This window comes from Stenotrophomonas lacuserhaii (assembly GCF_014836545.1).
Classification (GTDB): domain Bacteria; phylum Pseudomonadota; class Gammaproteobacteria; order Xanthomonadales; family Xanthomonadaceae; genus Stenotrophomonas; species Stenotrophomonas lacuserhaii.
The window spans coordinates 167850-225119 of sequence record NZ_JACSQS010000001.1; the positions used below are offsets into that span (position 1 = coordinate 167850).

55 protein-coding genes (1 of these 55 cut by a window edge) are annotated in these 57270 nt (G+C 64.5%); 34 read left to right on the forward strand and 21 right to left on the reverse strand.

Going from position 1 to position 57270, the window contains the following annotated elements; genetic code table 11:
- Positions 1-305 precede the first annotated feature (305 nt).
- A complete protein-coding gene (locus tag H9654_RS00860; protein ID WP_191768279.1) occupies positions 306-734 on the forward strand; it encodes a hypothetical protein in 429 nt (142 codons plus the stop codon).
- Positions 735-857: 123 nt separating this feature from the next.
- Positions 858-1418, forward strand: coding sequence for a DUF488 domain-containing protein (locus tag H9654_RS00865; RefSeq protein ID WP_191768281.1), 561 nt, complete (start codon positions 858-860; stop codon positions 1416-1418).
- A 31-nt stretch (positions 1419-1449) separates the two neighbouring features.
- Here the strand turns inward: H9654_RS00865 and H9654_RS00870 are convergent, their stop codons facing one another.
- Positions 1450-2379, reverse strand: a complete 930-nt coding sequence (locus tag H9654_RS00870; RefSeq protein WP_191768283.1) for a LysR family transcriptional regulator — start codon at positions 2377-2379, stop codon at positions 1450-1452.
- A gap of 162 nt (positions 2380-2541) precedes the next feature.
- Here H9654_RS00870 and H9654_RS00875 point away from each other — a divergent pair, with 162 nt between their 5' ends.
- Entirely contained in the window at positions 2542-3735 is a 1194-nt protein-coding gene (locus tag H9654_RS00875) for an MFS transporter (RefSeq protein WP_225211777.1), read from the forward strand.
- Between the two features lie 59 nt (positions 3736-3794).
- Here the strand turns inward: H9654_RS00875 and H9654_RS17850 are convergent, their stop codons facing one another.
- The 6 genes from H9654_RS17850 to H9654_RS00900 form a co-directional block, all read right to left on the reverse strand.
- Positions 3795-3920, reverse strand: a complete 126-nt coding sequence (locus H9654_RS17850) for a hypothetical protein (protein ID WP_263614943.1) — start codon at positions 3918-3920, stop codon at positions 3795-3797.
- Complete coding sequence (locus H9654_RS00880; RefSeq protein WP_191768285.1) at positions 3917-5047, reverse strand: PepSY-associated TM helix domain-containing protein; 1131 nt, start codon at positions 5045-5047, stop codon at positions 3917-3919. The genes H9654_RS17850 and H9654_RS00880 overlap by 4 nt, the downstream gene beginning before the upstream one ends.
- Before the next feature lie 8 nt (positions 5048-5055).
- Positions 5056-7188, reverse strand: coding sequence for a TonB-dependent receptor (locus H9654_RS00885; RefSeq protein WP_191768287.1), 2133 nt, complete (start codon positions 7186-7188; stop codon positions 5056-5058).
- A 125-nt stretch (positions 7189-7313) separates the two neighbouring features.
- Positions 7314-9449: a BCCT family transporter gene (locus H9654_RS00890; RefSeq protein ID WP_225211779.1), complete on the reverse strand. Its 2136-nt coding sequence runs from the start codon at positions 9447-9449 to the stop codon at positions 7314-7316.
- Positions 9335-10435: a hypothetical protein gene (locus H9654_RS00895; RefSeq protein WP_318241097.1), complete on the reverse strand. Its 1101-nt coding sequence runs from the start codon at positions 10433-10435 to the stop codon at positions 9335-9337. The genes H9654_RS00890 and H9654_RS00895 overlap by 115 nt, the downstream gene beginning before the upstream one ends.
- Before the next feature lie 44 nt (positions 10436-10479).
- A complete protein-coding gene (locus H9654_RS00900) occupies positions 10480-11784 on the reverse strand; it encodes a DUF2254 domain-containing protein (RefSeq protein ID WP_225211780.1) in 1305 nt (434 codons plus the stop codon).
- Between the two features lie 200 nt (positions 11785-11984).
- Here H9654_RS00900 and trkA point away from each other — a divergent pair, with 200 nt between their 5' ends.
- From trkA to H9654_RS00915, 3 genes are all read left to right on the forward strand, one after another.
- A complete protein-coding gene (trkA, locus tag H9654_RS00905) occupies positions 11985-13373 on the forward strand; it encodes a Trk system potassium transporter TrkA (RefSeq protein ID WP_191768290.1) in 1389 nt (462 codons plus the stop codon).
- Between the two features lie 80 nt (positions 13374-13453).
- Positions 13454-14893 (forward strand): TrkH family potassium uptake protein, encoded by a 1440-nt coding sequence (locus H9654_RS00910; RefSeq protein ID WP_318241098.1) that lies wholly within the window; start codon positions 13454-13456, stop codon positions 14891-14893.
- A gap of 126 nt (positions 14894-15019) precedes the next feature.
- Positions 15020-16060, forward strand: coding sequence for a hypothetical protein (locus H9654_RS00915; protein WP_191768292.1), 1041 nt, complete (start codon positions 15020-15022; stop codon positions 16058-16060).
- 159 nt (positions 16061-16219) lie between these two features.
- On the opposite strand, the gene H9654_RS00920 is transcribed toward H9654_RS00915, so the two are convergent.
- The gene (locus tag H9654_RS00920; RefSeq protein ID WP_191768294.1) at positions 16220-16696 is read right to left on the reverse strand and encodes a hypothetical protein; all 477 of its coding nucleotides are present in this window, start codon (positions 16694-16696) and stop codon (positions 16220-16222) included.
- Between the two features lie 171 nt (positions 16697-16867).
- Positions 16868-17254: a DUF2628 domain-containing protein gene (locus tag H9654_RS00925; RefSeq protein ID WP_191768295.1), complete on the reverse strand. Its 387-nt coding sequence runs from the start codon at positions 17252-17254 to the stop codon at positions 16868-16870.
- Positions 17255-17596: 342 nt separating this feature from the next.
- On the opposite strand from H9654_RS00925, the gene H9654_RS00930 reads away from it, so the two are divergent.
- Positions 17597-19048 (forward strand): DUF4832 domain-containing protein, encoded by a 1452-nt coding sequence (locus H9654_RS00930; RefSeq protein WP_101099151.1) that lies wholly within the window; start codon positions 17597-17599, stop codon positions 19046-19048.
- Positions 19049-19323: 275 nt separating this feature from the next.
- On the forward strand, positions 19324-21429 hold the full coding sequence (locus H9654_RS00935; protein ID WP_225211819.1) for a TonB-dependent siderophore receptor: 2106 nt from the start codon (positions 19324-19326) through the stop codon (positions 21427-21429).
- A 56-nt stretch (positions 21430-21485) separates the two neighbouring features.
- On the opposite strand, the gene H9654_RS00940 is transcribed toward H9654_RS00935, so the two are convergent.
- Positions 21486-22550, reverse strand: coding sequence for an SDR family oxidoreductase (locus tag H9654_RS00940; protein WP_191768297.1), 1065 nt, complete (start codon positions 22548-22550; stop codon positions 21486-21488).
- 87 nt (positions 22551-22637) lie between these two features.
- Here H9654_RS00940 and H9654_RS00945 point away from each other — a divergent pair, with 87 nt between their 5' ends.
- Positions 22638-23021, forward strand: a complete 384-nt coding sequence (locus H9654_RS00945; protein WP_191768299.1) for a winged helix-turn-helix transcriptional regulator — start codon at positions 22638-22640, stop codon at positions 23019-23021.
- A gap of 46 nt (positions 23022-23067) precedes the next feature.
- Here H9654_RS00945 and H9654_RS00950 read toward each other — a convergent pair whose 3' ends face one another.
- Complete coding sequence (locus H9654_RS00950) at positions 23068-23322, reverse strand: DUF3253 domain-containing protein (protein ID WP_191768301.1); 255 nt, start codon at positions 23320-23322, stop codon at positions 23068-23070.
- Between the two features lie 303 nt (positions 23323-23625).
- Here H9654_RS00950 and H9654_RS00955 point away from each other — a divergent pair, with 303 nt between their 5' ends.
- The 3 genes from H9654_RS00955 (at position 23626) to H9654_RS00965 (ending at position 26016) form a co-directional block, all read left to right on the forward strand.
- Positions 23626-24195: a nuclear transport factor 2 family protein gene (locus H9654_RS00955; protein WP_191768303.1), complete on the forward strand. Its 570-nt coding sequence runs from the start codon at positions 23626-23628 to the stop codon at positions 24193-24195.
- Between the two features lie 190 nt (positions 24196-24385).
- Positions 24386-25588: an OmpA family protein gene (locus tag H9654_RS00960; protein ID WP_191768305.1), complete on the forward strand. Its 1203-nt coding sequence runs from the start codon at positions 24386-24388 to the stop codon at positions 25586-25588.
- 38 nt (positions 25589-25626) lie between these two features.
- Complete coding sequence (locus tag H9654_RS00965; protein ID WP_191768306.1) at positions 25627-26016, forward strand: DUF6180 family protein; 390 nt, start codon at positions 25627-25629, stop codon at positions 26014-26016.
- A gap of 8 nt (positions 26017-26024) precedes the next feature.
- On the opposite strand, the gene H9654_RS00970 is transcribed toward H9654_RS00965, so the two are convergent.
- From H9654_RS00970 to H9654_RS00980, 3 genes are all read right to left on the reverse strand, one after another.
- Positions 26025-26690 (reverse strand): NAD(P)H-binding protein, encoded by a 666-nt coding sequence (locus tag H9654_RS00970; protein WP_191768308.1) that lies wholly within the window; start codon positions 26688-26690, stop codon positions 26025-26027.
- A gap of 62 nt (positions 26691-26752) precedes the next feature.
- A complete protein-coding gene (locus H9654_RS00975; protein ID WP_191768309.1) occupies positions 26753-27802 on the reverse strand; it encodes a DUF4189 domain-containing protein in 1050 nt (349 codons plus the stop codon).
- Positions 27786-28262 carry a DUF4189 domain-containing protein gene (locus tag H9654_RS00980; protein ID WP_191768311.1) on the reverse strand — a complete coding sequence of 159 codons (477 nt, stop codon included), beginning with the start codon at positions 28260-28262 and terminating at the stop codon, positions 27786-27788. The genes H9654_RS00975 and H9654_RS00980 overlap by 17 nt, the downstream gene beginning before the upstream one ends.
- Before the next feature lie 236 nt (positions 28263-28498).
- Between H9654_RS00980 and H9654_RS00985 the strand changes: the two genes are divergently transcribed.
- The 16 genes from H9654_RS00985 to H9654_RS17965 all read left to right on the forward strand — a co-directional run bounded on the left by H9654_RS00985 (position 28499) and on the right by H9654_RS17965 (position 44024).
- A complete protein-coding gene (locus H9654_RS00985) occupies positions 28499-30160 on the forward strand; it encodes a type IV secretory system conjugative DNA transfer family protein (RefSeq protein ID WP_406833446.1) in 1662 nt (553 codons plus the stop codon).
- A gap of 407 nt (positions 30161-30567) precedes the next feature.
- Positions 30568-31047 (forward strand): toxin co-regulated pilus biosynthesis Q family protein, encoded by a 480-nt coding sequence (locus H9654_RS00990; protein ID WP_225211820.1) that lies wholly within the window; start codon positions 30568-30570, stop codon positions 31045-31047.
- An 85-nt stretch (positions 31048-31132) separates the two neighbouring features.
- Complete coding sequence (locus H9654_RS00995) at positions 31133-32254, forward strand: VirB8 family type IV secretion system protein (RefSeq protein ID WP_191768315.1); 1122 nt, start codon at positions 31133-31135, stop codon at positions 32252-32254.
- Positions 32251-33024 carry a TrbG/VirB9 family P-type conjugative transfer protein gene (locus H9654_RS01000; RefSeq protein ID WP_042612593.1) on the forward strand — a complete coding sequence of 258 codons (774 nt, stop codon included), beginning with the start codon at positions 32251-32253 and terminating at the stop codon, positions 33022-33024. The genes H9654_RS00995 and H9654_RS01000 overlap by 4 nt, the downstream gene beginning before the upstream one ends.
- Positions 33021-34244, forward strand: coding sequence for a TrbI/VirB10 family protein (locus H9654_RS01005; RefSeq protein ID WP_042612594.1), 1224 nt, complete (start codon positions 33021-33023; stop codon positions 34242-34244). Before H9654_RS01000 ends, H9654_RS01005 begins: the two co-directional genes overlap by 4 nt.
- 27 nt (positions 34245-34271) lie before the next feature.
- Positions 34272-35315 (forward strand): P-type DNA transfer ATPase VirB11, encoded by a 1044-nt coding sequence (gene virB11, locus H9654_RS01010; protein ID WP_042612595.1) that lies wholly within the window; start codon positions 34272-34274, stop codon positions 35313-35315.
- Between the two features lie 49 nt (positions 35316-35364).
- Positions 35365-36342, forward strand: coding sequence for a lytic transglycosylase domain-containing protein (locus H9654_RS01015; protein ID WP_191768316.1), 978 nt, complete (start codon positions 35365-35367; stop codon positions 36340-36342).
- Between the two features lie 66 nt (positions 36343-36408).
- The gene (locus H9654_RS01020) at positions 36409-36795 is read left to right on the forward strand and encodes a TrbC/VirB2 family protein (protein WP_042612597.1); all 387 of its coding nucleotides are present in this window, start codon (positions 36409-36411) and stop codon (positions 36793-36795) included.
- A complete protein-coding gene (locus tag H9654_RS01025; RefSeq protein WP_080335038.1) occupies positions 36788-37117 on the forward strand; it encodes a VirB3 family type IV secretion system protein in 330 nt (109 codons plus the stop codon). The genes H9654_RS01020 and H9654_RS01025 overlap by 8 nt, the downstream gene beginning before the upstream one ends.
- A gap of 50 nt (positions 37118-37167) precedes the next feature.
- Positions 37168-39615, forward strand: a complete 2448-nt coding sequence (locus H9654_RS01030; RefSeq protein ID WP_191768318.1) for a VirB4 family type IV secretion/conjugal transfer ATPase — start codon at positions 37168-37170, stop codon at positions 39613-39615.
- A 33-nt stretch (positions 39616-39648) separates the two neighbouring features.
- Positions 39649-40440, forward strand: coding sequence for a hypothetical protein (locus H9654_RS01035; RefSeq protein WP_191768321.1), 792 nt, complete (start codon positions 39649-39651; stop codon positions 40438-40440).
- Positions 40441-40504: 64 nt separating this feature from the next.
- The gene (locus tag H9654_RS01040) at positions 40505-41635 is read left to right on the forward strand and encodes a TrbL/VirB6 family protein (RefSeq protein WP_406833440.1); all 1131 of its coding nucleotides are present in this window, start codon (positions 40505-40507) and stop codon (positions 41633-41635) included.
- Between the two features lie 254 nt (positions 41636-41889).
- Complete coding sequence (locus H9654_RS17955) at positions 41890-42204, forward strand: DUF4189 domain-containing protein (protein WP_225211821.1); 315 nt, start codon at positions 41890-41892, stop codon at positions 42202-42204.
- A 137-nt stretch (positions 42205-42341) separates the two neighbouring features.
- Positions 42342-42845 carry a DUF4189 domain-containing protein gene (locus tag H9654_RS17960; protein ID WP_225211822.1) on the forward strand — a complete coding sequence of 168 codons (504 nt, stop codon included), beginning with the start codon at positions 42342-42344 and terminating at the stop codon, positions 42843-42845.
- A gap of 57 nt (positions 42846-42902) precedes the next feature.
- Complete coding sequence (locus tag H9654_RS01055; RefSeq protein WP_191768324.1) at positions 42903-43463, forward strand: DUF4189 domain-containing protein; 561 nt, start codon at positions 42903-42905, stop codon at positions 43461-43463.
- 81 nt (positions 43464-43544) lie between these two features.
- The gene (locus H9654_RS17965) at positions 43545-44024 is read left to right on the forward strand and encodes a DUF4189 domain-containing protein (RefSeq protein WP_406833447.1); all 480 of its coding nucleotides are present in this window, start codon (positions 43545-43547) and stop codon (positions 44022-44024) included.
- A 155-nt stretch (positions 44025-44179) separates the two neighbouring features.
- On the opposite strand, the gene H9654_RS01065 is transcribed toward H9654_RS17965, so the two are convergent.
- Genes H9654_RS01065 through H9654_RS01085 form a run of 5 tightly spaced genes read right to left on the reverse strand, consistent with a single transcriptional unit; the run spans position 44180 to position 48820 of the window.
- Positions 44180-45514: an XVIPCD domain-containing protein gene (locus H9654_RS01065; RefSeq protein WP_191768326.1), complete on the reverse strand. Its 1335-nt coding sequence runs from the start codon at positions 45512-45514 to the stop codon at positions 44180-44182.
- A complete protein-coding gene (locus H9654_RS01070) occupies positions 45511-46164 on the reverse strand; it encodes a hypothetical protein (RefSeq protein WP_191768327.1) in 654 nt (217 codons plus the stop codon). Before H9654_RS01070 ends, H9654_RS01065 begins: the two co-directional genes overlap by 4 nt.
- Positions 46165-46186: 22 nt before the next feature.
- Entirely contained in the window at positions 46187-46855 is a 669-nt protein-coding gene (locus H9654_RS01075; protein WP_191768328.1) for a hypothetical protein, read from the reverse strand.
- Positions 46848-48170: an XVIPCD domain-containing protein gene (locus H9654_RS01080; RefSeq protein WP_191768329.1), complete on the reverse strand. Its 1323-nt coding sequence runs from the start codon at positions 48168-48170 to the stop codon at positions 46848-46850. Before H9654_RS01080 ends, H9654_RS01075 begins: the two co-directional genes overlap by 8 nt.
- Complete coding sequence (locus tag H9654_RS01085) at positions 48170-48820, reverse strand: hypothetical protein (RefSeq protein WP_191768330.1); 651 nt, start codon at positions 48818-48820, stop codon at positions 48170-48172. Before H9654_RS01085 ends, H9654_RS01080 begins: the two co-directional genes overlap by 1 nt.
- Before the next feature lie 396 nt (positions 48821-49216).
- On the opposite strand from H9654_RS01085, the gene H9654_RS01090 reads away from it, so the two are divergent.
- From H9654_RS01090 to H9654_RS01115, 6 genes are all read left to right on the forward strand, one after another.
- A complete protein-coding gene (locus H9654_RS01090; RefSeq protein WP_225211782.1) occupies positions 49217-50344 on the forward strand; it encodes a DNA adenine methylase in 1128 nt (375 codons plus the stop codon).
- A gap of 72 nt (positions 50345-50416) precedes the next feature.
- Positions 50417-50872 carry a manganese-binding transcriptional regulator MntR gene (mntR, locus tag H9654_RS01095; RefSeq protein ID WP_101099183.1) on the forward strand — a complete coding sequence of 152 codons (456 nt, stop codon included), beginning with the start codon at positions 50417-50419 and terminating at the stop codon, positions 50870-50872.
- A complete protein-coding gene (gene tadA / locus H9654_RS01100) occupies positions 50865-51386 on the forward strand; it encodes a tRNA adenosine(34) deaminase TadA (RefSeq protein WP_191768331.1) in 522 nt (173 codons plus the stop codon). The genes mntR and tadA overlap by 8 nt, the downstream gene beginning before the upstream one ends.
- 66 nt (positions 51387-51452) lie before the next feature.
- Positions 51453-52025: an oligoribonuclease gene (orn, locus tag H9654_RS01105; protein WP_191768332.1), complete on the forward strand. Its 573-nt coding sequence runs from the start codon at positions 51453-51455 to the stop codon at positions 52023-52025.
- A gap of 178 nt (positions 52026-52203) precedes the next feature.
- Positions 52204-53052: an EcsC family protein gene (locus H9654_RS01110; RefSeq protein ID WP_191768333.1), complete on the forward strand. Its 849-nt coding sequence runs from the start codon at positions 52204-52206 to the stop codon at positions 53050-53052.
- Between the two features lie 132 nt (positions 53053-53184).
- Complete coding sequence (locus H9654_RS01115) at positions 53185-54297, forward strand: alkene reductase (protein WP_191768334.1); 1113 nt, start codon at positions 53185-53187, stop codon at positions 54295-54297.
- Positions 54298-54414: 117 nt separating this feature from the next.
- Here H9654_RS01115 and H9654_RS01120 read toward each other — a convergent pair whose 3' ends face one another.
- On the reverse strand, positions 54415-55323 hold the full coding sequence (locus tag H9654_RS01120; protein ID WP_191768335.1) for a mechanosensitive ion channel family protein: 909 nt from the start codon (positions 55321-55323) through the stop codon (positions 54415-54417).
- Between the two features lie 142 nt (positions 55324-55465).
- A protein-coding gene (gene ppsA, locus H9654_RS01125; RefSeq protein WP_191768336.1) for a phosphoenolpyruvate synthase crosses the window boundary here: on the reverse strand, positions 55466-57270 show its 3' portion. The gene runs 574 nt beyond the window's last position; the window shows 1805 of its 2379 coding nt (coding positions 575-2379); its start codon lies beyond the right edge, outside the window — the gene reads right to left on this strand; the stop codon is at positions 55466-55468.

Below are 57270 nucleotides of genomic sequence, written 5' to 3' on the forward strand. Positions count from 1 at the left end.
GCCGCGAGAATCTTCCATTCCATATAGGTGCCCGCATCCCTGTAGGTGACCTGGGGGCATCTTCAACGCCATGAAGCAGGTAGGCTAGCAGTTAAGCTAATCATCAGAATGGTCAATCCGGACTATCCAGGAGCATTCAACCCATGCAAGCATGCTGCTCGGCGCGCCTTCTGCTGATTTTCTGCACCGCACTGTCAGTGGGCTGTTCGCAGGATCGGCCATATCCTGGGGCCGCTGGAGACCGGGCGGATGGACGGCTGCACGATGATCCTGCATGCGCAGGGTCCTCTATCGAGCGGGACCTTGTGACCGCTGTGATTCCACTTCGCCTCGCGGCCCAAGAACGATATGCAGGCAGGCGGATTGTCTGCGAACCGTTGAAGGTAGTGGTGCTGTTGAAGGGGGACGCGCCCCTTCAGGGCCGAGTGATCCAGACAGCGCGAGGTCCTGCCGAAGTCACCTATGACGCTGGATACCGTTATTCCGTTCGCGATATGCAGAAGTTGGCGGATGGAGAGTTCATGGCCAAATGGTTCCCTGACGCCAGAGGGATTTACACCGACACAACCTATGGCCGTGTGGTTGTTCTCGTGAACGCGCCTTCGACCATGAAGGCCTATCAGGATCGGGCCGCTGAGGCCGAAGCAGAACTGGACTTGCCGATTATCGTCATGGCCATTGGCGAGGCCAGACAAGCGACGCCTGCCGTGGTCGAGCTGGAGGACCTGGAATGACGAAACCCAATCTACCTACCGCCGCCGCACTGGGTGTCCTCGTAATCGCATCGTTCCAGGTTCGCGCAGCAGCCCCATGCCCTGACCACGCGCCTTTTATGCGCACCCCTGTCTAATGGTTCCATGCCGTCCAATCTGCCTGCCCCGCACCCGCTGACGCTGTGGACCATCGGCCACTCCACCCGGCCTTGGGACACGTTCCTGCAGCTGCTGACCGCGCACGGAATATCGGCCATCGCGGACGTGCGCCGCTTCCCGGGTTCGCGTCGCCACCCTTGGTTTGCTTCGGAGCAGATGGCAGACACGCTGCCAAACCTCGGCGTGACCTATCAGTGGATTCCCGAACTGGGCGGGCGTCGCAGGGTGCAGCCGGAATCGCCCAACGGCGCGTGGGATAACGCGGCCTTTCAGGGCTATGCCGACCATATGACGTCTGCCGAATTTGCCAGCGGGCTGGAGAAAGTCCTCGCACTGGCGGGTACGCACCGGACGGCGCTGATGTGCGCGGAGGCGCCCTGGTGGCGTTGCCATCGGCGCCTGATCTCCGACCTGCTGACGCACCGCGGTAATCAGGTGCTACACATCGTGTCCGGTGCGGAACCGGAGCCGCATCCGCTGAATCCGATGGCGCAGGCGATGGGGCAGGACCTGATTTATCCGCCCGCGCAGGCCACTTTGTTCTGAGTCCGCCCGCGTCCCGGGGCCATGACCGACCTTATCGCCGTCGCCGCCGTTCGGATCCGGGCGCCTTCCCCTCCGTTGTGGGAAACACCCGCGCGGACAGGAAATCGACCAGCGCCCGGATCTTGGGCGAGGGATGCTTGCTTGCTGGCCACAGCACGTGGAAAACCCCGCTGCGCTGCACGTAGTCGGCGAGGACCGGCAGCAGCCGGCCATCATCCAGCGGCTCGCGGATGGCGAAGTCGGGAAGGTAGGCGATTCCCAGGCCCTGGAGCGCAAAACAGACGCGTGTCTCGATGTTGTTGCAGATCATCGAGGTTGGCAGTTGCAGCTCGGGTTCGCCGGGCTTCTGGCGCAGCGCCCAGGCCTCCAGCTTGCCGCTGTTCGGAAAGCGGAAGTGCAGGCAGGCGTGTTGCTGCAGGTCGACCGGCAGCGCGGGCGTCCCGCGTCGCGCCAGATACGCAGGCGAGGCGACCAGTCGCATCTGGAAGGCGCCCAAGCGACGGGCGGACAGCCGTGAATCGGCAGGTTCGCCCGTGCGGACCACGGCGTCGAAACCTTCTTCGATCACATCCACCATGCGGTCGGTGAAATCCAGGTCCAGTTCGATCTCCGGATACGCCTGCATGAACTCGCCGAGCACCGGCAGCACCAGTGAACTGACCAGCGGCAGGCTGACCCGCAGGCGTCCCCGCGGTGCGGCGGTCGCCTGCGATAGTTCCATTTCAGCGGCTTCGATTTCTGCCAGGATGCGCCGGCTGCGCTCCAGGAACAGGGCGCCCTCGGACGTCAACGTGACGCTGCGCGTGCTGCGGTGGAACAAGCGCACGCCCAGCTTTTCTTCCAGCCGCGCCACGCTCTTGCCGACGGCGGAGGCCGATACGCCGAGCAGCCGCCCGGCGGCGACGAAACTCCGGGTTTCGGCTACCTGCACGAACACGACGAAGCCACCCAGGCTGTCCATGATCCAGTCCCCTCATTGCGGACAGGATGTTCCGCGCATCGAGGAACTGTAGCCCACTTTTTCTTTAATCGTCGGGTTCCTATCGTTGTGGCCTGCCCATCACAGCGAGTTGAACAGCATGACGCGTCTCCCAGTTTTCCCGCACATCGGCGGGGTTCACCGATGAGTGCGCCCACGGCAAGGATGGCGGCCGCCGCGGAGCGTCGGCTGCCGCTGGCGTCGCTGCTTGCGCTGGCAATGGCGGCTTTCATCACCATCCTGACCGAGGCGCTGCCGGCCGGTCTGCTGCCGCAGATGGCGCAGAGCCTGGCAGTGTCCGAGGCATGGGTTGGGCAGACCGTCACGATCTATGCCATCGGGTCACTGATGGCGGCAATCCCGTTGACCGCCGCCACGCAGGGCCTGCGTCGCCGCCCGCTGCTGTTGGCGGCTCTTGCGGGCTTCGTGCTGGCCAACACGGTGACCACACTCTCCACCAGTTACGTCCTGACCATGACGGCGCGCTTCCTGGCGGGGGTGTCGGCTGGCGTGTTGTGGGCGCTGCTGGCCGGCTATGCGGCGCGCATGGTGCCCGAACACCAGAAGGGCCGTGCCATTGCCGTCGCGATGGTTGGCACACCGCTGGCGCTGTCGCTGGGGGTGCCTGCCGGCACGTTCTTTGGCAACCTGGTGGGTTGGCGGGTGTGCTTTGGCATCATGAGCGGACTGGCGTTGGTACTGATGCTGTGGGCGCGCATCAAGCTGCCGGATTTCGCGGGGCAGGCCGCGGGCAGGGCGCTGTCGCTGCGGCAGGTATTCACCTTGCCCGGCGTGCGCCCGGTGCTGGTCGCGGTGCTCGCCTTCGTGTTGGCCCACAACGTGCTCTACACCTATATCGCGCCGTTCCTGTCAGCGGCTGGCATGGCGCAGCGCACCGACGCGGTGCTGCTGGTGTTCGGCGTTGCATCGTTGTTGGGCATCTGGATTGTCGGCGTACTGATTGATCGTCGCCTGCGCGCAATGACACTGGGCAGCATCGCAGTGTTCGCGATGGCCGCCTTGGCACTCGGTGTGGCTCGTGATGTACCCGGCGTGGTGTATGTGGCCGTGGCCGCGTGGGGCGTGGCGTTCGGGGGTTCGGCGACGCTGTTCCAGACCGCGCTGGCCAACGTGGCAGGCAGTGCCGCCGATGTCGCGCAGTCGATGTTGGTCACGGCCTGGAACCTGGCGATTGCCGGGGGAGCCATCGTCGGGGGCGTGCTGCTTGAACGCTTGGGTGCAGGTGCTTTCGCCCCCGCCTTGATCGCACTTCTGGCGCTTGCGCTCGGGGTGGTGTGGGCGGCCAGGCGGCATGGTTTCCCGGCACCGGCACGCTAGGCCGTTTCACCGGCCTGCGCACCCATGGCGTGGAAGCGCGGGCAGCGCCTGCGTCGCTGCTATTTCATGGCTTCCAATGGCACCAGCGACGCCCATACCAGCAGCAGCACCAGCCACAGCCAGCGCCAACGGCCCATTCCGTGCCATGCCGCGCGCCAAGGCCCGGGCAGATTTTCGTGACTCACGCTGGCCTCCTCTTTGCCGCCGATCGCAGCGAATCCACGGTGCGCAGTCCATACAGATACACGCCGGTAAAGCACAATCCGGTCAGCAGGGTGCCGGCCAGCAACCAGAGCAGCCGGATGGGCCACCCACCGAAGTTGCCGAAGTGCAGGGGGTCGGCCATTTCGGCGATGCGCTGATGGACGCTCAGCGCACGGCCGTCATGCCGGCCCATCACTTGCCCGCTACGCAGGTCGACGGCGATGTTGTTGGCCCGCTCGCGTACCAGCCACGCGTCGGCTTCGCCCATGAAGAGGATGCTGCCGCCATCGCGTGCGGGGATGGCCGCGAGGATATCCAGGGCGGGCCATTGCTGGCGGACGCTCTGCACTGCCGTGTCGACGGCAGCCGGGTCTACGGGGGCAACCCGGTCGCCGCCCTCGGCCAGTTGCAGGGTGGGCGCGGCCGGTGCATCGCCGCCGAGCGATTCCACCAGATACCACGCCCCGGTCAAGCCGATCAGCAGCAGGAACCAGAGCGACCACACACCGGCCAGGCGATGCACATCGCCCCACAGGCGGCGCGGTCGCGACGCGTTGGGCCATTTCAGGAATCCGCGCCACCACTTCTTGTAGATGTAGAGACTGCTGAGCAGCGAGAGCAGCAGGGGAATGGACAACGCCGCCACCAGCGGCACGCCCCAGGCCACCGGCAGCATCAGGTGGCGGTGGGTGTTGCGCAGCAGCCGTTGCGTATTGAACCAGCCGGTGTCGCCGGTCACCCGCGCGGTATACGGGTTGACCCAGACGAAGCGGCGCTTTCCGTCAGGCAGCCGCATCTGCGCACGTGCGGCGAACAGACGGGTGTGGCCGGCGGTGATGCCTTCCAGCTCCCAGTCCGGATGTGCCGCCTGCGCGGCATGGATGACCGCGCCCCAGCTGGCCTGCTCACCCCCGTCGGCCACGCGCATGGGGGCGTGCAGCAACCAGTCGATCTCCTGGGAGAACACCGCCAGCGTGCCGGTGAGGCAGACAAAGCCCATGAACAGGCAGAGCTTCAGGCCCAGCCAACTGTGCAGGTCGAACCACAGCCGCCGGCCACTGCCGGCGCGTGCCGGGCGGGTGGGGGGCGCTGGCGAAGGCTGGCGCATGGGCGGGCTCAGAACGCGTAAGCGGCTTGCACGTACACCCGGCGCGGCTCACCCGGGAAGTGGCCGGTGCGTGCGGTGAAACCACTGGCAGCGTAGACCTTGTCGAACAGGTTCTTGACGTTGGCCTGGAACTGCCACTGCTGCCACTGCGTCTTCCAGCTCATGTCGAACACGGTGTACGGCTTTACCCGTTGGCCATCCAGGCTGACGCGCTCATCCACATAATCGGCGCCGAAGCCGATGGCGGAGTTGATCGCCGGCAGCTCGTAGCGGGTCCACAGGCCGAGTTTGTTCTGCGGGGCATTGGCGAAGCGGTCGCCGGAGGCATTGGTGATGCCGTCGCTGCCGGCATCCTTCACCCGGGCATCGTTGTAGGCGTAGGTCAGGTTGAGCACCCAGCGTTCGGTCACATCCGCCAGCAGGTCCAGCTCCATGCCGGTGCTGCGCACCAGGCCCAAGGCAGCCAGCTGGTTCACGCCATCGACGATCTCGCCGGTGGCCTGCACGATATTGCTGCGGTCGATCCGATAAGCGGCCAGGTTCAAGGTCACGCGCTCGGCCAGCAGGGATTTCAGGCCTACTTCCCACTGCCTGCTGCGCTCGGCGTCGAACGGGCCGCCCGCTTCGGCGCTCTGGTTGGCGACGTTTTGGGGCATGAACCCGCTGGCGATGTTGGCGTAGACATTGATGCCTTCGCGCACGGTGTAGGTACTGCCCAGCCGCCAGCTGATGTCGTTGCCATCCACGGTAGTGCCGGCGATGCGGTCGTTGTCCTTGAAACCGTCCCAGCGCAGCCCGGCCAGCACGTGCCAGCGCGGGGTCAGCGCCAGTTCGTCCTGCAGGTAGCCGCCATAGCGCTTGCTGCGCGTGCTGGTGCTGCGCCAGGGCAGGGCGGCCAGGTTGTAGTCGCGCCACGAGCTGGCGCCATACACCGGGTTGAACAGGTCGATGCCGGGCACCGGGCCGGCACCCCGCGCCAGGTCGGCGCTGTTGGCCGTCTGTGCGGTGAAGTCGGCATCCTGCTGGTAGACATCAGCGCCGAACAGCAGCTTGTGCCCGATGCTGCCGGTATTGAAGCGCCACACCGCGTTGCCGTTGGCGGTAAACGCGTCGTTATCGCGGATCTGGTTGCGCAGCTGGCGGGTCATCCATTCGGGCACGCCGTCGCGGTTGCGGTCGATCAGGCCCATCGGCTCGTGGTAGATCTGATGCTCGTTGTTCTCGAACCAGCGTGCGCCAAAGTCGACGTCCAGGTTGCTGCCGGGCGAGAAGCGGTACTGCGCCAGCGCCACCTTGGCACGCATATCCAGGAAGTCGCTGGCTTCGTTATGGTTCCATCGCCGGTCGGTCAGGAAACTGCCGTTGTCGTCCACCGGCACGCCGCGCAGGCGGTTGCCGCCCAGGTTCTGGGTGATGTCGGTGAACTGCAGGGTCAACTCGCCGGTGTCGCCCACGTCGAAGGCCAGCGACGCGTCGCCGATCACGCTCTCGCTGTCCGCGTTCCAGCGCACGCCCTGTTCGGTGTCGCCATACAGCCCGGCGCGGTAGCGCACGCTGCCCGCGGCGTTCACGGGCCCGGTGGCCTCGAACGATGCGGCCCTGAAATCGTTGTTGCCGGCCTGCAATTCGATGCGGCGCTCGGCCGTGGCTTTGGGCTTGCGCGTTACGTAGTTGATGACACCGCCGGCGTCGCCGCCGCCATACAGCGCGCCGGCCGGGCCCTTCAGCACTTCCACGCGGTCGATGTTGAACAGTTGCGGTACCGAAAACCCGGCATAGGGGTCGCCGCGCATGCCGTCGTACAGCACGTTTTCCTGGCGGAAGCCGCGCAGGGTGACGCCGGCGTAGCTGAAGAAACTGATGCCGCTGATGCTGCGGTAGAGATCGGTGATCTGGCGCGCAGCCTGGTCTTCAATCAGCTCGCGCGGCACCACCTGGATGGACTGCGGCACCAGCGCCAGCGGGGTATCGGTGCGCGTGCCCACCGTCGCATCGTCCACCCGGTACAGGGTCTGCGCCCGGCCATGCACCTGCACGGCATCCAGCTGTTGCATATCAACGGAGGAGGGCGGCGCTGCGTGGGCCGAGGCACAGGCGAGGGTCAGGCCCAGGAGGGAGAGAGAAGGCGTCGGGCAGGTCATCGCGGGCCGAAATGCGGGTGAGAATGAGAAAGATTAGCATGTGGCGCGGATGGATGATCGTGCCGTAGAGCAGGTGCGGCGGTCAAAGAGGCCGGCCAGCCCGGGCAGGCTGGCCGGCATTGCCATCAGCGGACGTGATCCAGGAACTGGCGGTGACGCTCGTACTGGTCCAGCACGTCGTGGATCACCTGGACTTTGGGCCATCCCATGACGTCGTAGTCCTGGCCGCCTTCGCGCAGGTACACCTCCGCCCGGTAGTGGCGGGTGCCCTCACTGGCGGGACGGCGGGGATCCTGCAGGGCAAACGTAGGCGCTTCGTAAGGCTGGGGGCGCACGGAATAGAAGAAGTCCATTTCCTCACCATGGCCTACGCGCAGCCATGCCCGGCCATCGTCGCCTGCGGTCACCTCGACCGGCAGATCCTGCTTGCGCAGCTCCACGGCGACCTCCTGCAGCGCGGGCAGCACATGGTCCCTGATGAACCCGACCACCTCGATCTTGACGGGGTTGTGCGCAAGCAGCTTCAGCCTGGCCCGCCAATCGCCACTGGTGCCCGGCAGCATGCGCGCCTCACGCAGGATCGAGCGCTTGGTCGCGTCCAGGTGCATGGCCTTGAGCAGGCCCCAGCACATCAGAATCATGACCACGGTGAAGGGAAGGGCGCTGGCGATGGTGGCGGCCTGGAGTGATTCGAGACCGCCGGCGATCAACAGGGCAACCGCGATGGCGCCGACCAGCAGTGCCCAGAAAATCCGCTGCCAGACCGGAGATTCTTCTTCACCCTTGGATGTCAGCATGTCGATCACCAGCGCGCCGGAGTCGGCCGAGGTGACGAAGAACAGCGCCACCAGCACCACGGCAAGCGAGGAGGTGATCATCGTCAACGGCAGGTGGCGCAGGAACTCGAACAGCGCCATCGAGCTGTCGTTGGATACGGCTGAGACGAGCGCTTGGACCCCATCGGACCGGACCATGAACAAGGCCGAGTTTCCGTAGATGGTCATCCACAGGAACGTGAAACCAAGCGGCACCAGCAACACGCCGACGACGAATTCGCGCACCGTCCGGCCGCGGGAAATGCGCGCGATGAACATGCCGACGAACGGCGACCAGGCGATCCACCAGCCCCAGTAGAACAGCGTCCAGCCGCCCAGCCAGCCACTCGGCTCATACGCGTACAGGTTGAACGTCATGGAGAAGAGCTGGGATGCATACATGCCCGTGTTCTGGACGAATGCCTGCATCAGATGCACCGTGGGGCCGCAGACCAGCACGAACGCCAGTAGTGCCACGGCCATGATCATGTTGATCTCGGACAGGCGGCGCACGCCGCTGTCCAGGCCTGCAACCACCGATCCGGTCGCCACCAGGATGATCACGCCGATCAGCGACACCTGCACCAGGGTGCTGATTTCCAGGCCGAAAAGATAATTCAGACCCGAATTGATCTGCATGACCCCGAGGCCGAGCGAGGTGGCAAGGCCGAAGATGGTGCCAAGGGCTGCAAAGGTGTCCACTGCGTGGCCGATGGGACCATGGATACGGTCACCGATCAGTGGATAGAGTGCCGAGCGCACCCGCAGCGGGAGATTGTGCCGATACGCGAAGTAGGCGAGCGCCAACGCAACGACCGCGTAGATGGCCCAGGCGTGCACCCCCCAGTGGAAGAAGGTGATGCGCATGGCCTGGCGGGCTGCCTCGGCAGACTCGGCCGTGCCCGTCGGCGGGGTGGCGTAATGCATGATCGGCTCGGCCACGCCGAAGAACATCAGGCCGATGCCCATGCCTGCGGCGAAAAGCATGGCGAACCACGACGCGTAGCTGTAGTCGGGGCGGCTGTGATCGGGGCCCAGCTTGATGCGCCCATAACCGCTGATGGCCACGCCTACGACGAAGACAAGGAAGCCGGCGACGGACAGGATCGTGAACCAGCCTGCGTCGTTGGCGGTCCAGTTCTTGGCCGCGGTGAACCAGGTGGTGGCCTGTTCCGGGACGAAAATGGACAGCGCCACGAGGAGCAGGACGATGGCCGCGGTAGGGATGAACACCTGCGGCAGGATGCGCTGGCGGACAGGAGTGGATGGCGGAGCTGGGCTCTGCATGGAATCCTCCGGTTGATGCGATGGAGCAGGAGAGCGGAGTGCTCTTAGAAATAGAACCCGATGTTGAGGTTCAGCCGGCTGTGCCAGCGGGAGGGTCCGCCGTCGTCGATGCCGATGCCGTCGCCGCCTGCGAACCACATGTTCTTGCCGGCGATCCAATCCACGTAGGTCAGCATGATTCCCTTCTGCAGGCTGCATCCGGTGACGTTCTGCCAGGACTCCCTGACGCCCGCGCGGCGACCGACCGGCCGCGTCATGCTCAGGTTGTTGTAGCAGGTGATGTCATCGAGCCAGCGCCGGGCGCCGAAGGAATAGGCAACGTTGGCACTGGGCACGTCGGCTTCGGAGGCGATCTCGAAGGGGGCGAGGAAGGCTGACATCGCAATCCGGTCGCCCGGGACGCTGTAACGGTAGCGGGCCCACTGGAGCTGGGTGGTCCAACCCTCCAGTTTCCACTGGGCGTGCAATGCCGCGCCGTGGTGCCCGTGGTGGCGGCCGGTGGCGGTGTCCTGGATGCGACCGCTGAATGCCGATGCGCCGAGCAGCAGTTCGCCCTCGTTCAACACGCCAGTATGTTCGTACCGGACGTGGACGCGGCCGCGCTCGCGGTAGGGCAGCTCGGGTGTCTGCGCCACATCGAACGAGTAGCGGTCATAGCGCGATCCGCTTCCGTACTCATCGCCTGAGAACCAGCCCGCCGTCCAGTGGTGGTCGCCCTGTTCATGGCTGAATGTGACGCCCGGATCGTAGTCGTCCTCGATCCCGAGGTAATAGCCCGAGCCAAACCAGAAGCTCTGCGAAACGGTGGGTAGCAGGCCAAAGGGAACCTGTTGGATACCTGCCTTGAGTTGCGTGGTCTCGCTGAAATTCCAGCCCGCGTAGGCGTGATGGACGGCATCGAACCCGTCATACCAGCGATATTGGGCAGAGAAGAAGAGCGGGCCGGCACCGGCTTCGATATCTGCGCGGAGCAGCTCCAGCTGCAGCCGGCTGGTGGGCCCGTAGTCGAGCCAGCCGTAGTTGAAGCGCACCGCACCGCCGATGTCGACAAACGGATCGACCTGTCCGCCGCGCGCTTCCTGAGCGTGTACTGCATGCGTGGCCGTTGCCGCCGCACACAGAAAAACGAGGGGAAATACTTTCACGATAGTGTCCGTGGCCTCCATTTTGCGAACGAAAGCGTCCAAGTCTAACGCGTTGGCGCAGGAGACCCAAACGTGCGACGGCTGGCGGCGTCCTGCGCGCGCTGCTGCTCCAACGCATGAATCGCGCGCAGCTTCTGGCGATCCTGGGCAAAGCTGAGTGTTCGCAGGGCGCGCTCCAATGAAGAATCCGCATGGTGTCGCGCCGCTTCACGGGTGCTCGCCGAGCAGCCGGCGCAAAGGGCAGCCAATGCCTTCTGCAGCCGGATGTTGACCTCCAGCGACCCTGCTGCGTCAGTGGACAGTGGGGCGAAGACATCCTCGAACAGGTCGTCCGCATCCAGCTGCGCCATATAGACGTGGCGGTGCTGTACTTTCTCGTCCCGTTGCGCGCACGCCAGCGCATCCCATCTCAGCAGGAGCCGTACACAGGTGCCGATGACGCTGATGCATGTACCGGGATCGTTGATTGCGGGGGACATCGATCGCACACCGATTTCAGCAAGGACGACCAGCCCGTAGCGCGGATCATTCTCTATCCTGCGGGAACCGCCGATGGTGACTGCTTCGATCAGTTGCGCCCGCTGGTCATCATGGAGGGTGCCCATGACGTGGAGAAGTGCGCGGTTTGGCGTTGCAAATGTGCCCGGCTGGCAGACGACGTAGACGGTCAGTCGATGCGCTTCTGCAAGGGCGTCGAGGCGTTGAATGTCGATGTGCTCGACATGACCGACCGCTGCTGCGAAGACGGCGATGGAGGTGTCCGGTACGCTGCCGGTATAGGGCATCGCGCCGAGGAACGGCTCCTCTGCCCGCAGTTCCATTGACTTCAAGGTGGCCTTTTCGACCAGGTCAACCGTTTCGCCGAGCCGTCCAAAGCGGGAAAACTGCTCGATTGCGCGAAGGAGCGTTACGGTTATGACGATGATGACCGCGATGGTCGCTCCAAACAGCACCAGCCTTCCGCTGTCGCCGTAGATGCCGGTGCTGAGTGCGATCAGCCCGACGATGGAAAACAGGAACGCGCCAACGAACGTCGCCAGCGTGCCTTGGGCACGCGTATCTTCTATCAGCAACCGGGAGGCACGCGGTGTGGCGTTGGTGGCCGCTGATCCGTATGCGGCGACCATCGTGGACAGGGCGAAGGTGGTCACCGTCAGCATGGACGCGGCCAGGATGCCGAGGATGTTGCCAACCGAGTCGGCGCCGATCTGGGTGGCGAGGCCCTGCGGCAATACGAACCGGGCGGCAGCGCCCGCCAGCGCGGTGGCAACGCCCAGCACGCCATACAGCGTGGACCGGAACCACATCCTCCTACTGATCCTGAACAGGGACAGCTTCCACTTGCTCATCATGGGACAGTTGCTCGGACGTTGGTGCAGGGGAGTATCCCTGTTCGGCAGTTCGGACGCGTCAACATCCGATGATCAGGCCTCAGGTTGCAGCGGAGGCTGCTGGAACTCCCTGCTCGAGAACTTTAAGATCATGCTTCTTGGGCCTGTTCGGAGCTTGGGTTCTTGACATCGACGCACGTCCTGTCTCCCCCCAATCCATGAAAATCATCGTGTGTGGCGCTGGGCAGGTGGGCATGACCATCGCGCGGCAGCTGGCGTCGGAAGGCGTGGCGATCACCATCATAGACACCGATGCCGAGTTGATCCGGCGGGCCGACGAAAGCCACGACATCCGCGGCGTGGTAGGGCATGCATCGTACCCCGATACCTTGCGCGAGGCCGGCGCGTTGGACGCTGACATGCTGATCGCCGTCACCCGTTCGGATGAGGTCAACATGGTTGCCTGCCAGGTGGCGTATTCCCTGTTCAACGTAAAGCGCCGGATTGCCAGGCTGCGGCATGTCGGCTACACCGCACGCGATACCAACGGCTTGTTTGCTGCCGAACATCTGCCGATCGATGTCATCATTTCCCCCGAAGCCGAGGTTGCCGAGGGCATCACGCGACGTCTTCGAACGCCTGGCGCATTCACGATTCTGCCATTGGCTCGTGGACAGTTGGAGGTGATCGGCGTTGGCGTGGCGGATCCGGATTGCCCCGCCATGGGTGAGCGGATCTGCGATCTTGAGTCCAATGGAAGGTTCGAGCACATAACGCTCCTTGCCGTCACCCGTAAGGGAATCACCTTCATTCCCACGCCACTGGATCGGGTAGAGCTGGGCGACGAGCTTTATCTGCTGGCTCGTTCTGAGCGGCGCAAGGCCACGATGGCGCTGTTCGGGCACCGCGAGCGCCCCATCGCCGCGCTGGTGATCGCCGGGGCTGGCAATGTAGGCATGCATCTTGTGCGCAACATCCGTGCCCTGCTGCCGAAGACGCGCATCACGCTCATCGAACGCGATCGTGACAGGGCTCGCCATGCAGCCGAGGCGCTCGGCAGCGATGTCGTCGTGCTGCATGGCGATGCATTGGATCGTGGAGTGCTCGAAGAAGCCCAGGTAGATCGAAAGGAATCGATGGTGGCGGTAACCAACGATGACGAGTCGAATATTTTCTGCTCGCTCCTGGCCCGCAAGCTCGGCTGTCGCCAAGCGGTGACACTGGTCAACAAGAGCACCTACGCCAGCCTTCTGCCTGGAATGGGCATCAACGCCGTGGTGAGTCCAAGTGCGGTGACGGTGTCGACAGTGCTGCGCCACGTTCGCCGCGGCAAGATCGTCGGATTGCAGACCTTGCGCGAGGACTTCGGTGAGGTGATCGAGGCCACCATCAGCGCCGGGCGCTCTGCGCTGTTGACACAGCCGCTTGGCGCGCTCGCGCTTCCGGAGGGAATCAAGGTCGGGGCCGTCATCCGCGATGATCGCCCGCTGGACCTGAGCGCCGAGACACGGATTGTTCCGGGCGACCGGGTGGTACTGGTGGTTGCCTACAGTGAGATAGATGCGGCTGAGCAGCTTCTGGGTGGCGCTGGCGGACGCTCGCTTTGAAGCACAACGGTCACGGTATGAGGTGGGCTCCTGGCGGGGTTTCGGCATCGAGCAACAGCTTTCGCCTGGTGGGAGCGATCGTGGGGCAGGTGCTGCTGGCAACGGCTGCGTTCATGCTGCTGCCGATGTTCGCTGACCTTTACTACGACAACCGGGACTGGCTGGCGTTCGGCATGGCATCGGGGGTTTCTGCGATGTGCGGTAGCGCCCTGGCGTGGGGCTATTGGCGATCAGGGGGCAAGTGGGGAAAGTCAGGACTGACCTTGAGGCAGGCTTTCGCCCTGACACCGCTGAGCTGGGCAGCGGTTTCGGCGGTCAGCGCGTTGCCCTTCCTGTTCTCGGAACACCCGCAACTACGCGGCCACTTCGCCAACGCTTTTTTTGAGGCGGTTTCGGGCATTACAACCACCGGCGCCACGGTCATGACAGGGCTCGATGCAGCCCCGCCTGGTCTACTGCTGTGGCGCGGGCTTCTTCAATGGATGGGCGGTATCGGCATCATTGCCACCGCCATTGCCATCCTGCCGGCGTTGGGTGTCGGCGGGATGCAGCTGTTTCGAACCGAGTCGTCAGATCGCTCGCAGAAGGCGATGCCTCGCGTGCGGCAGATCGCCTCTACGATCGGCTACGCCTACATTGGTTTGACGGTCGTCGCCGCAGTGGCTTACTGGCTGGCAGGGATGGATCCATTTGACGCCATTGTCCATGCGCTTACGTCGATTGCCACGGGCGGCTATTCAACGTCGGATCAGTCGTTCGGACGCTGGCAGGACAACGGAATCCAGTGGCTTGCGATGTTCTTCATGCTGTCGGGCACGCTGCCCTTTGTTCTGTACGTACGCTTCCTGGCGGGTGACCGAAGCGCCTTCGTTGATCGCCAGGTCACGTCACTGTTGGGGCTGCTCGCTGTTTCGATAGGCGGCATCGGCACGTGGTTGGTGATCTCGGGGCAGTACGGCGTCGAACAGGCCTTCCGCTACGCCGCGTTCAGTGTGGTTTCCGTGGTCACCACGACGGGCTACGCGGTGACCGATTATGGCCAGTGGGGTGCGGCGATCGTGGGAGTGTTCTTTCTGCTCACCTTCGTGGGCGGGTGTACGGGCTCGACCAGCGGTGGCATCAAGATATTCCGCTTTGAGGTCATGGCGGTGATGCTTCGTGTTCATTTCCTGCGCCTGCTTTATCCCAACGGGGTGTTTCCAAGGTCTTACGACGGCAAACCTCTCTCCGATGAGGTGATCGGGTCGGTGGTCGCATTCCTGACGGTGTTTCTGGTCTGCTATGCCGTTTTGACGGTTGTGCTGCTGGGGCTTGGCCTGGACTTCTTGACCAGCGCAAGCGGAGCGGCCACGGCGCTGTCGAATGTGGGTCCGGGACTGGGCGAAACAATCGGCCCAGCGGGCACGTTCACCTCACTGCCAAGCGCGGCCAAATGGGTGCTGTCGTTTGCGATGCTCCTGGGCAGACTCGAACTCTTCACGGTGCTCATCATCTTCCTGCCTCGCTTCTGGCGGGGATGACGGCTGCACGCACGGCGGTGATGCGGATCAAATGCGCGTGATTTCCCCGTTTCCCCGTGTTCACAGCAAAGCGCGCAGCCTCACGACGCTTGCTGCGCCCGCAGCCATTCAGATGGAGCATCACCAATGAGTACACCCAGTGGATTCCCGGACCGCCGGCCGCTCGGCACCGAGTTCGATACCGTGGTCACTTCCACACCCGTGATCACTCCCACGCCGGAAAGCGCGGTGTCCTGGGGCGCGATCATCGCCGGCGCCGTGGCTGCCGCTGCGCTGTCGCTGGTGTTGCTGATCCTGGGCGTCGGCCTGGGCCTGTCTTCGGTGTCGCCGTGGTCGTTCGACGGCGTATCCAAGGAAACCTTCGGCTGGAGCAGCATCGCCTGGCTGACCTTCACCGCGCTGGCGGCTTCCGGCCTGGGGGGCTACCTTGCCGGCCGTCTGCGTACCAAGTGGACCAACCTGCACGGTGACGAGACCTACTTCCGCGATACCGCGCACGGTTTCGTGTCGTGGGCGGTTGCCACGCTGCTGACCGCTGGCCTGCTCACCTCCGCCATCGGCGGCGTACTGGGTGCAGGCGCGAAAGTAGCCGGTGCCACCGCCGGCGCCGCTGCGACCACCGCTGCTGCGGCAGGTGCAGGCGCTGGGGCGGCCGGGATGGGCCCGAAGGAAGGCGACATGGAGTATTGGGTCGATTCCCTGTTCCGTAACGCCTCCACCAACCCGCCGCCGGCACCGCCGGCTCCGCCGATGGGCGCACCGATGGATCCGGCTGCCGGCCCGCGTGACGCCGCGATGCCGCCGCCGCGTCCGATGCCCGGCAACGAGCGCGGTGGCGATCGCCGTGAGGTGCGGGCCGAGGTCAACCGTATCGTGGTCTCCAGCCTGCAGAGCGAAGGTCTGGATCCGGCCGACAAGCAGTACCTCGCGCAGCTGATCGCCCGCGAAACCGGCATGACCCAAGCCGAGGCAGAAGCGCGCGTGACCGACGTGCAGACCCGCATGCGCGCCGCGCTGGAAGATGCCAAGAACACCGCCAAGACGGCTGCGGATGACGCCCGCAAGGCCACGGCCCATGCCGCGCTGTGGCTGTTCATCACGCTGCTCATCGGCGCGTTCTTCGCCAGCCTGAGTGCCACCTGGGGCGGCCGCCGCCGCGACCTGTAACTTTCGTATCCACCAAGGAGAACCGACATGAAAACCCTGCTGCTCTGGTTCCTGGGCGTTCCGATTCCGATCCTCATCCTGTACGCGATCTTCTTCTAAGCATCGCACCGGTAAGTAAAAACGCCAGGCCGCATCAATGCGGCCTGGCGTTTTTCTGTATCAGTCCTGCAGGTCCCACTTGGCTGCGTCGGCCTGCTTTTCTTTATAGATGGCACCGGCGAAATCGACGTGCAGTTCTGTCCAGTCTCCGCCATAGCGATGGGCCAGCACTTCGAAGTGCTTGGGCTTGCGCTCTGGCGCCCCGTGAACCGTCCAGCCGGCTTTCTTCACCGCAGCCAGCGCTGCGCGTGGATCGGCGGGAACGTCCGGATGGTGGTGCTTGGGGCTGTGGTGCGGCTTCTTGTGTTCCACCTCGACAAACCTTCCGCCCTTCCTGGCGATGCGGCTGACCTTGATCTCCGAAGGCCGTTGTTCGCCTTCCAGGCGGATGGCCAGGCCTTGGGCGAGCGGAAAGACTTCGGCGCCCTTCGGGCCGAGATCGGCCAGGTAGGCGGCATCGTCGGCGATGAAGGTGAAACGGTGGGCAAAGACGTGTTGGATGACGCCGGTGAGGGCGACCTTTTCGTGGTGCGGCATGCATTTCTCCTGAGAGCGCCCAACCGCGGGCGCATCCCCGAAATGGAGCTGGCGTGCAGGTGTCGCAATGCATGCGGCGCGATATCAGCCATCGGCAGATAGCCGCCAGTCAGCCAAGGGCGGTCCGCCCGGAAAGCCGCCGAGCACGGCTCGGCGCTACCGTTTTCCTGCTTAGAAGAGGCCTTCGAACGGGTTCCAGCTGACCCTGCCCTTCACGCGTTCGGCGTAATAGCTGTAGTTGGTGCTCATGGCCACCGAGAGGCCGAGCGCCGCTCCGAGTGCACGTACCAGCAGGTCCGGTACGAAGAAGGAGACGGTGACCAGTGCCACGTACAGGCCGAATACAACCAGACCCTTGCGCCACATGCCCAGGATGAAAAGGTAGATCCAGCTGAAGAACAGGGCGAACAGGTTGATGTTCACCTTGAATTTTCCGGCGAAGGGCAGGGCTTTCAGAGCCTGTCGGTACTCCTTGGTCTTCGGCGCACCATGCTGGGCGAAGAAGTCAAAGCGGAACTGCCATTTCGGACTGTGCGTGACGGTATTCGGTGTTTCCATTGTCGATCAAAGCTCCATGTAATCGTTTACATGATAGCGAGATCAAGACGTATTCACCATGGAAAGGCCTGCAAATCGTAGTAGACAGTGCCGAGCCACGCTCGGCGAGCGAGGAGCGCGGCATGTTTCAGGCAGCGACGAGTCCGAACGGAAAGCCGCCGAGCATGGCTCGGAGCTACCTGACGTCGCTGCACAGATCGAAACTGTGATCCAATCGATAAATTTCGCTATGTTTCGATATTGATACATAACGAAACATGCCATAAGGTCGTCGGCGACACCCTGGGGCTGGTCCAACGCCTCCTGTCGCCGTCTTCCCCGTGCAACCGAAGAGGTACGTCCATGTCGTCGTCACGTCCGTTTTCCGGAATGCTGGCTGTCGCAGTCCTCGCCAGCGCCCTGTCCACCGCCTGTGCCCACGCCGGCACCCTGACCCCGGCGGTATCCACCCAGGAGTTCGACAATCCGCATCGCGGTTTCATGCTGTGGGGCAGTTCCTATGCAGTGGATGGCGGGGTGGATAATTTCCACGGGGCGCACATCTATCACGTGTACCTTCCATGGCGGATCATTGAAACCGCCGACCAGGTATTCGACTGGAATGCGGTGGAGACGCTGTACCTGCAGCCGATCCTCAATGACGATCCGCTGGCGACCTTCGTGCTGCGCCCCGTCGCTGATTATCCGGAAAGTGCCGCCAGCCAGATCGACGCGCATTACACCGGCGGCGAGAACGAACGCGACTATCCGAAGTTCCTCGAACAGGCGCCACTCAACATTCCGTATGCGGTGCGCGCCAAGTGCGATTCGGACGGTCCGATCCGCAGCCTGGATTACAACAACACGGCGGCGCGCCAGCAGATGCAGCAGTTCGTGCAGGCGCTGGCCGCGCGCTTCGATGGCGATCCGCGCATCACCGCCATCCAGGTGGGCCTGCTTGGCTTCTGGGGAGAGTGGCATACCAGTGGCTGCGAAGACCTGCAGCCCAACGCGCAGACCCGTTCGCTGATCCGCGATGCCTACACCGCTGCCTTCCTGAAGACGCCGCTGCAGACCCGCTATGCGCGGGCATCAGACGTGGGATCGGCGCTGTTTGGCTTCCACGAGGATTACTTCCCCTCGTTCACCGGCAAGTGCAATGCGTTCAACCCGCAGATGCCCAGCTGCAGCGACGATGGCTGGTGGAACCTCGAATACGGGCTGGCCAACGAGGTACCGGCGGCGCGGCAGAACTGGATGGTCAACCCGGTCAGCGGCGAGAGCCCGAACAGCAACCAGAAGAGTACCTGGACCAACCGCACCGCCGATGTGCGCAAGCTGCTGCGCGATTACCACTTCAGCTTCCTCGGCCCGGCCGGGGCGCACGAAACCAGTGGCAATGCGGCCAAGTTGAAGACGCTGAAGAGCGATCTGGGCTACCGGCTGGGCATCAGCACGGTGACCTGGCCCAACACGCAGGTGCGTGGCCAGCAGGCGGCGCTGCAGCTGGGTATCAAGAACCACGGCTCGGCCCCGCTGTACAACGCCTACCACGTGGAACTGCACTGGGTGGCGGCTGATGGCAGCACCAAGGCGCGTACCTCGATACCCGCGGTGACCCTGAGCGAGATCATGCCCGGCACGGTGCAGAGCCGCAGCACCACCTTCACCGTGCCCAGCAGCCTGGCGCCGGGCAGCTATGCGCTGCGTCTTGCGCTGGCCGATGACACCCCGGGCCGCCGCAACATCGCCCCGCAGAACGATGGGCAGGATGCGCAGCGTCGACTGCCGCTGGGACAGGTGCAGGTGAACTGAGGCAGTGCGGTTCACTGGAGCATGGCGGTGCGGCGTGGGGCCGCATCGCCGCGCAGGCGGCGGGGCAGGCGCAGGCTTTCCCCGTCGTCACATTTGCGTCATCATGCCGCCCATTCTGTTACCTCAAGCCGCCGCCAGAGGATCACTTCCTGCCTGGAGGCACTGCCGTGTCCGTCGTTCCGTCCCCTGTTGCCCCGACCCGCAGCGCTCGTCTGCATCGCACCCTTGCCCGTTCGCCGCTGACCCAGGCGGTATCTGCGGTGCTCACCGTGGGCCTGCTCACCGCCAGCGCGCAGGCGCAGCAGAGCGCCGCCGCACAGACCGACGACGAGGCTGCACGGACCCTGCAGACCGTGCAGGTGACCGCCAACCAGCTGGGCACCGTGACCGAGAACAGCGGCTCCTACACGCCGGGTACCATCGCCACCGCCACCCGGCTGGTGCTGAGCCCGCGTCAGACCCCGCAGTCGATCAGCGTGATCACCCGGCAGGAGATGAACGACTTCGGCCTCAACGGCATCGACGATGTCATGAAGGTCACTCCGGGGATCAGCATCGTCACCTACGACAGCGAGCGCACCGAGTACTACGCACGTGGTTTCGCCGTACAGAACTTCCAGTACGACGGCATTCCGATGGCGCGCGATTCGGCTTATTCGGCCGGCAATACGCTCAGCGACATGGCCATCTATGATCGCGTGGAAGTGCTCAAGGGCGCCACCGGCCTGCTGACCGGCATGGGTGATCCCGGTGCCACGATCAACCTGATCCGCAAGAAGCCGACGCACGAATTCGCCGGTAGCATGGGCTTGGGCGTCGGCTCGTGGGACAGCTACCGCGCCGAAGTGGATGTCAGCGGGCCGCTGACCGGAAGTGGTCGCGTGCGTGGGCGCGCGGTGGCGGCGCAGCAGGACAAGCACTCCAACGTCGACCATTACCAGCGCACCAACAAGGTGTTCTACGGCATTCTCGAAGCAGACATCGACGACAGCACGCTGCTGACCTTCGGCGCCGACTACCAGGACAGCGATCCGCAGGGTTCCAGCTGGGGCGGCATTCCGTTGCTGGACAGCACCGGCAACTTCAACAGGATGCCGCGTTCGTTCAACAACGGTGCGCGTTGGAGCAGCTGGGCGCAGTACAGCCGCACCGCGTTCGCCACGCTGGAACACACCTTCGGCAATGACTGGGTGGCCAAGCTGCAGCTCAATCACCAGATCAACGGTTATGACGCCCCATTGGGCGCGGCGGCCGGCGGCAACCCGGACCCGGTCACCGGCGAAGGCGTGAGCATGTGGGTTGGCAAGTACGTGGGCGAAACCACCAGCAACGCCGCTGATCTGTATGTCAGCGGGAAGTTCGAATGGTTCGGTCGCCAGCATGAACTGGTGGTCGGCGGCAGCGTGTCGCGCAAGCGCTGGATCAACGATGGCTACTCGCCGCAGGAAGGCTATGTCACCAGCGTGGCCGATTATCGCGGCTGGACCGGCGATGTGCCCGAACCGGACTGGCAGTGGGGCTACGGCAACCATGAAGTGACCCGCGAAAGCGGTGCCTACGTGGTGGGCCGCTTCGACCTGGCCGATCCGCTGAAGCTGATCCTGGGCAGCCGCGTGGCCAACTACAAGGCCATGGATATCGACGAGACCGGCGTGATCGTGCCGTACGCCGGGCTGGTATACGACCTCAACCAGAACTACTCGGTGTTCGCCAGCTACAGTTCCATCTTCAAGCCGCAGAGCAGCCAGGACGAGCAGGGCAGGGTGCTGGATCCGCTGGAAGGCCGCAGCTACGAAGCTGGCGTCAAGGCCGAGTTCCTCGAAGGACGCCTCAACGCGAGCGCGGCAGTGTTCCAGCTGGAGCAGGACAACCAAGCCGAGCCCAGTGGCGGGCTGACCCCGAGCGGTGGCATCGCCTACCGCGGGCTGATGGGCGTGCGTACCAAGGGCTACGAGTTCGATGTGTCCGGCCAGGTTGCACCGGGCTGGCAGGTGCAGGGTGGCTACGCACACAAGATCGCGCGGCAGCAGTCCACAAAGGTTTCAACGCTGGAGCCGGAAGACCAGTTCAGCCTGCACACCACCTACCGCGTGCAGGACGGCGCGCTGCGTGGGGTGAGCATCGGTGGCGGCGCGCGTTGGCAGGGCAGCACCTTCGGCACCATCACCAACCCGTTGGACGGCGGCAGCCTGGTGCATCGCACCGATCCGTACTGGCTGCTGGATGCGATGGCGCGCTATGAGTTCAACGACAGGCTGTCGGCCACGCTCAACGTCAACAACCTGCTGGACAAGCACTACTACACCATCTTCAACTGGTACAGCACCTATACCTGGGGTGAGCCGCGCAACGTGCGGCTGACGGTGAACTACAGGTTCTGACGGATGCACAGGTGCCCCGGGATGATTCCGGGGCGCTTGGTTGCGCTGGCTGGCGCTTACGGAATCAGCCGCTGCGCCCGCAGCGTAGCGAACAGGTCGAAGAAGGCGTCGTCGCTCGGCTGGTAGTCCAGGAAACCCAGCCGGCGGCTCTTGGACATATCGGTCATCACTTCGACCGGACGGCCCAGGTCGGCGTCGGTGTGCCACGGCGACACCAGCCGGTGGATGTCGGGCTCGGTCAGGCCCTGTTCGATGGCCAGCTGCACCCACAGTGCCGCGTCGTCCGCCATCTGCCGTTCCAGCGGGCGCAGCTCACCGGTGAAAGGCGCCGCTTCGATGCCGAACCAGTCCGCGATGCGGCCCCACATCCAGCTCCAGCGGAAGACATCACCGTTGACGATATTGAACGCCTGGTTGGCGGCAACCGGGGTCTGGGTGGCCCACACCAGCTGGCGTGCCAACTGGCGCGCGTCGGTCATGTCAGTCAATCCGTTCCACTGCGCCAGCGAGCCGGGGAAATAGAATGGGCGACCACTGCGCTTGCACAGCGAGGCATACACCGCCAGCGTGGTGCCCATGTTCATGGCGTTGCCCACCGCCGCACCGATCACCGTATGCGGACGATGCACGCTCCAGCTGAAGCCATCACGCGCGGCCGCGGCAAAGACCTCGTCTTCCTGTGCGTAGTAGAAGTTCTCGATCGGCAGGCGGGGCTGTTCCTCGCGGAACGGAGTCTGTGGCAGCGCGCCCTGCGCGTAGGCTTCAAATGGCCCGAGGTAATGCTTCAGCCCGGTCACCAGTGCGACGTGCTGCACCGAACCGGCCGGCTGCAGGGCATCCAGCAGGTGCCGCACCATGGCCGCATTCACGCGGATGTTCTCGGCCTCGCTGGCCTGCCGCGACCACGTAGTGATGAATACATGGGTGGGGCGCAGGTCTGCCAGTGCGGCCCGGGTGGCCTGCGCATCGCGCAGATCGGCCGAGACACCGTGGACGCGCGACGGCAGCGCCGCCGGGTTGCGCGCCAGGCCGTGCACCTCCCAGCCTTCCTGGAGCAGCTGCTGGATCAGGGCACTGCCGGTAATGCCGGTTGCACCGACTACCAACGCTTTCTGGGTCATGGGCTTGCCTTTTGCATCAAATAACAGGCAGACACCTTAGGATAATGGGGTCAGGCCCGAAAGAAGGCACCAAATGGTAACCACGCGATGAAAGCAGGCACTCCGGAACAGGAATGGCGTGAAGATTGTGCGCCCCGGCGGGTGCTGGAATTGTTCAGCACCAAGTGGACGTCGATGGTGCTGCATACCCTGGCGGTGCGCCATGACGGGGTGGCGCGCAGCAATGCGCTGCACCGCAGCCTGCCTGCCATTTCCAAGAAGATGCTGATCCAGACCCTGCGCGAGATGGAGGTGGCGGGCATCGTGCTGCGGACCGAGCATCCCACCGTGCCGCCATCGGTGGAGTACAGCCTGACCGCGCTGGGCCGGCAGCTGGTGGAGCCGATCGAGCTGATCTACGACTGGGCGCGGCGCCATGCCGATGCGCTGGATGCGCTGAAAGCAAGGCCGACGTCGCGGCGGCGCGGTTGATCGGCCTTAAGGCCTTGCGTCGCTCCAGCGCCACAGAAGGGGGGCCTTAGCGGAATCCAGGCCCGCGCCGCAGCCGGACAGGGCCCGGGCCCAAAGCGTCCGGGTCCAAGCGCTCATCCTTGCGGGTGATGATGATCCGATCTTCCCGCGCCAGGGCAGCGGCGGCTTCCCGCACGGGCTGCATGAGCGGGCGCCAGTCACCCGGATCCGGGCGCAATGCCCGTGCCACCTCGGACGGGCAGATGGAGGCCGACGCCGCGCGCTGGCCCAGCAGGTCGATGATGGCGGCGGCGATATCCATCGCTGCACGATGCGTGGGCGCGCGTGACGGGCGCGCGGAGGTGGGCTGGGTAGCGCCGAGCCGTGCTCGGAGGCATTCCGTTCCGGTAGCACGATGCCGGATCCAGGCCGCGCGGTGCGCTCGCCGAGCGTGGCTCGGCGCTACCAGAGCGGACGGCCGAGATGCCTGACGCAGACCGATGATGGCGGCGGCGATATCCATCGCTGCACGATGCGTCGGCGCGCGTGATGGGCATGCGGAGGTCTTGTGGCGGTGGGGCGCAGGGGATTGTCCAGAGCGGCTAACCGTCGTGTCCAGCGGCCGATGGATACCGCCGCCGGGCGGGTGAGCGCATTGTCGTTCCCACGAAACGGGAAGGAGAATCAGGTGAACCGATCGACTCCGAATAATCGCCTGGCGCTGGTACTCACCTTGGTCATTGCAGCGCTGAGTTCCGCCCACGCGTCAACGCCCGAGCCCGTGCATGCCACCGCCGCACACAACGAGGCGTTGGTCCGGAAGGCCTTCATTGACTGGTCTGCGGGAAACGGCACCGTGTTTGCGCTGCTGTCCCCCGATGTCGTCTGGACCGTGCATGGCTCCGGCTCGGTGGCGGGTACTTACCAGGGCGTTGATGCGTTCGTGGAGGGCGCGGCGGCACCGCTGACCCGCCGGCTGGCGCGGCCGTTGGTGCCGAAGGTGCATGCCATCTGGGCGGTGGGCGATACGGTGATCAGCCGGTTTGAAGCCGAATCCACAACCACCGGGGGGCGCCCGTACACGAACCAGTATGTGTGGATTTTCCGGATGGAAGACAGCGTCGTGGTGGAGGCCGAGGCATTCCTGGACCTGGCGGCGTATGACAAGGTGGTGGCGGAGAACACCGCGCGGTAGCGCCGAGCCGTGCTCGGCGGCATTTCGTTCCGGCAGCACGATGTCTGACCCAGGGCGCGCGGTGCGCTCGCCGAGCATGGCTCGGCGCTACCAAAACGGGGCGATGTGTTCGATTTGTGGCCGTTCACGCCGTGCAAATGGGCGCCGGATAGGATGCTGGCCTCACTGCCATCACGGAACGATCCAGTACATGAGCTCATCCACGCGTGTGTTGCCGCTGTCTGCTGTTTCCGTACTGTTGATTGCGCTTGGAGGATGTTCCAAGGGGCCCGATGCGGCAGTTCCGGAGCCTGTAACCGGCGGCGCCACTGCGGCTTCCAATGAGGAAGTGGACGCAGAACAGGGCAGTGACGTCCCCGAATTCCCGGTCATCCCGACGATCGTGGTGCCGGAGATCATCGGCGTCACCCCGGCGCAGCGTGCACTGGAAAACTCACTGCAGTCCATTCTCAATCCGGTGGAAGGCATTACCGTTTCACCGGCGCGCTGCAGCACGGATGGCAGCCTGATCAACGATGCCGGCATCACCAGCGTGGATGCGCAGGGCAAGCTGACCCGCAATGGCGACGAAGGCATCTTCGTGATCAACCCTGATGGCAGCGGCACCGCCAATTTCGAGGGCGGACTGGTGCGGGTCAATGCAGATGGCAGCGGCACCATCAACGGCAACCCCGGGGGAGGTGGCGACGATGCCATCATCAGCGTGGAAGCCGATGGATCCGGTACCTACAACGGCGTGGCCGGCCTGATCCGACTGGACGGAAAAGGCGCGGGCACCTGGAACGGTGACAGTGGCCTGATCACCAATAATGGCGATGGCAGCGGCACGTGGAATGGGCCGATGGGCCTGGTCCGCGTCAATGCGGACGGCTCGGGTACCTGGAATGGCGAAGAAGGCCTGATCACCAACAATGGCGATGGCACCGGGACGATCGGCCCGCCCGCGCGACCGGTCAAGATGCCGCCGCTGGCGCGCCTTGCACCGGCAGGAAAGTTCCCGCCGCTGAAGAAATTCGCTCCGCCCGGTGCGCCCTGCGGTTATGTGATCACCTTGAATGACCGGGTGCTGTTCGACTTCGACAAGTCCGACATCCGTCCCGACGCCGCTGACCTGCTGGACACCTTGGCCGGCGCGCTGGCCGAAGTGAAAACGACCGGCATGGAAGTGCGCGGGCATACCGATTCCAAGGGCGCGGACGACTACAACCAGAGCCTGTCCGAACGCCGCGCGGCATCGGTGGTGGCGGCATTGCGCCAGCGGGGCGCGGGCCAGCAGGCGGCGTCGAAGGGGTATGGCGAAACGCAGCCGGTGGCACCCAACGAACTGGACGGCAAGGACAACCCCGGCGGCCGGCAGTTGAATCGCCGCGTGGAAATTTTCGTGCGTTCGTGAGTCACGCCACGAACGTTCAACAGTGACAGGAGAACGGAATGAAAGCAGTGATGTTCGCAGCGCTGGGCACGGTGGCCGCATTGGGAATGGCATCGCCGGCCAAGGCGAGTGATTTCAGCCTCGGCTACGATGTGGACCGCTTTCCCGCGGCCAAGCTGAGCATGCAGGCGTGCCGCGCGGCGGTGACGCGTGGGGCCACGGCGGTGGGCTACACCACGCGCGTGGACCAGGACCAGAAGACACTGGTGCTGCACGTGTCCGCCCCGCGCGAGGATGGGCGCTCGCTGATCTCGTACTGCATCAGCGCAGGCGACCAGACGGTGTTCGTGATCCAGGCGTTCGACTATTCCGGCCCGAACAATCCCGACGTGGACCGGGTCAAGGCGCGCGTCGGTGCGGAAGTGCGCAAGGCCGCGCGCGGCGGTTGAGTCCCGCGTTACGCGGCAGGCTGGCCGAGCTGGTTGATTTCGCGGTTTTCGACGATCGCAGGCGGGCTGGGGGAGCGGGCGAGGGCGATCATCGCCCGGCCGATGGCACCGTTGGTGGTGGCCGCCCCCGGCACGTTCTTGACGATCATCCCCTGCAGCGGGCTGGCCAGCGCATGGAACATGCGCATCACCCCGTGCGGGCTGTGCGTGCCTTCTTCGGGCAGGATGCCGCCGGGGCGCAGCATCACGGTGGTGATCGGCAGCCGCTGCAGCGCATCCTCGGTTTCACCCTTGATGCGCAGCGGCATCAGCCGGCTTTCGGGATCCGTATTGGCGCCGGAAATATAGAAGAAGCGGCCCTGCGGATTGGCCGCGGCATAGGCCCGCGCCACGGCCAAGGTCAGCTCGAAGGTGACACGGCGGTATTCCTTTTCGGCGGTGCCGATGGGCGGGGCGCCGGCGCAGTAGAAGGCCGCGTCGATGCCGGCCAGCTGTGACTGCACGCTGGCGGCCTGGCTGAAGTCTTCGAGCAACACGACACCGACCTTCGTGTCGGTGCGGTCCAGCGGCCGGCGCGCCAGCACGGTGATGCGGGCGACATCAGGCGCGGCGAGGCAGGCGTTGAGGACACCTTGGCCGAGCAGCCCGGTCGCGCCGGTGAGGAGGATGTGCATGGAAGAAACCCCTGGACGATTGCTGGAACGCTACAAGCAGCAGAAGGAACAGGGGGTGACGATCAGCGGGTCATGCATTCGTTGAGCATTACCGGGCAGACGCTTGCGCCGCTCTCGATGCATTGGGTGACCGCGTCTTCTTCGGCCGCTGCCTTGCTGCTGGCCTTGGCGCTGTACGTGGACCAGCCGCCTCCGGCCGCCTTGCTGCGCACGATGGCGGCACATTCGCCCATGGTCCATGCCACGGCCGTTTCGCAGCCGCGCTTGCCGCATTTGCTGATGGCGGTGTCCTTGGCGTCCTTCTCGTTGACGCCCAGGTGCAGCGCGAAGGCGTCACCGCCACGCTCCACCGCGATGGCACTCCAGGGCTGGGCGATGTTCATTTTTGGATCCTGGCCTTCGCCGGCAGCCATGCGCGTGGCGGAGCCGCGGGCTTCCGGCGGCTTGGCCACGAATTCGGCGCCGCCCGGGAAGAACTCCAGCTTGGGCTTGGCCACGCGGTTGATCGCGATCAGTTCCATCCGGTAGCTGATGCGGTCCAGCGCCGAATAGGCGTACTTCCAGCCGGTGCAGAAGGTCTGTTCTTCCGCGCTGCGGCACTGCTCACCGCCGGCAGCCCGGCAGCTTGCCAGCGCCGATTCGGCCGCCTTTTTCTTGTTTTCGCCGGTGTTGAAGTACATGCCACCTTGCTGGCTGTAAGCCGGCGCCACGCAGGTGTTGGCGAAGGTGGCGACAGGCCAGCAGGTGCCATCGCATTTGCCCATGGCGTTACGGGTGGCGATGCGGGGATCGTGCTCGTTGAGGATGACGTTCCAGCTGCCGTCGCCGGTGTTGACCACCAGGGCGCCCCACCAGTCACGCTTGGCGTCGTCGCGCACGCGACGCGCAGCAGCGGCTGCGGCGGCGGATGCCGCCTGCTGCGCGGCGGCTTCTTCGGCGCTGATGTAGGTTGCGGCCTGCTGGCTCTGCTGCCAGCCCAGGAAGTTCATCTGCGCGGCGTGGGCCTGCTGTCGGGCCTGCGCACCATTCTGTGCGTGTGCCGAACCGGCGCTGGCCAGCAACGCAGCGGCGACCAGCACCGCGCGGATCATCCGCTCAGAGGCAGTGTTCAACGCTCACCCCACACTGCCCGGCGCCGGATGCGACGCACTTGTCCAATGCCGACTTGCCGAGTGCTTTCGCTTCCGGCGAACCGGCCTGTGCGGTGCTGGCGAAGATGGCGCGGACGCCGGGCTTGGCACCCTTGTCCACGGCCAGTGCCATGCAGTGGTTGCGGACCGGGAAAGTGATCAGTTCCACGCAGTCGGTGGCACCGCTGTCCTGGCAGTCCTTGCGTGCACGCACCTTGGCTTCCGCAGCACCCATGCCGTTGCCGGTGCCTACGACCTGCTTGCTGTCACTGACCGCCAGGCTGGTGTAGAGATCCATGCCTTCGGGCATGGCCTTGCTGATCTCACCCGGTGCCGGCGCGGTACGCGACGGCGCGTTCGCCGGAGGCACGGCGAAGACAGGGCCAGCAAGGGTGAGGGTGGCCAGCAGCGCACAGCGCGTCCACGAAGAGGATCGTTGCATTCCTTTGCTCCAGGTTTTGTTTTTGGCGCGCGGAGCATACCCGGATAGTGGTCCGGATGGTGTGATGTGGTGGGGCTTGGGAAGAAGAGCGTGACGACCAACGGTCGTCACCCACTGGAGCCGGTCGTCACCCACCGGGGGTGTCCAGGGCGGGTGCAGCTACCCGTGTCACGACCAGTTGTGTAGAGTCCGGCCCATCATGCGCTCACGGAGGATCGGGTTTGTCCACGCAGAAATTGGTTCGTTATTCGGTCGCCATCGTCGCGACGCTCGTCATTGGCTACCTGCTTTCGGGCTACCTGACCCTGCTGTTCCTCGGCCTGGATACCAGCCATTTCAGCTGGAACACCTATTATCCGTACGTCAGTGCGCTGGACCAGCCGCAGGTCGCGCCCTTCGTGGGCAAGATCAAGGCCGCTGGCTACGTGGGCTTCGGCATCCCGCTGTTCCTGTTCGTGGTGGTGGCCGGTTTCCTGCTGCTGCGGCGCAAGAAGAAGGGCCTGCACGGCGATGCGCGCTTCGCGACCGGCTCGGACCTGTCTTCACACGGGCTGTTCAAGAAGACCGGCGACAGCATCGTGGTGGGCAGTTACAAGGGCAAGCTGGTGCGCCTGTCCGGCCAGCAGTTCGTGATCCTGGCCGCGCCGACCCGTTCGGGCAAGGGCGTGGGCGTGGTGATTCCGAACCTGCTGGAATACGAAGAGTCCGTGGTGGTGCTGGACATCAAGCAGGAAAACTACGAGCTCACCAGCGGCTGGCGCGCCAAGCAGGGGCAGGAAGTCTTCCTTTTCAATCCCTTCGCCGAAGACCGGCGTAGCCATCGCTGGAATCCGCTCAGCTATGTCTCCGATGACCCGGCCTTCCGCGTTTCCGACCTGATGAGCATCGCCGCGATGCTGTATCCAGATGGTTCGGACGACCAGAAGTTCTGGGTCAGCCAGGCGCGCAATGCGTTCATGGCCTTCACGCTGTACCTGTTCGACAACCATGATGACGAACGCCGCAGCGGCTTCCCGGGAGGGCAGGGCGTGCCGACCCTGGGCGCGATCTACCGCATTTCCTCCGGTGACGGTACGGACCTGCGCAAGTACCTGCAGACCCTGGCCAGCCGTCCGTTCCTGAGCGGCAACGCCAAGTCGGCCTTCGCCAACCTGCTGTCGCAGGCCGATGAGACCTTCGCCTCGATCATGGGCACCTTCAAGGAGCCGCTGAACGCCTGGATCAACCCGGTGCTGGACGCGGCCACCAGCAGCAACGACTTCCTGCTGACCGACCTGCGCAAGAAGAAGATGACCATCTACATCGGCATCCAGCCCAACAAGCTGGCCGAGAGCCGGATGATCATCAACCTGTTCTTCAGCCAGATCATCAACCTCAATACCAAGGAACTGCCCAAGTCCAATCCGGAGCTGAAGCACCAGGTGCTGCTGCTGATGGACGAATTCACCTCGATCGGCAAGGTGGACATCATTGCCTCGGCGGTGTCCTACATGGCCGGTTACAACGTGCGGCTGCTGCCGATCATCCAGAGCATGGCCCAGCTGGATGCCACCTATGGCCGTGATGTGTCGCGCACCATCATCACCAACCACGCCCTGCAGATCCTGTTTGCCCCGCGCGAGCAGCAGGACGCCAACGATTATTCGGACATGCTGGGTTACACCACGCTGCGCAAGAAGAACATCACCAAGGGCCGCGAGAAGAGCCACAGCTTCAGTGAAGAGCGGCGGGCGCTGATGCTGCCGCAGGAGCTGAAGGCCATGGGCACAGACAAGGAAGTGTTCCTCTACGAGGGCATTCCGCACCCGGTGATGTGCGACAAGATCCGCTACTACAAGGATCGTCACTTCACTTCGCGCCTGCTAGCAAAGGTTGACGTGCCCAGCTTGCAGATATGAATCAGCTGGGACGAAAGCGCGGAAAATAAATGCATTCACTCCCGTGAAGTGGTGACGGGTGTCAACAAATTGTCGTGCATGCGTTGAACTTTCATGCGTTCTTGACGCATCCTTGACCTCGTTCTATGCCACTCTTCGCCATCGGTTCAGTTCATCGAGCCGATGGAGTCGATCAGGTGATGCAGAACATCACTGGAACAGGGATGGCTTCGAACAAGGTGTCAGGCGATGCATCATGCCCACGAGGCGGTGCAACGCCCGTTGGGCAGGCGGCTTGGGCCGCAGGGGAGACGGTTGCACATGACGGCACAGGCCGGCGCGTAACCGGTTCCAGCGTGCAGATGCAACGCTGGACTGCCGAACCACCCATATCGAAGCTGCTTATTCGTACGTCAAAGGATGTTCGTATGCGGCAAGCGTTGCTGAAGATTTTCATCGCCGTGGCGGCGGTTGCGATTTCGGGTTGTGCCACCAAGCCTGCGCCGGATTTCGGCGGGCGGTGGAAGCCGGTCAATCGCTTTGACGCTGCCCCCACGGAAATTCCCCTGTACACCAGCTATGCCTTCCAGGCATCGCCGATGGATGGCACCTTGAAGGCCATGCTCGAGCGCTGGGCGGCCGATTCGGGGATGTCGCTGGACTACCGGCTGGGGTCGGATTACACGCTGCACGGCGGCGTTTCCCGCATCTCCACGACCAGTGCGCAGCAGGCCGTGGCCGATGTCACCACCGCTTATGCGGCGCAAGGCGTCTACGTGAGCATCGTGGGCAACAAGATCGTCGCCGGCAGCAGCGCCGCGGTGCCGACGGCGGCCACCACGCCAGCCAGCGCGCCCAACGCCAACCCCGCATCCGCACCCGCCGAACCCGCGCCAAGCGGTAGCTGACTGCTGCCGTTTTCCCGTCGTGATGCTCCTGCGCTGGTCGCAGGGGCATGGCGCTCATTGACGATCATGTAGTCCGGAAAACCCCATGTTCCGTAAGAAAGACCCAGGCAATAGTCCCAAGGTGGAGCAGGCCGTTGCCAAAGCGGTGAGCTACGAGATCACTGTGGCCGACATGGCGCGCAAGAGCGAGCGTCGTGCCTGGTGGGTGGCCGGTGCGTCGCTGGTGATGTCCCTGGCCTTGGCTGGCGGGTACTACTACGTGCTGCCGCTGAAGGAGAAGGTGCCGTTCCTGGTGATGGCCGACGCCTACACCGGCACCGCATCGGTGGCGCGCCTGCAGGGTGATTTCGGCAGCAGTTCAGTGACCCACGTCGAGGCGGTGAACCGCAGCAACGTGGCGCAGTACGTGCTGGCACACGAATCCTATGACCTGGCGCTGATGCAGCTGCGTGACTGGAACCTGGTGTTCACCATGTCCGCCGACAACATCGCCGCGCAGCTGCGGGCACGCTATGCGCGCACCAATCCGCAGAGCCCGGTGGTGCTGTACGGCAACACCAAGGCGATCCGGGTGAAGATCCTCAGCATCACCCCGATCGGCGAGCTGGACAACGGCGGCTTCCGTGGGGCATCGGTGCGCGTACAGCGCACCCTGGTGGACAAGAACAGTGGTGCGTCCACTTTCATGGACAACCGCCTGGTGACCCTACGCTTCAACTACGACGCCAAGCTGGCGCTCAACGACCAGGATCGCCTGCTCAATCCGCTGGGCTTCCAGGTTACCGAATACCGCGTGGACAGCGACTACGCCGCCGCGGTTCCGCTGCCTGACCAGGCCGCCACCGACGCGCAGGCGCAGCAGCAGGCCATGCTGCAGGCACAACAGCAGGCTGCCGTGCAGGCCGACCCGGCGATGTTTGACCCGAGCCAGCAGATGGGCCAGGGCACGATTGATCCGGTGTCCGGCCAGCCCATGGTGGCGCCGGCTCCGCCGCCCCCGGGCCAGATGCTTCCGGCCCAGCAAGGCCTTCCTGCTCAGGGCATTCCCGGTGCTGCCGGGCCGGGGCAGGCCGTACCTGCGCAGGGTTACCCGGTGCAGACCGCTCCGGTTCCCGGTGCACCCGCTCAACAAGCGCCAGGCCGCGGCACGCCGGTCCCCGCGCGCAACCTTTCCACCGGAACTGCTGATGGAGCAAGCAACCGATGAGTAGTCGCAGAAACAAGGCATGTGCCTGGATGCTGGCGGGAATGCTGGCAGGGTATGCCACCACCGTCTCGGCCCAGGCTGTGGACCGTTACGCCTATGTGCCGGACCAGATCTACACGGTCCGCACCGGTCTGGGCCTCACCACCCAGATCGAGTTGAGCCCGCATGAAAAGATCCTCGACTACAGCACCGGCTTCAGCAGTGGCTGGGAGCTGACGCGTCGCGGCAACGTCTTCTACTTGAAGCCGAAGAACGTGGACGTGGACACCAACATGATGGTGCGCACGGAAACCAACTCGTACATCTTCGAACTGAAGGTGGTGGCGACTGATTGGCGCCAACTGGACCAGGCGCGCAAGGCCGGCGTGCAGTACAAGATCGCTTTCACCTACCCCAGTGACAGTGAGTTCACCGTCGCCCAGGAGTCGGTGGAAGAGAGCAAGCCGCTGCTCAGCACCACCATCGCCAAGGATCGTCGCTACAACTTCGACTACTCCTATTCGACCCGCAAGGCCAAGCGGATGGGCTGGCTGATCCCGGTCAATGCCTACGACGATGGCCGCTTCACGTATGTGCGCCTCCCGTCTTCGCCGGAGTTCAAGACAGGCATCTTCCCGGCCGTGTTCGGCCGCGAGACTGAGAATGGCGAGGACTTCGTCATCAACACGACGGTGGAGGGCAATACCCTGGTGGTGCATGGCACCCACCCGTACCTGGTGATCCGACACGGTGACAACGTGGTCGGCCTGCGGAGGAATACCAAGAAATGAGCCAGAACACGCCTCCAGGGAATGACCCCCGCCAGGACGACGATGCCTACCGCCAGGAAGGCACCGCGCAGGAGCCGGGTAACCCGTATTACAACCGTGTGCAGCCGCAGGATGCGCCGGATCTGGATGCCAGCGCGCCGCAGCTGCGTACAGCGGAAGAACGCCGATTGAATCGCAAGGCGTTGATGTTCATCGGCGGCATTCTCGCGCTGGTGCTGCTGATGGGCTTCCTGCTGCTGCGCAAAGGCAGGGACGACGCGGAGGCCCCCGCGCGCGGCGCCGAAGTTTCCCGTCCGAGCACGCCGGACCTTCCCAGCGTGGCGCCGACGGTGCAGACACCCCCGCCGATGCAGGCCGATCCAATTCCGATGCTGCCGCCGCCACCGATGCCGGACGACATGCCGATGCCAATGGAGCGCAACAGCCGCACCATCGGCGAGGCGCCGCGCATGCCTTCGCTGCTCGACCGCCGCATTGCGGCCACCGGTAGCGGTGGCGGCGGTGATCCTTCCGAACGCCAGGCGCCGGTCGATCCGACGTTGCTGGCGCTGCAGCAGATGAACGGCCGTCAGGCGCCGGAGGAAACGCGTCGCGGTGCGGATGTGGACGATGTGTCCAACGCCGCTTTCATCCGCAGCCCGGATGCACTTCTGGTTCGCGGCACCTACCTGCGCTGCGTGCTTGAAACGCGCATCATCACCGACGTGGCAGGGTTCACCTCCTGCCTGGTGACCGAACCGGTCTACTCGATCAACGGCCGTACTCTGCTGTTGCCGAAGGGTTCCAAGATCTACGGCAGCTACGGTGGCGGCCCGATCGGCGAACGCGTGGATGTGATCTGGGATCGCATCACGACGCCGAACGGCATTGACGTTGCCATGTCCAGCCCGGGCACGGATGGGCTGGGCGGGGCAGGCATCCCGGGGCAGTACACCGCCCACTGGGGCCAGCGCATCGCCAGCGCCCTGATGATCAGCCTGCTCGCTGATGCCTTCAAATACGCAGCCGCGGAGAATGGCCCGGAGACCACCACGGTCAACAGCAGTGGCTTTGCGATGCAGTCGCCGTATGAAAGTGCAACCGCCCGCACCATGGAAAGCCTCGCACAGCAGGCCGCGAGCCAACGCCGCGCGCCGACCGTGACGGTCAACCAGGGCACCATCATCAACGTCTACGTCGCAAAGGACGTCGACTTCAGCGCCGTGCTGGCGCGTCGCTGATCCAGGAGCACAGGACCCGTCGTGGACATGGAGACTTCACCCCTCGCGCTGGTTTCCAGCGAATTTCTGCAATACCAGTACGAAGTGCTGGGTATTGCGGGTTACATGGGGTCGTCCGAAGTCACCGAAATCTGCGTCAACCGGCCTGGTGAGATCTACCTGGAAACGCGTGATGGCTGGCAGCAGGTGGCGGTGCCCACGTTGACCTTCGAACGGGCCCGCCAGTTCTGCACCGCAGTGGTGAACGAAAGCAACACGGGGCAGCGCATCACCGATGCCGATCCGATGGTGTCGCTGACCTTCCCCAGCGGACAGCGTGCGCAGTTCGTGATTCCGCCCGCGTGTGACGCGGGCAAGGTCTCGATCACCATCCGCCTTCCTTCGCGGCAGATGCGTACCCTGCAGCAATACCAGGACGATGGCTTCTTTGATCGCATCGTCGAGCACGACGGCAGCCTGAGTGCGCAGGATGAGGAGTTGATGGAGCTGCGCCGCGCGCGCGATTTCGCCGGCTTCTTCCGTCGTGCGGTGCAGTACCGCAAGAACATCGTGGTGTCCGGTGCCACCGGCAGCGGCAAGACGACCTTCATGAAATCGCTGGTCCACCACATTCCCCAAGGGGAACGCCTGGTCACCATCGAAGATGCGCGCGAGCTGTTCATCGAGCAGCCCAACGTCGTGCACCTGCTGTATTCCAAGGGTGGCCAGAGTGGCAGCAATGTCAGTGCCAAAACCTGCATGGAAGCCTGCCTGCGCATGAAGCCGGACCGGATCATCCTGGCCGAGCTGCGCGGCGATGAAGCGTTCTACTTCATCCGTAACTGCGCTTCCGGCCATCCCGGGTCGATCACCAGCTGCCATGCGGGCAGCCCGGAACAGACCTGGGACCAGCTGGCGCTGATGGTGAAGGCATCCAACGAAGGCTCAGGGCTGGAATTTCCGGTGATCAAGCGCCTGCTGCAGATGACCATTGACGTTGTTGTGCACGTGAAGGCGCACGCTGGCGACCGGCACATCACCGGCATCGATTTCAATCCCGGGCGTGCCCAGGGCCAAGGGGGCGCGGTATGAAAGCCTGTCATGGCGGCCACTGCCCGTATGCTCGCCAGGAGGTGGGCTGATGCTGCCCGGACTGGAAGCGTTGGCCTGCCCCGAGCTGGCCGTGTCGATGGATGTCATGGCCCACGTGGTGAACGTGGAATCCTCGCGCAACCCGTACGCCATCGGCGTGGTGGGGGGTCGCCTTGCGCGCCAGCCGAAGGCCTTGGACGAAGCGGTGGCGACGGCACGGATGCTGGAAGAGAACGGCTACAACTTCTCGCTGGGGCTGGCCCAGGTCAATCGTTACAACCTGCAGAAGTACGGGCTGGAAAGCTACGAAAAAGCCTTCCAGCAATGTCCGAACCTGCAGGCGGGATCGCGCATCCTGGCTGAATGCCATTCGCGTTCGAAGGGGGACTGGGGCAAGGCGTTCAGTTGCTACTACTCGGGCAACTTCGAAACCGGCTACCGGCACGGCTACGTGCAGAAGGTGTTCAATTCGATGCAGCGTGGTCAGATGGTCGCCTCCGCGAACGGCGCGTTGCCGATTCCGGTGGTGGATCGTACGCCGCGCGCACCGACTGCGGCAGCCCGCGCGCCGGCCGAATCCGCTGATGCGGCGCGCCTGCGCACCCGCATCGAAGGCCTGCAGACACAGATGCTGGCCCAGGGCGGCGGCGTAGTGATGCCCCTCCCGGAAGACCCCGCGCGCGCTTACGTGGTGTATCCCAACACCGGCGCCATGGTGCGGGGCAGCCTGCTGCGCGCCGCTGATGGTGGGCTGGCCCGTGCGGTGACCAACCTGGTCGACCGTGCGGTGCCTTCCGCAGCGCCGATGGCCGGCTATGCCGATGAAGGCTACCCGCAGGGTCAACCGGTCGTCCCCGCACCGCCCATGGGCCCGCAGCAAGCGCCCGCTGGCAGCCCCGGCGCTCCGGTGCTGCTGCGTCCCTGGAGTGAACGCAACCAACCCGCGGCAACCGGCGCGGCGGCAATGCCCGCGTCTGCCGCGCCTGTCACCGATGCACCTGCCAGGGACGCGGCTTTCGTGTTCTGAGCAGTTCACTGGCCGCCGGGCAGGGGCCGCACATGTTGTTTTCCGTCCATCAATAAGGAAGTCCCCATGAAGCTGAACACCCATGATCTCGCCCAGGCCCAGCGCACCCTGAAGACCCTGGCGATGGCCGTTGCCTTCGTTGGCATGATGTTCGTCCCGCAGGCCTTCGCGCAGGAATTCGGCGGCACCGACAAGAAAGTGTGCGGCTTCTTCGACAGCGTCAAAGGCCTGTTGAACCTGGTGTCGATCGCGGTGGTGACCATCGCGGTGATCTTCGCCGGTTACCAGATCGCCTTCGCCCACAAGCGCATCAGCGACGTGTCGCCCATCCTGATCGGTGGCGTGCTGATCGGTGCAGCTGGCCAGATCGCCCGCATGTTGCTGGGTGACGAGTACGGCGAATGCTCGGCTGTCGGCATGCTGAGCACCGCTGCCCAGTACTACAGTGCATAAGAACGTTGTCTTCCGCGGCTGCACGCGCCCACCGATGTTCCTGGGCGTGCCCTACGTACCCTTCTTCATGGTATGCGGCGGCCTGTTCCTGCTCGCCATCTACTGGGATTTCTGGGTTCTGCTCAGCATCCCGGTGGCCGTGATGATCATGCGGCAGATGGCGCGTCGGGACGAGATGATCTTCCGGCTGATGGGGCTGCGGCTGCAGTTCAAGTTCCGCGCGCGGAACGTGCGCGACCATGAAGGTATGTGGGTGTTCACTCCGAACCACTACCGCGACAAGCCGGCGCCTGCGAAGGCACCGGGTGGAAACCGCCGCTGAATGTTTCAGCGGCGTAGCAGCAGGCATATGGCAGTTCCTGGAGAGTAGGCATGTTCAGTCCGGATACGTCGATCAGCGAGTTCATTCCCTTGTCCTCGCACGTGGCCCCATCGGTGGTGAAGACCAGCGGTGGCGACTACCTGTTGACGTGGCACCTCGAGGGATTGCCGTTCGTGGGTCGGGAAGAATGGGAGCTTGAGCACAAGCACAACACCTTCAACCGACTGCTGCAGACGCTGCGCGCGCCGGATTTCGTCAACGTGGCGTTCTGGACGCACGACGTCCGCCGCCGCCGGCAGTTGAAGGAGCGCAGCAAGTTCGCCCAGCGCTTCAACCAGGACGTGTCCGATACCTACCTGGACATGCTGTCCAGCCAGCGGATTATGCAGAACGAGCTGTACCTGACCATGATCTATCGGCCGGTGGTGGCCGGTAAGCGTTTCGTGGAGAAATCAGCCGACGTGCCACGCCTGCAGGCTGAGCAGGAGCAGGCCGTGGAGAAGCTGATGGAGCTGGCCGGCAACGTCGAAGCGGTGCTGCGCGACTATGCGCCGTACCGCCTTGGCATGTACGAAGCGGCCAACGGCGTGGTGTTTTCCGAGACGTTGGAGTTCTTCGGCTACCTGATCAACCGCATCGATGAGCCGGTGCCGGTGCTGGCTGCGCCGGTCAAGGAATACCTGCCGGTGAGTCGCCACATGTTCTCGGCAAAGACCGGCGATTTCGTGATCAGTACGCCCAACGGCAAGAATCACTTCGGCGCGATCCTCAACATCAAGGAATACGCCGAGGGCACCTACCCCGGCATCCTGAACGGCTTGAAGTACCTGGATTTCGAGTACGTGGTCACCCAGTCCTTCAGCCCGATGGGCCGCCAGGATGCGCTGAAGATCCTGGACCGTACCAAGGGCATGATGATCTCCTCCGGCGACAAGGCGGTGAGCCAGATCATCGAGCTGGACCAGGCGATGGACCATCTGTCTTCGGGCAACTTCGTACTCGGCGAGTATCATTTCACCGTCGCCGTGTTTGCAGACAGCCAGGGCCAGCTCTCGGCCAACGTGGCGACCACGCGTGCGGAGTTGTCCAACGCCGGCTTCGTGTCGGCCAAGGAAGACATCGCGATCACGGCATCGTTCTATTCGCAGATCCCGGCGAACTGGCGCTACCGCACGCGACTGGCCAACGTCAGTTCGCTGAATTTCCTGGGGCTGTCGCCGTTGCACAATTTCGCTACCGGCAAGCAGCACAACAACCCATGGGGGGACTGCCTGACCACGCTGCAGACCACCAACGGGCAGCCGTACTATTTCAATTTCCACGCCACCCATCCGGCGGAAAACTCGCTGGGCGAGAAGGCCATCGCCAATACGATGGTCATCGGCAAGTCCGGTACCGGCAAGACCGCGCTGATCAACTTCCTGCTCAGCCAGGTGCAGAAGTATGATCCGGCGCCGACCATCTTCTTCTTCGACAAGGACCGCGGCGCGGAGATCTTCGTGCGTGCCTGTGGTGGCAATTACCTGGCCCTGGAGAACGGCCGGCCGACCGGCTTCAACCCCTTCCAGTGCGAACGCACCGAAGCGAACGTGCAGTTCCTGGCCGATCTGGTCAAGGTGCTGGCCGGCAAGGGCCAGTACAGCGCCCGCGAAGAAGAGGACATCTTCCGCGCGGTGGAAAGCATGCTTGATACGCCCATGCACCTGCGCAGCATGACCAACTTCCAGAAGAGCCTGCCGAACCTCGGTGACGATGGGCTGTACGCGCGCATGCGCCGCTGGACCGCCGGCAGCTCGCTGGGTTGGGTATTCGATAATCCGGTGGACACGATCGACCTGGAGCGGGCGAACATCATCGGTTTCGATTACACCGACGTGATCGACAATCCGGAAGTGCGCGTGCCGGTGATCAACTACCTGCTGCACCGGCTTGAATCGCTCATCGACGGGCGTCGCCTGATCTATGTGATGGATGAATTCTGGAAGATCCTCGATGGCGAGGGTGGACTGAAGGAGTTCGCCAAGAACAAGCAGAAGACCATCCGTAAGCAGAACGGCCTGGGCATCTTCGCCACGCAGAGCCCGGAAGACGCGCTGAAGAGCGATATTTCCGCCGCGCTGATCGAACAGACCGCCACGCTGATCCTGCTGCCCAATCCGAATGCGAGCCGCGCCGATTACATCGACGGCCTGAAGTTGACCGATGCCGAATTCAAGGTCGTCACCGCGCTGGACGAGCGCTCACGCTGCTTCCTGGTCAAGCAGGGGCATGCCTCCAATGTCTGCCAGCTCAACATGCGCGGCATGGACGACATCCTGTCGGTGATCTCTGCCTCCACCGACAACATCGACGTCATGCACCGTGTGCTGCAGGACGCCGCTGCCCGTGAAAATGTTGTGGAATCGATGCTGACCCCCGAACAGTGGCTGGAGGATTTCTACCGCCGCCGCAAGGGTTCGGGCAAGCCGGCCAGCAACGACCGTGACAAGGCAGCCTGACCCATGACCACCCACCTCATTCCGGAGGCCACCATGAATCCCGTTGCCCCGCAACGTTCTACCCTTCGTCGTCGCCTGATGCCACTGGCGACGGCCACGCTGGCGCTTTGCGCGTCGTTTTCACTGATGGCGCCTGCACCGGTGCAGGCCCAGTGGATCGTCAACGATCCGCCTGCGCTGATCCAGAGCGTGAAGGCCGATATCGCGACCGGCCTGGAGTACATCGAAACGGCCGGGCGCTGGACCCAGACCGCTTCGCACTACACCGCGACCTTGAACAACTGGCTGCAGAAGCTGCAGAACTGGTCGCAGATCATCGCCAACCCGATCATGCCGGCGACGCCGACGCTTACCACCATTCCGGATGACTGGAACATTGCCGAGCGCTGCGGTGGCGGTTCGGTGTTCAGCATCACCGGCATCATGGCGATGGCGGGAATCAGCCCTGGCGGCGACATCGGTGCGCAGCAGCGGACGATCTGCTCGTACATCCAGGCGCTGGAAAACCGCAAGTACAACGAGACCGTCAAGGTCGTGCAGCAGTCGCTGCCGCTCATGCAGCAGACGCTGGGAACGCTGCGCAACATCCGTCGGCTGTTTGACAACGAAGGCGCGCTGGCGGAAACCACCGCGAACGCAACCGCATCGCAGCTGCAGATCGATGCGAACTTCAAGACTTGGGAAAACCAGATGCGCATCTACGACCAGCAGATCGTGGCACTGCAGAGCCAGCAGCGTGCGCTGGCGCAGCGTGCGCTGAAGGGTGAAACCAATCCGATCGGCTCGGTGATCAAAGCTGCAGCGTTGAAGACGGCACTCGATTGAAAACCGTGCGTAATGCACCCCTGCGAGGCCCCGAAAAGGGGCAGGTGAAGCAATGAGTCTAGGGATGATGGACAGTATGTGGGCACAAGGAGCGCTGCACGGACCGATCGCGACCTCGTCGATCGGCGATTTCGTGTTCTTCAAACTGATCTTCGACTATCTCAGCAGGGAGATATCCGAGTTCGGCCTGGGTTTCCTCAGCCGCATGATGGAGTGGGTGGGCATCATCGCCCTGGTGGTGATGACCATCTGGCTGCTGCTGCAGGGCTACCGCATCGTGACCGGCCGCAGCCGGGACTCGATGATGGCGCTGGTGACGGACATGGCGCGTGCCGCCCTGATCGTCGTCACTGCCACCACGATGGCCATCTTCGGCCAGAACGTGCATTCCTTCCTGACCCATTACGTGCAGGACGAGATCACCTACGTGGTCACTGGCAAGGAAGATACGGCCAAGGACCTGATCGATGAAAACCTGGCGTACATGCAGGTGGCGCTGTCGGCGGTGGATGTGCTGGATGTGGCCGGTGACGTGACCCTGGACAATGCCAAGACCCGTGCCATGTGGTTCATCGGCCTGGGTACGGGCGGCCCCGCCGTAACCGCAGGCGCGATGCTGCTGCTGTATGAAGTTGCGATGGCGCTGTTCATTGGTTTCGCGCCGTTGTTCATATTGTGCCTGCTGTTCGAGCAGACCAAATCGCTGTTCCAGCGATGGCTGTTCTATGGCATCGGCACGATGTTCTCCATGGCGGTGCTGGCGGCCATGACCGGGATCGCGATGAGCATGGTGTCCAAGGTGGCCTTTGCGTTCTGGGGCACCGCCGCGGCCGGCGCGCTGATGGGTTCCAACTTCACCGAGGGCATGACCAGCATGGCGCTGCAGCAGGGCGGCATGGGGTTGATCCTGACCACGTTGATCCTGACCGCACCGCCCATGGCGGCGATGTTCTTCCAGGGCACGCTGGGTGCGTTCATGGCGTACTCGCAGATCGGCGGTTCGCCGGGTGCCACTGCACCGGGTCCGCAGGGTCAGCCGCCGGGTTCTTATGCGCCGCAGCAGGCCGCGCCAGCAAGCACGGCAGCCACCGGTGAGACAGCTCAGAGTCGGGTAGTGATGCCTAATATGGGAGGAGAAGCAGGCGCCGGTAACGTGGCACCAGCAGGTAGCCGCGGTAATGCGCCCATTGGTTGAGACGGTATAGGGATGGAGGTGTGGCAATGACGTACAGGAGACCGCGGGGCGCTTGGATGCTTTTCATCGCATTCTTCTTCTCACTGGGCAGCGCGGGTGCCTACGCTGAAGGTCGCTGCCCTCCGGGCCAGTACCCCGTCGGCGGCCAAGGCGTTGGCGGGTGCGCACCGATTCCAGGCTACGGCGGCAACCAGACGGCGCAGCCCGCGCCGCCGCCGATTGATCCGGGTCGTTACGAGGACCGCTGGGGCGCAATGGCGCTGTCTGATTCAACTCCTGATGCCGGCGTCGTGGTCGACCAGTTGACTGAAGGTGATGCCAAGCGTGTCGCCATCGAAAAATGTTCCCGGAACGGCCTGAAAGACTGTCGGATACTCCTTACCTACCGGAATCAGTGCGCTGCGTGGGTCGTTCCATCTGCAGACGCGCCAGGGGCGGAAACAGGCATTTCAGCTGGATTGTCCGAGCAGGCTGCGGTGGACAATGCAACAGCGAAGTGCAAACACGCCCCTGGTGGTTCATGCGTGCTCGCTTACAGCGCGTGCAGTCTTCCCCAGTGGACGCGATAAGCAGCGGCCGGGCGTCGAGTCCATCCTCGCCGGCACGCGAGTCAGCGCATGCGGGTTGGTATCTGTTGAGTGCGCCGCCACCCATGGTCAACCGTATGCACAACGCTTCATGCGCGTTCCTCTTGCTGTCAGCGGTTATGGTCTGCTCCTGGCTTCCTGCTGTTCCCGCATTCGCAGAGGGCCGCTGCCCGCCCGGTCAATATCCTGTGGGCGGCCAAGGCGTAGGAGGCTGCGCCCCCATCCCAGGGGCTGCAGCGAGCCAGCAACGCGCTGTTCCCCAGCCAGCCGCACCGACATCACGTTGGGGAACGCGCTGGGGGGCTGTCGCGGCCTCCGATTCGACCTCCGACGCGGGGGCGGCGGCAGGACGCAGAGCCAAGGCGGCAGCGATAAGTGACGCGATGGCGGACTGTCGCCGCAATGGCGCGCCCGATTGCAAGATCATGGCGGAATACAGCAACCAATGCTTCGCGTGGGTGTCTCCCGATGGTGGGGATGGCACGGGGCTCGGTGGGCTGGGTGAAGGTATGACGCCTGAATTGGCACTCAAGAAAGCCATGAGCTACTGCGACAACCCGAAGGGTAACGGCTGCAAAGTTGCGTACAGTGCCTGCAGCCTGCCAGAGCTCGAACCCCTTTGATGGCGCTTGTATCAGCTGTGCTGATAGTCTTTGAACTGGCCCGTTGGAGTAAGCGCAATGACAGCAAGATCACACTTCACCGGCACTCTGCTGCTTTCCCTGCTGCTGCTGCTCTGTGCGTTCAGCGCGCTTGCCGAAGGTAACTGCCCTCGGGGCTACTACCCCATCGGAGGGAAGGGCGTTCAAGGTTGCGCGCCTATCCCTTCTGGCACCAGAGCGCCTGCTCAATCCGGGTACTCCTACTCAGGGCCCATTTATTCGGAGACAGCAAACTCGCACCTTGAGGACAGTTGGGGCGCACTGGCGTTCTCGGCAAGCAGCGGCACACTGGGGGACGCAGTCAACGAATATTCGAAGGAGCTGGCCGAGCAGGCAGCCCTGGAACGGTGCGCAGCAAAAGGTGCCACGGATTGCAAGCTGATGGCCCATTACGCAAATAGTTGCATAGCTGTCGCAGTCGCCACTGCACCCGCCGGCCTCAACTTGAGTGCAATCGGCATGGACAAATATCCAAACAACGCGGAGCGCGAGGCTGCACAGAACTGCATCAAGGGCGGCGCGAAGAAGTGCAGGATGTTTTACAACAACTGTGTGACTCCCAAGGTCGTCCCGAATTGAACTGCATCTCCTCTGTCGGCGGCTAAGGAGACAAAGATGATTGAAAAGATTGCTTTTGTAGTCCTATTGGCTGTGTCCGTGATGCTTCCGTTCGCGGCCGGCGCAGAAGGCCGCTGCCCTCCTGGTTCCTATCCGGTGGGCGGTCAAGGCGTAGGAGGGTGCGCCCCCATTCCGGGCAGGGGAAATGCCCAGCCTGCCCAGCAGCAGGCCCCGCCCCCGCCGCCGGTCTGGTCGCACACGCGCTACGGAGCCATCGCGATGTCGCCCTCCACTTCCGCAGCAGGTGTTGCTGCGGAACAGACAAGCAGCGAAGCTGCGGCGGCGGTGGCGATGAAGGACTGTCAGCGGGAGGGTGCCCGCGACTGCGCGCTCATCGCGGAGTATCGAAATCAATGCATCGCGCTTCTGGTGCCGCGTGCATGGCCTGCAGGAGCCAAGGGCGGAATAGGGCATGGGCTGACTCCCGAGCTGGCAAGACAGGATGCTCAGAAAAAGTGCATCGATCCTGCAGGGTCCGGGTGTACAGCTACTTATGAGGCCTGCAGTTTCCCTGAGCGATGAACCTGTTCGTTCAACCTCTTCCCAGTGGACGCGCTGAGCGTCCATCCGGCCTGGTCTTGAGCCGATCCCACGCCGAAGCCAGTGCGTGAGATCGGCTTGAGGGAGCCACGGACGCGTACCGTAGGCCCTACCCAACCAAGGCGCCCGGGAACGGCTCAGGCATTCATGCTGCGCGCAGCGACCTGGCTCTGCTCGATCTGCAGGTCACGATCCTGCGAGGCCACCTGCTGCGCGGACTGCTGTGATGCCACCCGTTCGCTGGACTGATCCAGTGAAGTATTCATCGCCTCGGTAGTCGCCACCGACACCCGCAGGTGCGCCGGATCGTTGACTTCGCCCTGCACGCCGAACGTGCGCGAGGCATCGTTGCTCATCAGCACATTGTCGATGCGGGTGCCGCCGTTGGCATGCATTTCCGCCGCCAGGCTGCCGGCGAGCTGGCCGCTGTGCTGGTCCGGCGTGCGGCCCACGCGCAGGTCCTGTGCTTCCACGCCGCGCAGCGCGTCCTGGAAAAGCAGGTTGCCGGGATGACCAGACTGATCCATGCGCATCGCGCCGTCGCGCTTGTGGGCGTCTTCCTCCGCTGCCTTGCGCGCAGGCTCGCCCGGTTCCAGCGGACCGCGGATGCGGTTGATGATGTCCTCCGCGTTTCCGATTCCCCCGCGGGTGGCGGTCGTTACTCCACCGCGCAGGAATTCCAGCTTGTCGCGATACTCGCTGATCATGCCTTCGTTCTGCTTGGCCAACGCCTGCGAGGCCGGGTTGTCCAGCACCGAGCCCGCGCCGAGGAAGTTGCCCATCTTGTGCGAATCCAGCGAGCGGCCGGCGGCCAGCAACGCCGAATCGGGCATCAGGAAGCCAGCAACCGCGCCGTTGCGGAAGCCGGATCCGTACAGGTTTTTGATCTCGGTTTCGTTCGCATAGACCTTCACCTGGCCGTAGTGGCCGGACGCCGCGCTGACCGGATCGGCGGCCATCACATGGTTGACCATCGCATCGCCGCCTTCGCGGATGCGGTAACCCAGACTGGCTGCACCATAGGCATTGAAGGTCTCGCCCTTCAGGCCGTGGTGGTGCGCGCTCACTTGTGCCAGGGCACCGCCCAATGAATGTCCGGTGACGCTGACCTCGGCCGCACGCCCGTTCAACGAGGCGCTGACCTCGGCCTGGGCCACCGCACGCTGCGTCAGCGCGATGGCATCGGGCGCCTGCAGGTTGGCACGTGTGAGGACCATGCCGGCATCCGTCACTACGCCATCCAGCAGTATCTGTTCGGTGCCACGATGGGCAACGATGACTTCGCCGGTGTCGGCACGCTCGTAGATCGTGCCCTGATAGCCGTTGCTCTTGTTGTTTGCATGTTCGATGATCTTGTACGAGTGACCATTGAGCGTGACGAGTTCGTCCTTGCCATTGTCACGGCGGCCAACGGCGTAGTCCTTGTACGCATCATCGGAAAGCGCGGCGTAATCCTGGCTGGTCAGGCTCATGGCTGGACCTGCCGCGCGGAGAGCTCGACGGAGAAGATCGAATCCTGCAGTTCAGGCTTGTAGTCGGTGGGCGCGGCTTCACCGCCAGCACGGTAGTCGGGCAGCGCCTCGGCACGCGGGTATACGGCGTTGGCGTAGTAGCGCGTCAGCGGCTCACTCTTTGCAAAGGCCGGGGATTCGAGGAACGAGGTGAAGCGGGTTTCGCCTTCGGCCCCGGTGGCCTTGAGCATCGCACTGGCACCGCTGAACTCCCAGCGGCACACGCCGCGACCGTAGTAGTCCTCGTCGAGCATGCGGTCCAGGTAGACGATGCCGCGATATTCGCCATCGGCCACCTTTCGCAACTCGACAGGCTCCTGGCTGGTGATCCGGCCAGCGGTGCCGGTTTCCGGCTGTATGCGGCCGCACTGTTCTTCGTTGGTCACGTCGTACTGCGCCACGGCCTCCACCACGTTGATCGGGCCGGGGGCGTCGTTGATCTTCAGCACGAACTCGTATGCGTGACGTGGCGTGGGATTGAGCTTGGCGAGGCCACGGCCGCCCTGTTCGACGTCTTTTTCCGCGGTGGTGATTTCTTGGTTCATGGCAGTCTCGGAATGGCAGGCGGTGATGAGCAGCAGGGCGAGGCAGGGAAGGATCGTTCTGCGCATGGGGTGCCTTCTCGGAACGAAGTCAGTGCGATGGTGGTTGTGGGCTGACGAGGGTGACGCTGAACAATGACCCACGCAGCTCCGGTTTGAAGCCCTCGGGTGCGTCTTCGCCGTAATCGGCGTAGTTGTCCATGGCGTCGCGCGGATAACCCAGATGGGCGTAATGCTGGCTTTCGGTGTCACCCTTGACGAAACGGTCGGCCTCGATGAAGGACAGGAAACGCGTCTCTGCATCGGCACCCGTGGCTTTCAGCAGGACGCCAGCGCCGCTGAACTTCCACTGGCAGACGCCGCGATCGTAGTAGTCCTCGTCCTGCATCAGGTCCAGGTAAACCGTGCCACGGAATTCGTTGTCGCCGACTTTCTGCAGCTGCACGCTTTCCCGGCTGGTGATGCGGCCCGCGCGGCCGGTGGCAGGCACGATGCGCCCGCATTCCTGTTCGTTGATGACGTCGTACTGCGCGCTGCCTTCCACCACCGCGAAAGGGCCGGGCGCATCGGCGATCTTCAATACCAGCTCATGGGCCTGCCGCGGGGTGGGATTGAGTTTGGCGAGGCCGCGTTCGTTCTGCCCAGCGTCCTGTTCCGCACCGTGCGGATGGCAGGCAGCAAGCGCAACAATGGCGAGGCAGGGCAGCAGGGCCTGCCACCTCGGCCGAAGCCTGTCTGCACAAGCGTGCGACTCAAGCATGCAGCTGCCTGGCGCTGTCTTGCTGCTGTGCGAGCTGCCGCTCCTGCTCCTGTCCGGTGCGCTGGCTTGCTGCCTGCTGCACGCGTTCGCTGCTCTGTTCCAGGGGAACCTGCATCGCCTCGGTGGTCGCCACCGAAACGCGCAGTTGCGCCGGATCGTTGGCCTGGCCCTGCACGCCGAAGGTGCGCGAGGCATCGCTGCTCATCAGCACGCTGTCGATGCGGGTGCCGCCGTTGGCGTGCATCTCCGCTGCCAGGCTGCCAGCCAACTGACCGCTGTGCTGGTCCGGCGTGCGGCCTACGCGCAGGTCCTGCGCCTCCACGCCGCGCAATGCGTCCTGGAACAGCAGGTTGCCGGGGTGGCCGGGACTGTCCATGCGCATCGCACCATCGCGCTTGTGCGCGTCCTCTGCCGCCTTGCGGGCCGGCTCGCCCGGATCCAGCGGGCCGCGGATCCGGTCGTAAAGGTCCACCGCCACGCCCGGCATGCCGCGCGCGCCGGTGGTGACCGCCCCTCGCAGCAGCTCCATCTTGTCGCGGTACTCATCTATCATCCGCGCGTTCTGCTTGGCCAACGCCTGCGTGGCAGGGTCATCCAGCACCGAACCGGCATCAGCGAAATTGCCGAGCTTGTGCGCGCCCAGCGAACCGGCGGCGGCTACCAGCGCCGAATCCGGAATCACGCCGTTGTACCACTTGTTGCTGAAGCCGGCGTTGTCCAGCGTACTGATTTCATCGGGCCTGGCGTACAGGCGCACCTCGCCGTAATGGCCGGAGGCCGCGCTCACCGGATCCGATGCCATGGCATGGTTGAGCACGCTGGTGCCGCCTTCGGGGATGCGCAGGCCCAGGCTGGCCGCGCCGTAGGCGTTGAAGGTTTCGCCCTTCAGGTCGAAGTGGTGGGCGGTGACCTGGGCCAGCGCGCCGCCCAGCGAATGCCCGGTGACGCTGACTTCCGGGGCCCGGCCTTCGTTCTCGCCGATGTGCTTGGACAATGCGACCGCACGCTGGGTCAGCGCGATGGCATCGTTGGCCTGCAGGTTGTAGCGCGCCAGCACCATCCCGCCATCGGCAAGCACAGCGTCCTGCAGGATCTCCTCGGTGCCGCGATGGGAGACGATGATCTCGCCGGTGTCCTCGCGCTGGTAGATCGTGCCCTGGTAGCCGTTCTGGCGGTTGTTTACGTGCTCCAGCACCTTGTAGTTGTGCCCGTTGAGCGGCACCAGTTCTTCCTGGCCGGGCGCGCGGCGGCCGACCTTGTGGTCTTCATACGCGTCGGCGGAAAGTGCGGCGTAGTCGCGGTGGGTGAGCGGCATCAGCGCACCTCATGGGCGGTCAGGGTGGCGGTGAACAGCGCGTCCTGCAGCTCCGGGCGGAACCGCGACGGATCTTCGTGGCCGGCCTGGCCGAAGTCCGGCACCGATTCCACGCGTGGGTAATCGCGGTCCGGGTAATAGCGGGTGAGGGCCTTGCCGGCGATGAACTGATCGGCTTCGATGAACGAGGTAAAGCGCGTTTCGCCGTCGGCACCGGTGGCCTTCAACATCGCGCCGGCGCCGCTGAAGGTCCACTTGCAGACACCGCGTCCGTAGTAATCCTCATCCAGCATGCGGTCCAGGTAGACCGTGCCACGGTACTCGGTATCGGACACCTTCTTCAGCTGCACCGGCTCCTGGCTGGTGATGCGCGCGGCCATGCCGGTGGCCGAAACGATGCGACCGCATTCGTCTTCGTTGGTGACGTCGTACTGGGCAACGCCTTCCACCACGGCGAATGTGCCGGGGGCATCGGCGAGGCTCAGCACCAGCTCGAACGCCTGGCGTGGGCTGGGATTGAGCTTGGCCAAGCCGCGGCCGCCGTTTTCGACGTCCTTTTCGGCGGTAGTGATTTCCTGGTTCATGGCGTTTTCCGGATGGCAGGCGGTAAGGAGGAGCAGGGCAGCGCACGGCAGAAACGTTCGGCGCACGGGGGGCCTCCTGGTCGCGGGTGGTAAGGGGGAAGTCGATGCGGTCATGCGGTGGCCACGGAAGCCATCGAGCGCGCCGGTAGCGGGCGCAGGGCAGGGCGCACGCGCGGGAGCCTGGGGCTCGAACCGGTGTGCGGGGCTGCGATGTTGTCTCCGGTCCCTGGCGACATGTGCTCGATTCGTGACGAATAGATCGTCCTTTTTACCAGTTTGACGTTTCGTTTGCGTCAAAACGTTGGCGCGCGGGTAACGGGATCGCATCGGCAGCGCCGGGCCATGCTCGGCGGAAATGCCCGATCCCAGCTGTGATTGACTGCACTGCACACCCCGCCGGGCGTGGCTCGGCGCTACCATGGCGGGGAATTTCGATGGCCGTCATGTGATCAGGGGAACCGTTTGAATCCGCAGGAAGATTCCATCTACTCCGTGCCTGTGGAGCACGCGGCGTTCCTGCGCAGCCAGCTGATCACCTATATCGGTAACAAGCGCGCGCTGCTGCCTTTCGTTGAGGCGGGCATCGCACACGCCAAACACTGCCTGGGCAAGGCGCGGATCGATTTCCTGGATCTGTTTTCCGGTTCCGGCGTGGTGGCGCGGATGGCGCGGCGGCATGCCGCCACCCTGCAGTGCAACGACCTGGAGCGCTACAGCGAGGTCGGCAACCGCTGCTACCAGGCCAACGTGGCGGATGTGGATGCGGCAGCGCTGGAGGAAGAACTGGCCCGCGTTGCACGCCGGGTGCAGCGCGAACTGGCGCCGGGCTTCTTGTGCGACCTGTATGCGCCGCTGGACGACGATGACATCCAACCCGGTGAGCGGGTGTTCTATACGCGGCGCAACGCGATGTTCCTGGATACCTTCTGCCAGGTGCTGGTGGATACGCCGGCGGCGCTGCGGCCATTCCTGCTGGCGCCGGTGCTGGCGCAGGCGTCGATGTACACCAACACCTCTGGCGTGTTCAAAGGATTCCACAAGAACCGCGAAGGCGTGGGCCAGTTCGGTGGCACGGCACGTAACGCGCTGTCGCGCATCCTGCGCCCGATCGAGGTGCAGGCGCCAGTGTTCAGTCGCTTTGCGTGCGAGGTGCAGCTGCACCGCTGCGATGCCAATGCGCTCGTGCGTGAGCTGGACATGGTGGACGTGGCGTACTTCGATCCGCCCTACAACGAGCATCCGTACGGTTCGAACTACTTCATGTTGAACCTGCTGTGTGATTATCGGCGGCCGTCGCAGGTGAGCCGGGTCTCGGGCATTCCGACCGACTGGAACCGGTCGGATTACAACAAGGCCCGGTTGGCCGAGGCCGCGCTGTTCGACGCGGTGGCGCAGGTTCGCGCCCGTTTTGTGTTGATCTCGTACAACTCGGAGGGCTTCATCAGCCACGAGCGCTTCGTTGCCGCGCTGGAAGCAATGGGCGCGTTGAGCGTGATGGACACGCGTTACAACACCTTCCGCGGCAGCCGCAACCTGGGCGCCCGGGACACCCATGTGACCGAGTTCCTGTACCTGTTGGACAAGCGTTGAACCGCTTCTGGTAGTGACGGCCGCTGGCCGTCATGCTCTGCGGCCCCGCGGGCGCCCGCGTACAATACCCGCATGCCCGACAGCACCCGCCCGAAATCCGTCCTGCCCGCCACCCAGGTCCACATGGAGGGTTTCGCGCAGGTGCGTGAGGCACGCCGGTCCGAGCTGGTGGAGGACTACGTGGAGCTGATCGCCGACCTGATCGCCGACGGTCGCGAGGCCCGCCAGGTGGACATCGCCAGCCGCCTCGGGGTGGCCCAGCCGACGGTCGCCAAGGCGCTCAAGCGCCTGGTCAAGGAAGGGTGGGCGATCCAGCGCCCGTACCGCGGCGTGTTCCTGACCCCGGCCGGGGAGCAGCTGGCGCGTGATGTGCGCGTGCGCCACCAGACCGTGGAGCGCTTCCTGCTGGCGCTCGGCGTGGATGCCGATTCGGCGCGGCGCGATGCCGAAGGCATCGAACACCACGTCAGCGAGGCGACCCTGGCTGCCTTCGAGGCCTTCCTGGCCAAGGCGGCGCCGCATGTCTGATGCGCTGCCGGTCCACGATGCCGACGAACACTGGATGCGCCAAGCACTGGCGCTGGCCGAGCGGGCGCAGCGCGAGTTCAACGAGATACCGGTCGGCGCGGTACTGGTCAGTGCCGAAGGTGAAGTGCTGGGCGAAGGCTGGAACCTCAACATTGCCGAGCACGACCCCAGCGCGCATGCCGAGATCGTGGCGATGCGACGGGCGGGCAGGGCGCTGCAGAACCACCGGCTGATGGGCAGCACGCTGTACGTCACCTTGGAGCCCTGTGCGATGTGCGCGATGGCGATCGTGCACGCGCGCGTGGGCCGGCTGGTGTATGCAGCTACCGACCCGAAGACCGGCGCCTGTGGCAGCGTGTTCGATCTGCTCGGTGATGCGCGGCACAACCACCGGGTAGAGATCCACGGCGGCGTGCTGGCACGCGAGGCGAGCACCCGCTTGACCAACTATTTCAGGGCCAAGCGCGGCCGCCCGCTGCTGTCGCTGGATGCGCCGGGTGCCGACGAAGGCTGAACGACGCGCTATCATGGCGCATCCATTCATGGCGAGCCTGCGGCCCGCCCACAGCGAGGCAACACGATGGCCGACACCGGCGCGGGCAATGACCGATTGATCTGGATCGACCTGGAAATGACCGGGTTGGACACCGACAACGATTCCATCATCGAGATCGCCACGGTGGTCACCGATGCCCAGCTCAACGTGCTTGCCGAAGGCCCGGAGTTCGCCATCCACCACGCGGTGGAGCGGCTGGACGCGATGGACGAGTGGAACCGCAACCAGCACCGCCGCTCGGGCCTGTGGCAGCGCGTGGTGGACAGCCAGGTCAGCCTGGGCCAGGCCGAAGCGGCCACGGTGAATTTCCTGGCCGAGTGGATCGGCGCGGGCGCCTCGCCGATGTGCGGCAATTCGATCTGCCAGGACCGTCGTTTCCTGCACCGTGAGATGCCGCGGCTGGAGAAGTATTTCCACTACCGCAACCTGGATGTGTCCACCATCAAAGAGCTGGCCAAGCGCTGGGCCCCGGCGGTGGCCGCCGGGGTGGGCAAGAACAGCAACCACACCGCGCTGAGCGATGTGCATGACTCTATCAACGAACTGAAGCACTACCGGCAGTTCATGGGCACGCTGGCGGGCCTGCCGACAGCTTGATCGAGCACGGTTGGACCATGTGGTGCTCGGTAGGTGACGAGGGCAAAGGTGGGTGACGACCGTTGGTCGTCACGCTTTTGCGGTGCAATGGAGCTGAAAAGCGCGACGACCAACGGTCGTCACCCACACGCGCGGGTCATCACCCGGCCGTTCAACTACGCAGCGCTAAGATCGGCCCATGAACGAGCCGATCCTGCTTCCGCGTGACATCGCCCACCAGCCCCAGGACTGGGCCGACCTGCAGCGCGCCGTGAGCCTGCTGGAGGCCCCGACAATCACCGCGCGCATGGCCAACCTGGTCGGCACGCCGCTGGAATTCGCGGTGAGCCGCCTGCCCAACGCGGTATCCAGCCGTATCCATGGCGCCGTGCAGGCGGCACTGTACAAGGCGGTGCAGGGCGCGCTGATGAGCATGGACAACACGCCGGGCAAATCCGCCTCCACGCGTTGGCACAAGCTGGCGGCGGCCACATCCGGCGCGGTGGGCGGCGCCTTCGGTTTTGCCGCGTTGTTGATCGAACTGCCGGTGTCGACCACCATCATGATGCGCGCGGTGGCCGACGTAGCGCGCAGCGAAGGCTTCGACCTGGCCGACATGTCCACTCGCCAGGCCTGCCTGGAAGTGTTCGCACTGGGCGGCAACGCCAAGAGCGACGACGCCAGTGAAACCGGCTACTACCTGGCCCGTGGCTTCACTGCCGACGTGGTGCGGCACCTGTCGGCCGAGCTGGCCGGGCGGGTGGTGACCGGCCGCAACTTGACCCTCGGCGTGGCGCCGAAGGAAGCCGGCAAACTGCTGGCCAAGCTGGTGGAAAAGGTAGCCGCTCGGTTCGGCGTGGTGATCACCGAGAAGTTCGCCGCGCAGGCGGTGCCGATCGTCGGCGCGGCCACCGGTGCGGCGTTGAACACCATGTTCACCGACTACTACCAGGACGTGGCGCGCGGCCATTTCATCGTGCGCCGGCTGGAGCGCAAGTACGGCGAGGACGTGGTGCAGGCCTGCTACCAGCGCATCGCCCAAGGCTGACCGGGCGGTGCTGCTGGGCTGACGTGGCGCTGATCGTTGCACCACAGGCACAACTGAATTGCCTGGCCGGGTCTGTAAGCGGCGGCGGCCGGCCCCCATCCTTGTTGCATGCTCATCGCGCAAGGATTTTCCATGCTGTTCTCCCCGTATTCCCTGGGTCCGCTGCGGCTGGCCAACCGTATCGTGATGCCGCCGATGACCCGCTCGCGGGCCGCCGAAGGCAACGTGGCCACCGCGGCGATGGCCGCCTATTACGCGCAGCGCGCCTCGGCCGGCCTGATCGTCAGCGAAGGCACCCAGATCAGCCCGCAGGGCCAGGGGTACGCCTGGACGCCGGGCATCCACAGCACCGCGCAGATCGAAGGCTGGCGCGCGGTCACTGATGCGGTGCATGCCGCGGGCGGTCGCATCTTCGCGCAGCTCTGGCATGTGGGGCGGGTCTCGCACGTGGCGCTGCAGCCGGGTAATGCCGCACCGGTTTCATCGTCCGCGCTGCAGGCCGAGGGAGTGAAGGTGTTCGTTGATCCCGCTGGTGCCGGGCCGCAGTCCGGGGTGGGCGAGATGATCCAGCATTCGATGCCGCGGGCGCTGCTGGAGGATGAGATCCCGGCCATCGTCGCCGAGTACGCACAGGCCACCCGCAATGCGCTCGCCGCCGGCTTTGACGGGGTGGAGCTGCACGGTGCCAACGGCTACCTGATCAACCAGTTCATCGATTCGCAGGCCAACCAGCGCACCGATGGCTACGGCGGGGCGCTGGGCAACCGCCTGCGCTTCCTGCGCGAAGTGGCGGCGGCGGTGGTCAAGGTGGCCGGCGGCGAGCGGGTAGGGGTGCGGCTGGCGCCGCTGACCACGCTGCAGGGCGCGGTGGATGACACGCCGCAGGCCACGTATCTGGCCGCAGCGCACGTGCTGGACCAGCTGGGCGTGGGCTATCTGCACATTGCCGAGGCCGACTGGGAAGACGCACCGCTGATGCCGGTGGCGTTCAAGGAGGCACTGCGGATCATCTACAGCGGCACGTTGATCTATGCGGGCAAGTACACCCTGGCGCGTGCCGAAGAGGCGCTGGCGAAGGGCTGGGCCGATCTGATCGGTTTCGGCCGGCCATTCATTGCCAACCCGGACCTGCCGCAACGATTGCAGGCCGGTGCGGTCTTGAAAGAGCCGGACCGGGCAACCTATTTTGGTGGCGGGGTGGAAGGATTCACCGATTACCCGGCGTTGGAGGCAGCGGAAGCGTAGCGGGCGGTAGCGCCGAGCCATGCTCGGCGAGCGCAGCGGAAGGCAGGAGCGTGACGACCAACGGTCGTCACCACCAGGAGCAGGGGCATGACGGCCAGCGGCCGTCACTACCGGGGCTCAGCGCGGATCGCGCACCAGGGCTTCGGCGTTGGTGACGCTGCCGTCCTTGCCGTGCAGGTACAGGTGCATGTCCTGCTGCGGATACGGGATGTTGATGCCGGCCTTGTCGTAGCCCAGCTTCAGCTGCTCCAGCAGCGTCACCTTGGTGCCGAAGTGGTCGGCGGCGTTGACGTAGCAGCGGATGCCCAGGTTGATCGAGTGCGCTCCCAGTTCGTACACCACCACGTCCGGCGCCGGGGTGGCCAGCACGCGCTTGTCGGCCTTCATGATGGACAGCGCGGTATCGCGCGCCAGCTGGATGTCGTCCTCGTAACCAATGCCGATGACCAGCTCCACGCGGCGCGTCGGCTCGGCGGTGAGGTTGATGATCGGGGCGGCGGTGATCAGCGTGTTGGGGATGGTGGTGTGCTGGTTGTCGGCGCCGGTGATGACGGTCTGGAAGATGCGCACGTCGCGCACGGTGCCGGTCTGTCCTGCCACGGTCACCACGTCGCCCACGCGGAACGGCCGCAGGGTCACCAGCATCACCCCGGAAGCGATGTTGGACAGCGAGTCCTTCAAGGCCAGGCCGATCGCCAGGCCCGCGGTACCCAGCACCGCCAGCAGCGGGGAGATCGGGACGCCCAGCGTGGCGATGGCCAGCACCGCGACGATCACCAGCGCAGCGGCATACACCACATTGCGCATGAAGCTGCCGAGCATCGGGTCCATGCCGACCCGCGCGGTGGCGCGTGGCAGCACGTTGGACACGCGTCGGGCCAGCCAGATGCCGACCAGCAGCACCACGATGGCGGCGATCAGCGGCAGGCCGTAGGTTTCGAAGATGCGTTCCCAGTTGAGGCTGTGCCACCAGGACGATGCGGGGAGGGCGGGCGTGGGATCGGGCGTGGGGGCGGCGGCGGACATGCGGTCTCCTGGTCGGGCGCTGGAAACAACAAGCCCCGCATAGGCGGGGCTTGTGTGTGTGGCACGAGTATGCCGGTGAAGCGGTAAAGATCCTGTAGAAGCGTGGCGGCCGGCGGGCGGCCCGCCACTACCGCAGCGGTCGTCAGCCGCCCTGCTTCAGCTTGGCCAGCCGCAGCCAGGTGTCGACCACGGTGTCCGGATTCAGCGACACCGATTCGATGCCTTCCTGCATCAGCCACTCGGCCAGGTCCGGGTGGTCGGACGGACCCTGTCCGCAGATGCCGACGTACTTGCCCTTGGCGCGGGCGGCCTTGATCGCCATCGACAGCAGCTTCTTGACCGCCGGGTTCCGCTCGTCGAACAGGTGCGCGACGATCGAGGAGTCACGATCCAGGCCCAGGGTCAGCTGGGTCAGGTCGTTGGAGCCGATGGAGAAGCCATCGAAGATCTCGAGGAACTCATCGGCGAGCAGCGCGTTGGACGGAACCTCGCACATCATGATGATCTTCAGGCCGTTCTCGCCCTGCTTGAGGCCATTCTGTTCCAGCACCTCGACGACCTTGCGGCCTTCTTCCAGCGTGCGCACGAACGGAATCATGACCCACAGGTTGTCCAGGCCCATCTCGTTGCGCACGCGCAGCACGGCCTTGCATTCCAGCGCGAAGGCAGCGGAGAAACTCGGGTCGACATAACGGCTGGCGCCGCGGAAGCCGATCATCGGGTTTTCTTCGTGCGGTTCGTAGTTGGTGCCGCCGATCAGGTTGGCGTACTCGTTGGACTTGAAGTCCGACAGGCGCACGATCACCGGGTTCGGGGCCACCGACGCGGTCAGGGTGGCGATGCCTTCGGCCAGGCGGTCCACGTAGAAGCTCACCGGATCCTTGTAGCCGGCAATCTTCTCGTCGATCTTCTTCTTCGTCGCCATGTCCTGGCGGTCATATTCCAGCAGCGCATTCGGATGGATGCCGATGTGGCTGGCGATGATCATTTCCAGACGCGCCAGGCCGATGCCCGCGTTCGGCAGCTGGCCGAAGTCGAACGCGCGTTCCGGGTTGGCCACGTTCATCATGATCTTCAGCGGCGCCGGCGGCATGTTGCCGAGATCGGTGGTGGTGCGTTCGAACTCGAGGATGCCTTCGTAGATGAAGCCGGTGTCACCCTCGGCGCAGCTGACAGTGACCTGCTGGCCATCCTGGATCAGCTGGGTGGCGTTGCCCGAACCGACTACCGCCGGTACGCCGAGCTCACGCGCGATGATCGCGGCGTGGCAGGTGCGGCCACCGCGGTTGGTGACGATGGCCGAAGCCCGCTTCATCACCGGCTCCCAATCGGGGTCGGTCATGTCGGCGATCAGCACGTCGCCGGGCTGCACGCGGGCCATGTCGTCCAGCGTCTTGACCACGCGGGCGGTGCCGGCACCGATCTTGGCACCCACGGCGCGGCCTTCGGCCAGCACCTTGCCGTCCTTCTGGCTCAGCGCGAAGCGCTCGATCTGGGTGGCGTGGCTGCGCGACTTCACCGTTTCCGGGCGCGCCTGCACGATGAACAGCTTGCCGCTGACACCGTCCTTGGCCCACTCGATGTCCATCGGACGGCCGTAGTGCTTTTCGATGACCAGCGCCTGCTTGGACAGTTCCTGCACGTCTTCGTCGCTGATCGAGAAGGTGCTGCGCAGGTCGGCCGGGGTGTCTTCGATGCGCACGCGCTCACCGGGGACGTCCGAATACACCATGCGGATCGCCTTGCTGCCCAGCGAACGACGCAGGATCGCCGGCTTGCCGGCATTCAAGGTGGGCTTGTAGACGTAGAACTCGTCCGGGTTGACCGCACCCTGCACGACCATCTCGCCGAGGCCGAACGAGGAGGTCACGAAGACCACGTCACGGAAGCCGGATTCGGTGTCCAGGGTGAACAGCACGCCGGACGACCCGACGCCCGAACGCACCA

Coding starts and splice junctions, on each gene's coding strand:
- H9654_RS00995 (WP_191768315.1), top strand. CDS start 31,133: ATGTTCCGTAAGAAAGACCCAGGCAATAGTCCCAAGGTGGAGCAGGCC.
- H9654_RS00970 (WP_191768308.1), bottom strand. CDS start 26,690: ATGCACATCCTCCTCACCGGCGCGACCGGGCTGCTCGGCCAAGGTGTC.
- H9654_RS00875 (WP_225211777.1), top strand. CDS start 2,542: ATGAGTGCGCCCACGGCAAGGATGGCGGCCGCCGCGGAGCGTCGGCTG.
- H9654_RS01075 (WP_191768328.1), bottom strand. CDS start 46,855: ATGCTTGAGTCGCACGCTTGTGCAGACAGGCTTCGGCCGAGGTGGCAG.
- H9654_RS17960 (WP_225211822.1), top strand. CDS start 42,342: ATGGTCTGCTCCTGGCTTCCTGCTGTTCCCGCATTCGCAGAGGGCCGC.
- H9654_RS00980 (WP_191768311.1), bottom strand. CDS start 28,262: ATGCAACGATCCTCTTCGTGGACGCGCTGTGCGCTGCTGGCCACCCTC.
- H9654_RS00920 (WP_191768294.1), bottom strand. CDS start 16,696: ATGCCGCACCACGAAAAGGTCGCCCTCACCGGCGTCATCCAACACGTC.
- H9654_RS00865 (WP_191768281.1), top strand. CDS start 858: ATGCCGTCCAATCTGCCTGCCCCGCACCCGCTGACGCTGTGGACCATC.
- H9654_RS00950 (WP_191768301.1), bottom strand. CDS start 23,322: ATGGATATCGCCGCCGCCATCATCGACCTGCTGGGCCAGCGCGCGGCG.
- trkA (WP_191768290.1), top strand. CDS start 11,985: ATGAAAATCATCGTGTGTGGCGCTGGGCAGGTGGGCATGACCATCGCG.
- H9654_RS17965 (WP_406833447.1), top strand. CDS start 43,545: ATGCTTCCGTTCGCGGCCGGCGCAGAAGGCCGCTGCCCTCCTGGTTCC.
- H9654_RS00955 (WP_191768303.1), top strand. CDS start 23,626: ATGGATACCGCCGCCGGGCGGGTGAGCGCATTGTCGTTCCCACGAAAC.
- tadA (WP_191768331.1), top strand. CDS start 50,865: ATGTCTGATGCGCTGCCGGTCCACGATGCCGACGAACACTGGATGCGC.
- H9654_RS01030 (WP_191768318.1), top strand. CDS start 37,168: ATGTTCAGTCCGGATACGTCGATCAGCGAGTTCATTCCCTTGTCCTCG.
- H9654_RS01005 (WP_042612594.1), top strand. CDS start 33,021: ATGAGCCAGAACACGCCTCCAGGGAATGACCCCCGCCAGGACGACGAT.
- H9654_RS01020 (WP_042612597.1), top strand. CDS start 36,409: ATGAAGCTGAACACCCATGATCTCGCCCAGGCCCAGCGCACCCTGAAG.
- H9654_RS00915 (WP_191768292.1), top strand. CDS start 15,020: ATGAGTACACCCAGTGGATTCCCGGACCGCCGGCCGCTCGGCACCGAG.
- H9654_RS01065 (WP_191768326.1), bottom strand. CDS start 45,514: ATGAGCCTGACCAGCCAGGATTACGCCGCGCTTTCCGATGATGCGTAC.
- H9654_RS00965 (WP_191768306.1), top strand. CDS start 25,627: ATGAAAGCAGTGATGTTCGCAGCGCTGGGCACGGTGGCCGCATTGGGA.
- H9654_RS01115 (WP_191768334.1), top strand. CDS start 53,185: ATGCTGTTCTCCCCGTATTCCCTGGGTCCGCTGCGGCTGGCCAACCGT.
- H9654_RS00945 (WP_191768299.1), top strand. CDS start 22,638: ATGAAAGCAGGCACTCCGGAACAGGAATGGCGTGAAGATTGTGCGCCC.
- virB11 (WP_042612595.1), top strand. CDS start 34,272: ATGGAGACTTCACCCCTCGCGCTGGTTTCCAGCGAATTTCTGCAATAC.
- H9654_RS01035 (WP_191768321.1), top strand. CDS start 39,649: ATGAATCCCGTTGCCCCGCAACGTTCTACCCTTCGTCGTCGCCTGATG.
- H9654_RS01000 (WP_042612593.1), top strand. CDS start 32,251: ATGAGTAGTCGCAGAAACAAGGCATGTGCCTGGATGCTGGCGGGAATG.
- H9654_RS00925 (WP_191768295.1), bottom strand. CDS start 17,254: ATGGAAACACCGAATACCGTCACGCACAGTCCGAAATGGCAGTTCCGC.
- H9654_RS01070 (WP_191768327.1), bottom strand. CDS start 46,164: ATGCGCAGAACGATCCTTCCCTGCCTCGCCCTGCTGCTCATCACCGCC.
- H9654_RS01055 (WP_191768324.1), top strand. CDS start 42,903: ATGACAGCAAGATCACACTTCACCGGCACTCTGCTGCTTTCCCTGCTG.
- H9654_RS17955 (WP_225211821.1), top strand. CDS start 41,890: ATGGCGCTGTCTGATTCAACTCCTGATGCCGGCGTCGTGGTCGACCAG.
- orn (WP_191768332.1), top strand. CDS start 51,453: ATGGCCGACACCGGCGCGGGCAATGACCGATTGATCTGGATCGACCTG.
- mntR (WP_101099183.1), top strand. CDS start 50,417: ATGCCCGACAGCACCCGCCCGAAATCCGTCCTGCCCGCCACCCAGGTC.
- H9654_RS00885 (WP_191768287.1), bottom strand. CDS start 7,188: ATGACCTGCCCGACGCCTTCTCTCTCCCTCCTGGGCCTGACCCTCGCC.
- H9654_RS00940 (WP_191768297.1), bottom strand. CDS start 22,550: ATGACCCAGAAAGCGTTGGTAGTCGGTGCAACCGGCATTACCGGCAGT.
- H9654_RS00930 (WP_101099151.1), top strand. CDS start 17,597: ATGTCGTCGTCACGTCCGTTTTCCGGAATGCTGGCTGTCGCAGTCCTC.
- H9654_RS01080 (WP_191768329.1), bottom strand. CDS start 48,170: ATGCCGCTCACCCACCGCGACTACGCCGCACTTTCCGCCGACGCGTAT.
- H9654_RS00870 (WP_191768283.1), bottom strand. CDS start 2,379: ATGGACAGCCTGGGTGGCTTCGTCGTGTTCGTGCAGGTAGCCGAAACC.
- H9654_RS00900 (WP_225211780.1), bottom strand. CDS start 11,784: ATGAGCAAGTGGAAGCTGTCCCTGTTCAGGATCAGTAGGAGGATGTGG.
- H9654_RS01040 (WP_406833440.1), top strand. CDS start 40,505: ATGATGGACAGTATGTGGGCACAAGGAGCGCTGCACGGACCGATCGCG.
- H9654_RS01120 (WP_191768335.1), bottom strand. CDS start 55,323: ATGTCCGCCGCCGCCCCCACGCCCGATCCCACGCCCGCCCTCCCCGCA.
- H9654_RS01110 (WP_191768333.1), top strand. CDS start 52,204: ATGAACGAGCCGATCCTGCTTCCGCGTGACATCGCCCACCAGCCCCAG.
- H9654_RS00990 (WP_225211820.1), top strand. CDS start 30,568: ATGCGGCAAGCGTTGCTGAAGATTTTCATCGCCGTGGCGGCGGTTGCG.
- H9654_RS00960 (WP_191768305.1), top strand. CDS start 24,386: ATGAGCTCATCCACGCGTGTGTTGCCGCTGTCTGCTGTTTCCGTACTG.
- H9654_RS01015 (WP_191768316.1), top strand. CDS start 35,365: ATGCTGCCCGGACTGGAAGCGTTGGCCTGCCCCGAGCTGGCCGTGTCG.
- H9654_RS00880 (WP_191768285.1), bottom strand. CDS start 5,047: ATGCGCCAGCCTTCGCCAGCGCCCCCCACCCGCCCGGCACGCGCCGGC.